We start from the raw sequence: 57671 nt of genomic DNA, 5'->3' as shown, positions 1-57671 counted from the left end.
TGGCCGCCGCACGACCTTCAATACGGCGATCGCAGCCGTGATGGAGCTGACCAATGCGCTGGCCCGCTTCGAGGACACCTCGCCACAGGGGCTGGCCGTCGCGCGCGAGGCCATCGAGGCCTGTGTGCTGCTGCTGGCGCCAATCACCCCACACGCCTGCCACGCGCTATGGCAGACGCTGGGCCATGAATCGCCCGTGATCGACGCCGACTGGCCGACGGTCGACGAGAGCGCGCTGGTGAAGGCGAGCATCGAACTGGCGGTGCAGGTCAACGGTAAGCTGCGTGCGCGTCTGGACGTTCCCGCCAACGCCGACAAGGCAGCGATCGAGCAGCAGGCAATGGCAGCGGAGAACGTTCAGCGCCACATCGAAGGCAAGAGCATTCGCAAGGTCATCGTGGTTCCCGGCAAGCTGGTCAACATTGTTGCCAACTGACCGTGTCGCTAACTGACCGTGTCGCTAACTGGCTTTGTCGCCAACGGATCGCGCCCGACGAGCGATCATGCTGCACATCTGCCCGGCGCCACCGAGTTGGCGCCGTCATCGGACAAGGAGTTCTCTCATGATGCATCGCGCTTTTTCGCGTCGTGCGCGTCAGGCCGTCGGCATCGGCCTGGTTACGCTTGCCGTCATCACGATGGCGGGCTGCGGTTTTCAGCTGCGCGGCATGCATCAGCCGCTGCTGGGCATGTCGGAAGTCGGTCTGAGCGCCAACGTCTCGCCGTTCAGCGAGACCGTTCGCCGCGCGCTGGAACAGGCCGGCACGGAGGTCTCCGACGACGCCGATCTTCGCGTCAACCTGGGTGACGAGCGCATCGCCTCGAATCGACTGACGCGGGCGGACTCCGGCAGCCGCGAGACGGAGATCACGCTGACCGCGCCCTTCTCGGTACAGCGTGTTGCCGACGACGCCTACGTGCTCAATCAGCAGCAGCTGGAGACCTCGACGACGGTGCTGCTGTCGACCGATGACATCTATGCCGGCAATCAGGTACGCGACGAAGCCGTACAGCGCCTGCGCGAACAGGCGGCGGACCAGTTGATCGACCGGCTCGGTGCTCTCGAGACCCCATGAAGGTCTTCCCCGACAAGCTTCAGGCCTCGCTGGACAAGCGGCTGCCACCGGTGGTGATGGTGGCAGGCGACGAGCCGCTGATCCACATGGAAGCCTGCGATGCGGTGCGCCGCACGGCCCGTGATCGCGGTATCGAAGAGCGCGAGATTCTGCATGTCGAATCGGGTTTTCAGTGGACCCAGCTACTCGAGTCGGCAGCCAGCCTGTCGCTGTTCGCTTCCAGCAAACTGATCGAGGTTCGTCTGGGTAGCCAGTCGCCCGGTCAGGAGGGCAGCAAGGCGCTGGAAGCCTACGCCGAACAGGCCGGCGACAGCGACAACGTGCTGCTGCTCTCCAGCCAACGCCTGGACCGCAAGGCGCAATCCAGCAAGTGGTTCAAGACGCTCGACAAGCTGGGGCTGTTCGTTCCCGTCTGGCCGGTGGATCATCAGCGCCTGGGGTTCTGGATTCGTGACCGCGCCAACCTCCACGGACTCAACATCGATATGGAGGCCGCTCGCCTGCTTGGCGAGCGCACCGAAGGTAACCTGCTCGCCGCCGATCAGGAGCTGCAGAAGCTGGCGTTGCTGATGCCACCCAACGCTCGGCTCAGCGTCGACACCATCGCCAGTGGCGTCGAAAGCAGCGCTCGCTATGACGTGTTTACCCTGACCGATGCCTGTCTGCGCGGGGAACGGGATCGCGTGACGCGTGTCGTGGCTGGCCTGCGCCAGGAAGGTGTCGAAGCTCCGGTGGTGCTGTGGGCGCTGACGCGGGAGCTGCGCACGCTGCTATCGATCTTTCAGCATCTCGATCAGGGGCAGAGCCTGGACCACGCCTGCAAGGCGCAGCGTCCGATGATTCCCGAAAAGCGTCGCCCCGGCTATCAGCAGGCGCTCAAGCGTCTGCCGCAGCGCCGTCTTCACAAGCTACTGATGTTCGCCCAGCGCATCGATCTGGCCATCAAGGGCGCGAGCCCGCTGCCGGTATGGGACTGCCTGCAGGACCTGGCCCTGACGCTCGCCGGCGGTCGCGGGTTACTGGCGGAAATGGCGTACGCCTATCGCACGGCCTGATCGCCCACGTCAGTTGTTCACCTCAGCCCCGTTGACGTCGAACCCGGGACCTCAATTCCGGCATATCGCCGAAAGTTGAATATGATAGCTGGCGTCAATATAGTTGACGCCTTCAACTAACTGCCGAAGCCGTCATCATCTTCATGTCTCGCACCTACTCCGCTGCACTGCCTTTCGTCCTGGCCATGACCATGGCGCTGGGCCCCCTGTCCATCGACGCCTATCTACCCGCTTTTCCCTCCATGGCCGAGGCCCTTGGTACCGGTATCGGCGAGGTTTCGCGCAGCCTCTCGGTCTACATTTTCGGTCTGGCCGTAGGCCAGCTGGTCGGCGGCCCGCTATCGGATCGAATCGGCCGCAAACGCGTCATGTATGCAGGCCTCGTCATTTTCATCGCGGCCTGCGTTGGCGTCAGCCAGGCTGCCTCACTCGACAGCCTGCTGCTGTTCAGGGCGCTGCAGGCCTTCGGCGGCGGTTGGGTCATGGTTCTGGTTCCAGCGCTGGTGCGCGACCAGGTGCAAGGCCGTGAGGCGGCCAAGCTGTTCAGCATGATCGGCCTGATCATGGTGCTGGCCCCGGGCATCGCACCCAGTATCGGCAGTGCTCTGCTCGCCGTCGGCGGCTGGCACGTCATTTTCTGGTTCCTGGCGATCTACGCGCTCTGCCTGATTCCGATCCAGACCATCTTCGTGCTGCGCCACTCGCAGGATGGCAACGCCAATCACCATGCCGACACGCTGCTCACCCGCTACCGCGCGGTCTTCTCGACGCGACCGGCGCTGCCGTTCATTGCGCTGCAGGCATTCGGTTTCTCGGTGATGATGCTCTTCATTACCCATGCATCGTTCATCTATCAGGCGCATTTCGGCCGTTCGGAAAGCGTCTTCTCGCTGCTGTTCGGCGCCAATATCGTCATAATGCTGCTGGTCAATCTTACCAATCGTGCCCTGCTCAACCGCTTCAGCTCGCGCCAGATCCTGATCACCTGCCTGAGCGTGCAGTTCGTCGGCGTCCTGCTGCTGCTCCTGATGACCTGGACCCATGCCTCGGTGTGGCTCTTCCTTCCCGCCATGATGATCACCATCGGCGCCCAGGGCGGCGTGGTGCCGAACAATCAGGCCTGTTTCATGGAGTACTTCGAGCATCACGGTGGCACCGCCGCCTCGCTACTGGGCGCCTGTCAGTTCGGCATCGCCGGTGTCTTGAGCGCGCTCTCGACCCTGCTGCCGGAAACACTCGGATTCGTCGTCGCCTCGATGTTCGCTTCTTCACTGGTCTGCATGATCGTGATCATTGCCGCGCTAAAGCCACTTCCGTGGCAACGTCGGCAAGTGAACTAGCGCAACAGCGGCCATCGACGACGGCAAGACAATCCCGAAGCGCCCGCCAGAGCACTCGCAAAAACCGCCGTGAAGCCCGCAAAAAAGCGCCGATGGATACCATCGGCGCTTGGAGGTTCAGGCAATAGCTGCCGCGCGGGCGACAGCCTGCCATTCAGGCGATGGTCGTCGTATCCGGGTTGTCATCCACGCCGGCCACCGCCACATCGTCGTCCGGCGCGAAGACGTCGGCAATCGTCTCCAGCATGGCTTCCGTCTGATCGCTGACCGACGCCATCATCAGACTCATGACGCTGGTGGATGTCGTCGTTGCGGCCGCCTCCGGCGTCAGCGTGAACGACTGCAGGTTCATCGCGCCGCCGTTGAACGTCAGCCGCAAGGTCTGCTCGCCGGCCGCCAGATCCAGCGCGATGCCATCGTTCTGCTGGTAGTTGGTCCAGCCGCCGGTATTGGTCACCGCCTGCGGCGACGCACTGGTGTACTCAACCCCGTCCTGCTCGACACTCGCCGTCACGGTTCGGCCGTTGGACATCGTCGCCGCCGCGAACGAGAGCTGGTAGGTGCCGGCTTCGGCCACGTCGATCGTGTACTCGACCCATTCATTATCGGCAATCCAACCAATCGACTGACCATCGTCGCGAAGATCGACGCCTTCACCGCGGGTATCCACGCCGAGCTGATCTTCGCTGCTGTCCTGGTAGGCGATTTCCGGGCCGCCGACGTCGTAGTCCGCCGCATCGATCGTCAGCCCCTCGCCGATCTCCCAGGGCGTGCCATCCTCGGTGAATGCCGTCTGCGTTGCTTCGACGAAGGAGAACGACGCCACGTTCATCGAGCCGCCGTTGAAGGTCAATCGCATCGTCTGCTCGCCCGCCTCCAGTACCACGTTGCCGGTATCCGTCGATTCGTAGTTGCTCCAGCTGCCGCTGTAATCGACGCCCACCGTGGTGGTTTCGTAGTTACCGGCGTCGGAGGTGAAAGAGGCCGTAATCGACCTGGCATTCCCGCCAGAGGCACCCAGAGCCGTCAGGAAAGAGAGATTGTAGGCACCGGCGGTCTCGACATTGATGGTGTACTCGACCCACTCGCCATTCTGGATATTGCCGATGGCATCGCCCTCGCCGACGATATCGACGCCGGTATCGCGAAAGTCGCTGCCGAGCTGTGTTTCGCTCGAGTCATGGTAGGCAACGTACGGGGCGCCTTCGTCGAACAGCGCCGCATCCAGCGTCAGCCCGCTCTCGTCCAGCGCCCAGGGAGTGCCCGTGTCGTTGAACGGGGATCGGGTCGCAGGTTCGATACCCTGGATCAGATAGACGTTGTCCTGATAGTCGTAGTTGATGCCGTTGAAGTCGACGACCATGAAATACGTGTTGGCAATGGCATTGCCGTCGCTGTCGAGCGCCTGGATCATGCGTACCATGTAGCCGCGCTGCAGCCCCTCGTCTTCGGCATCGGGCGTGCCGATGCCGGCTCCGTTCAGTGACGGGTCGGAGGAGAAATTGGCGCTCGACAGCCCGAAGACGTCGTCGCCGAGCCAGCTATCCGGTATCTGGTCACGCGTGAGCGTGGTGGTCGCATAGGCACCACTACTCGTCAGGGGCAGCAGCGTCTGACTATTATCGCTGGCGTGGTTAAGCAGCACGGAGCGGGTCGACTTGTCGCCGGGGGCGTGAATCGCCATCAACGATCCGCCATAGCCGTGCAGCGCGGCCAGCTGCGTGATGGTCGCCGTCTCGACGCCATCGGCGATCTGCCAGTAACGCGACATCACCTCCTCGTCGTTGGCTGCCTGGTAGAGTCCGGCGTCGGAGAGCGCAGACTCGCCGCCACCATCGAGCGTGGACAAGCCCTCGATGGTGTTGCCGAATCCGTAGACTTCCCACAGTTCGTTGAGGTTGGGTTCCCACCCGCCTTCGTCCCGCGCTTGCCAGAAGCCTGCCAGCTGGATCTCGGTCACGGGCTGGTCGGCATCGTCGGAGACGATCGTCAGCGCGCCGGTGAAGACGCCGCTGTCGGCGTTATCGGTGGGTGGCGTATACGCGTCGCGGTTGAACAGCACCTCGACCTCGACCGATGCGCCCGGGGCCAGCGTCAGATCGTCGAGCGCATCCGGATCGGCCAGCATGAACGGTCCGCTGACCGTGATGCTCGAGACATCGAGATCGCCCTCTCCGCTGTTGCTGATCACGACCGAGCCGCTGTCCTTGTACTCGCGAGGGCCATCGGCATTGCTCGTGGCGTCGTTCACCTCGAGGTAGTTGAACGCGATACGATCGGTGAAATAAGCCGGGTCCGTGCTGACGACATTGATGTCACCGTCGCCGAAGGCCGTGCTCGGCTCGTCGTCGATCTGCAGCGAGTCGATATCCGGCCCGACGCCGTTGGGGGCCGTCAGCGAGATCGTGTTGCTACCGGCGGCCAGCGTGACGCTGAACGTCTGCGTCACCCAGTCGCTGACCGTCTGGCTCGTTGCCGGAAAATTGACGTTTTCGTAAGCGGCACCGTTGACCGTGAGTCCCATCGGTCGATCCGCCTTGCCACTGGTCAACGAGTAGCGCACCGTCACCTCGTAGATGCCACTGGTCGCCGCATCCACCGTCCAGGTCACGCTCTGATCACCCGTGCCGACGAAGTCGACGAATCCGCTGCCGGAGGCCCCACGGTCGGTATCGTCTGAAGAGATCACCACCGCCCCGCCGTCGAGCTCGGCCGTCTCGGCCTCGTAGATCGCATAGCCCGGCGTCGTGTCCTCCTTGAGGATCTCCAGCTGATCGATGTTCGGGCCGGTATTGTTGACCGACTGGAAGGTGATCGTATTGGCACCCGCCACCAGTTCGGCCGGAATATCCAGCGTCTGCCAGGTGTTCCATGCGGTATTGCCGCTCGCGCCGACCGGTGGCGAGAACACGTAGGTGCCGATGCTCGTGCCGTTGACGAACACCTCGAGCGGGCGGTCGGTCGTACCGCCCGTACCGAAGCGCACGCGCAGAACGGCATCCCCGGCATCTGCAGCGCTGATATCGGCGGTGAAGGTGATGAAATCGGCATTGGTGCTGCCGAAGTCGGCATAGCCGCCGACGACGCCATCGCTGTCGTCGGTGTTACCATCCAGTCCATAGGCGCCAGGACGTACCCCGTACTCGGAACCGACGTTGGCGGTTTCAGGATTGTCGCCGTCGCGAATCACGATCTGCGCATCCGCCCCCGAAGCAATGACCGCCTGCGTCTCGTCTTCGGCCTGGATGGTCATGATCGACACCAGATCGACATCCGGATCGAGATCGATGGCGTCACCCGGAACGGGATCGAGCCGAATGACCTGGCTCTCTCCGGTGCTACGATTGAGCGTCATCAAATAGAGCTGACCGGTCAGCGGATTCTCGATGATATCGAGCGGGTCGACATACGAGATCACGTTACCGTCGACGTCTCGCAGCACGGTGTCCGACGAGACATTGCCGTCCTCGTCCAGCGAGATCCAGCGGATGTCGTCTCCCCCGGAGTACTCGACGAACAGCAGACTGCCAGCCAGCGTGGCACCGAAGATATTGCTGGTGTATTCGATGGCGCCGTTCGGGGAGCGGTTGGTTCCCAGCGAATAGACGTCATCGATCTGGTAGTTGCTGTCCGGATCGGTGCCGACCTGATACTCGTCGGTTTCGTTGACGTCTTCGCCGTCGGTCGGGTTGCCGCCGTTGAGGATATACTCGTCCCGCAGCGGATCGGGATGGCCGTAGTACCCGCCCTCCTCGACCTTGAACAGCCAGTCGTCCTCGATGCCGACGTTGATCAGCGCCTCGTCGTAGGCGGTCGACGGATCGTCGGGCGTGACGCCGCCGGCCGCCGAACCGTTGGTCGGCACGTAGAGATTGCCGTTGGAGTGCCATACCAGGTCGTAGCCGTTGCGGATGCCCGTGGCATAGATCTTGAGCACGGCATCTTCGGCATAGGGGTCGTAGTACTCGAGCAGGATATTGCCGTCCGCGTCCTGCATGGTCGCCGTGCCGTCCTCGGCGAATACCAGGTACTGTCCGCCACCCATGTCGATCGGGCCGTTTTTCAGATCGCCGTCGTCATCCGTATAGCGAGTGTTCGAGCCATCCGTCGGTAACGGTTCAGTAGAGACATCGAAGCCCCCCTCCGGCGCCTCGCGCGTCGGGTCGATTTCGAGAATCGCGGCGTTGAGCAAACGTTCGGGCCGATTGCCCCAGGCACTGTCGTCACCGCCCATGGCCGTGTTGGCGCCTTGGGAGACATACAGCAGATACGGCGGCACGTCGGGGTTGGTGACCGCGTCGTACTCCGGATTGGCATGAAAGGTGAGGCTGTTGGTGACGTGGTCACCGTTGGAGCGCGGCAACCCGGTGATATAGGTTTCCGCCGTCGCGGTGAACGTCTCGTCACTGTCGTCGATGGTGATCTTGCTGATACGACCGCTGAAGTCGGGCACGCCGTTATCGCGCCCGGTCAGCGGAATCGGGTAGTTATCCGTCACCCACAGCACGTTGGGATCGGTCGGATCGAAAGTCAGCCCGAGAATGCCTCGCGCGCCATCCTCGCCCTGAAAATAGTCGAGCGCGAGTACCTGCTCGTTGGAGAGCGCCCCCGTCGTCGCGTCGACGTCGTAGCGGATGATCTCTCCGTTCATCGTCGAGACGTAGATCTTGGAGTAGTCCGGCGACATGGTGATCGAGGTAAACAAGTACGCACCATCCTCCGCGCCGTTGAGCTCCACCGTCGTGTCGAACGCGACTTCGCTATCCTGAATCTCCGGCTCCGCGCCGGTCACGAAGGTCGTGGTGAACTTCTGGAACTCGCGCGTGGGCGCATCCGGGTCGGTGTTGTCGCCGCGATCCTGGAAGCCATCGATGACCAGCGTATAGCTGGTGTATTCGTCGAGTTCACCCACCGGCGAGATCGTCAGGGAGTCGAATCCGCCGGTGGTGTTGATGTTGAAGGCGACCTCTTCGCCAGTCACGGTGTTGAAAAGCCGCACCGAGCCATCGTTGAGGCTCTCGAGCAAGGCGCCGCCGCGCCCGTCGACGACCGAGATGCCGATGAAGAGATCCGATGTCGGATCGATACCCGTCGGCACGCTGCCGTCATCGGACTGCAGGTGCACCTCGACCTGCGATTCACCGACGCCCGCGACCGCGCGGGGATCGGTAAAGTAGGCGTAATCCTCCGGCGCCTCGCGATCGTCATCCGGCGTGAGGTCGGGAAGCGACTGAATCTCGATGTACTGGATCTCGGTGTTGTCGCTGTCCAGCCCGATCGAATCCAGCGTCAAACGCCCGTCGGTCACCTGGACGATCCGCGTAATCAGCGTCGAACGGTAGCCATCGCTGTCGTCGGTCGGGTCGTCGTCCGCCGGAAAGTCGTCCGGTCTCTCGGACGTCAGTTCACCGAACGACTCCCCCTCGGCGTTGATGACGTTGACGCTGTCATAGGCGCCGCCGCTATCGCCAATCGAAATGGTGACCTCGTAGTAACCGTCCTCGAGTTCGACCTCCCAGCCCGCGCTGTCACTGTAGCCGGGCTTGGAAAAACCGGCATAGGTCGCCTGGAGCGGGTCGACATCGGTCAAGGTGTCGCTTCGGTCACCCAGCGCGTCGGCGTCCTGGCCGGCAATCGCCATCGGCGTCGTGCCGTTGGCGGTACCATCGGCGATGGACTCTTCGGTCACCCAGCCGTACTGATAGGTCTGCCCATCGACCTGGAATGACTGTGTGCCAAAGGCCTGGCCGGTGTCGGCAATATAGCCATCCGGCGTGGTCGAGCCATCCGGCTGAAAATTGATCTTGATCGAGAAGCGATCCCCCGGCTCGACCGTGGGCTCTTCACCGGAAGCGTCGATCGTGTTCAGGGAAATCGCATCGATGTTCGGCCCGGTGCTACCGACGTTCGCCAGCCGGATCACGTTGTCACCGGCGCTGAGGTCGACTTCGATCGTCGTCTCGGTCCAGTTCTCCCACCCGGCACTGCCGGTACCGGTCGAGGCGAACGCCAGCGTGCCCTGATTGTCACCATCGACCGAGACCGCCATCGGCCGGTCGGCCGTGCCACTGCTGGCGTAGCGCACCGTCAACAGGTAGGTGCCCGCTTCGCCGACGCTGACGTTGAAGGAAGCGGCATCGCCGGCCTGGCCACCCATGTCGAGATAGCCGCTGCCGCTGAAGTCCCCCCACAAACCATCCGCACCGCCACCGCTGGTCTCGGTGTTGTTCGCGTCGCGCACGACCGTATCCGCGGCGCCGGTATCCTCGATGGTCAGCGCTTCGCCCTCGATCTGGAACACCAGTGTCGGGTCGTCAGGCAGTGCTTCGGCGTATTCGAAGCCGATCTGGTCGATATTGGGACCATTGGCAACGCCGCCCTGAGCTGCGGTAGGTAGCGTCAGCGTCACCGCGTTTTCGCCGGCGGGCAGCGATACGGAGACCTCGACCTCGCCCCAGGTATTCCAGCTGCCGGTCGGCGGAAAGGAGACCAGTACGGCATCGCCACCGTTGACGCTCAGCAGCAGCGGCCGATCGCTCGTGCCACCATTGGCGTAGCGAATGGTCGCGGTGTAGAGCCCGGCCTCGTCCGGCGTCACCGCCAGCGTCATCGCATCGCCGGCATCGGTGCCGAAATCCACGTAAGCACCGCCGATCGCCCCACCGCGCACGTTACCGAGCGCGTCGGGGTTATCGGCATCGACGACCCGAGTCAGCGTCTGGCTGGTGGTGGCGCCGCTGTCGTCGATACTCAACAGCGCCGGGTCCTCGGCCTGGATCACCAGCGCATCGTCGCCGTCATCCACGTCCGGCACGGCGGTCAGCGTCAGACTATCGATATTGGGACCGCCACCGATCACATTCTCGAGCCGAATCACGTTGGTGCCGGCGGAGAGCGTCAGCGTCAACGTGGCGTGCGCCCAGGTTTCCCATCCCGCCGTTCCGGTCCCGGTCGATGCCAGCGCAAGCGTGCCTTGATCGGTGCCATCGACGAGCACGTTCAGCGGGCGGGAGCTGGAGCCACTGCTGGCATAGCGGACATCGAGCTCGTAGACACCGGCAGTCTCGACATCGACCTCGAAATAGGCCGCATCGCCAACCTGCCCCCCCATGTCCAGGTAACCGCTGCCGCTATGATTGTCCCAGAGGCCATCGTCACCGGCCGCGCTGCTGCTCTCCGGATTGCTCGCATCGCGAATCACGGTGTCTGCAGTCGATGTGCCATCATCGGTCGAGAGCGACTCGCCCTGCAGCGTATAGACGCCATCCACCCAGCCCTCGCTACCGACGATCTCGACGTCAAAGGCCTGTTCGCTGTTGGCGAGCGGATCGCCGCCAGCGCCAAAACCTTCCAGCACGAAGCTGGCTATGCCGCTCTCCCAGGCCGGCGAGAGAGAAAACCGATAGGGGCTCTCTTCGGCGGTCTGCGTGCTTTCGACACCCGCCGCGTCGGTGACGGTCAGAGTCACCGAGGAGATATCGCTGGCCAGAAAATCCGCGCTATCGGTCGGCGTCGCCTCGAGCAGGTAGTCGTCGCTGAGCAGATCGCGTGCAATCGCGTCACCCGGTTCCAGGGTGTCGACGACCTCTCCCGTCAGCGCATCGATGATAGAAAACGTGAACATGGATGATTCCCCTGCGCGTGGTTATAGGTGTCTGGAAAAACCGTTATTGGAATTCAGGTAGACGGACGAGAAAGGCCGCTTCGGTTTTCGCCATCGACGGCAAATCGACCAACGTGTCGACCTATCGACAGATATCGCCTGCCATATCGGGGAGCTGCGGGGTCGAAACCGTCGGGCCGGAAAACTCGGGACTAAAGTCTACTGATGGCAAGCTAGCGCTTATCGTTATCCCGGCAAAGCTGAAACTTCTCCCACTCGGCCGGCCAAAATCACGAAGCCAACAAGCCTTTCAAAAAACGATGTAAACCAAATTTATTGCGTAATCATTGATTTATCTTCGAGTTCCGTCACCTCGTTATAAAACCCCTGATTACAAAAGTTTTCAAGGACGATAAAAATCAGACTCTGCCGGCTTTGTCGATGACAAATACCCGTCGCAACTTGGCCAGTCTCATTAGTCCATGACGCTACTTTTTCTCACCCACTTATCCGTTGGCGGAAAGTACCGAAGTCGAATGACGCACATAGATCATTGTCTATAAACGACTATTTTTCTATTTTCCTGCAACATCGCTTTGATCGGCTTGTTTTTGCCGTCTCAGAATGCGCTTGTAAATTTCTTCACAATTTACGCATCCTGCGTCAAGGATTTCCTCTTTCGCGCTTTTCCCTCCTTTTCAATCAGCGATTAAAGGATGCTTGACGTGAGCAAGCCCGACAATAAAACGGATCTGCAAGCCGCCCTTCGGACCAGCCGACGCGCGTTTCATTTTGTTCTGTTATTTAGTCTTTTCATCAATTTGCTGATGCTGGGTCCCTCACTCTATATGCTGCAGGTCTATGACCGGGTCATCACGACGCGCAGTGCGGAAACCCTGCTGATGCTGACGCTGGTCATCGGCTTTCTGTTTATCGTGATGGGCAGTCTCGATCTCGTCCGCTCTCGCATCCTGGTCCGGATCGGCAATCGTCTGGACATGCAGATCAACGAGCGCATCTACCAGTCGACTTTCAAACGCGCGCTGATGCTTCCCGGCAAACCTTCCGCCCAGCCGCTCCAGGACCTCACGACGCTGCGCCAGTTTCTCGGCGGCAATGGCCTGTTCGCCTTCTTCGATGCCCCCTGGATACCGGTCTATATCCTGATTCTGGCGCTGTTCCACCCCTGGTTCGGTGTGTTCGCGGCCGTGGCCGGTGTCACCCTGCTTGCGCTCGCCTGGATCAACGAAAGAACCACGGAGCCACTGCTCAAGGATGCCAATCGCGAACACGTGATGTCTCAGGAACTGGCGCAGAGTAACCTGCGCAACGCCGAGGTCCTCCAAGCCATGGGCATGCTGCCCAACCTGCTCTCGCGATGGAAACGCCAGCACTACGACTATCTGCTCCATCAGTCCCGCGCCAGCGACCGCGCCGGTACGCTGACCAACCTGTCCAAGACGCTGCGTACCGTCTTTCAGTCTCTGATTCTCGGTCTCGGCGCCTATCTCGTCATCGAAGGCAGCCTGACCGGCGGCATGATGATCGCAGGGTCGATCCTGATGGGCCGCGCCCTGGCGCCCATCGACCAGATGATCGGTGGCTGGAAAGGCTTCGTGGCGGCAAGGACGGCATACGGCCGGCTCAACGCGCTGCTGAATGCAGCGCCAAAAGAACCCGAGCGCATGCCGCTGCCGCCCCCGGTGGGAAGAATTCAACTGGAGGCGGTCACCGCCGCGCCACCGGGTGAGTCGCGCCCGACGCTCACCGAAATTTCACTGCAGTGCGAGCCTGGGCAGCACGTGGCCATCGTCGGCCCGAGCGCGGCGGGCAAGTCCACGCTGGCGCGGGTGCTGCTGGGCGTCTGGTCGCCGCTGCGTGGCTGCGTTCGCCTGGGCGCCACCGATATCGACCAATGGCCGCGGGAGCGACTTGGGCCTCATCTGGGCTACCTGCCACAGGATATCGAGCTGTTCGATGGCAGCATCAGCGAGAATATCGCGCGCTTCGGCCCGGTCGACCCCGCCAAGGTGATCGAGGCGGCTCGCAAGGCCGGCGTTCACGACATGATTCTGCGCCAGCCGGCGGGCTACGACACGCCGATCAGCGGCACCGGCGGCATCCTCTCGGGCGGCCAGCGTCAACGCCTCGGCCTGGCGCGCGCACTCTACGATAACCCGGTAATGGTCGTGCTCGACGAACCGGACGCCAATCTCGATGCCGCCGGCGAGCGTGCGCTGCTTCACTGCCTCCGCCAGCTCAAGCATCAAGGCACCACGGTATTCGTGATCAGCCACGCGCCCGGCATCCTCGAACATGTCGATAGGGTCATTGCTCTCGATGAGGGCCAGCTCGTTTCCTTCTCGCCCGTCAGAAAGGGGATTTCCTCACCGCACCACGAGTCACCGGTCAACGAGGCCTCTCCCAATGGCGCAACCGATAACCGAGAGCGCGGAGTCCACTCCGTCCGCCTGCGCGCACGCGGCCAGGCGAAACGCACCGACGACAACGCCGCCACGCCCCCTTCCTCGCCGGAGCAACCGACGTCATGACTACCCATTCCCACGCCGCAGGCGCCCTGGTATCCAGCGGCGCTCTGGAGCCTCGTCTGCCGACCAGCGATGCCAGAAGTCGCCGCTTTGGCCTCATCATTCTCGTCGTCGCCGTGGGCGGGTTCACGCTCTGGGCGACCACCGCCGAACTGGCGGTCGCGGTCGTCGCCCCCGGCTCCGTGACCGTCGAGAGTTCGACCAAGAGCGTGCAGCACTTCGAGGGCGGCATCGTCAAATCGATTCTCGTCGAGGATGGCGACACGGTCTCGGCCGGCGATCCGCTGATCGTGCTCGACGACACACAACCCCTGGCCAAGCTCTCGATAGCCGAATCGGAGTATCGCATCGCCCTGGCCAGCGAAGTGCGCCTGCTGGCCGAACAGAGCGACCGCGAGACGCTGACCTTTCCGGACGTTCTGCTCAACGACACCTCGGCCCGCGTGCAGGCCGTCGTCGACGTCCAGCGTCGTCTGTTCCAGGTCCGCCGACAATCGCTTGCCGATGCGCTCTCATCTCTGGACGAGAAGGCGCGACAGATGCAGGAGCAGATCGACGGGCTCGAGCGGCTGCAGAAGGTCAATCGCTCGAAGATCAGCTCGCTCTCCGGCGAAGCTAGCGACTACCGAACCCTGTTCAACGAAGGGCTCGGGGACAATCAGCGCCTGCGTGAACTCGAACGCCAGAGCCTGCAATTCCAGGGCGAGAATGCACAGCACAGTGCCGAAGTCGCTCAGTTGCGATCCCAGATCAGTCAGAACACCCTCGAGAAGCAGATCCAGCTGCAGAAATATCACCAGGAGGTGGGCGAGGACCTCAAGGATGTCCAGGCCCAGGTCACCGATGCCCAGGAGCGGATGACAGCGCTGAAGGATCAGGTTCAGCGGACCCAGATCGTGGCCCCCGTCTCCGGCACCGTGGTCGGTCTGCAGGTCCATACACGCGGCGCGGTCATCCGCTCCGGCGATACGGTCATGGAGATCGTCCCCTCCAACGACGGCTTTATCGTCGAGGCGCGGGTGGCCGATCGCGATATCGACAACGTGCATGCCGGCCAGCCGGCTGAGATTCGGTTCAGCGCCTTCAACCAACGCCTGTCGAACGTGATCGAGGGCGAGGTCGTTCACGTCTCCGCCGACAGCTTCGAGGACGAAGCGACTCACGCCCACTACTACAAGGCCCGAGTCAAGGTGACCGACGTGGGTCATAACGAGATGACCAGCAGCATGCAGCTACTCGCCGGCATGCCGGCGGAAGTGATGCTGCAGACCGGCGAGCGCACTTTCGCAAGCTACCTGTTCAAGCCGTTCAGCGACATGCTGGCGCGGTCGATGCGAGAAGAATAATGTCCAGACTGTTTCCCCGGCTGCTGGCGCTGAGCCTGCTCGGCCTCTCTCATTACGCCTGTGCGCAGGCGCTCACGGCCGGTACACCGCTCGCCACCGCCTCGCCGGTCGATGACTTGCCTGCGAGTGCGGACCAGGCCAACCCGCTTCCCTCACTGACGTCACTGGTCGCGCAGGCGCTCACCTACGACAGCGGCCTGCAAAGCCAGCGCCTGGACAGCCGCTCGGTGGCACAGGAGGTGCCCATGGCGCAGGCCAGACTGCGCCCTCAACTCGATGCCACCGCCGCCTACCGCTATCGGCAGGCAAACAACATCTATACCGACAACCCGGACGACTATCCCGACGAAGTCTATGACGATCGCGTTTCCGGAAAGACACGCGACCGAAGCTGGGAGGTCAGACTGACTCAGCCGCTTTTCAGCCTGGAGCGCTGGCGCCAGGTCGACAAGGCCCACGCCCAGGGCGATGCCGCCCTGCTCCAGGTGGCCGTCGCCGAGCGCGATCTCGCCGTCAAGGTGGTGGAGAGCTATCTCGACGCCTACCAGGCATCGCGAACGCTTGGCCTGCTGATTGCCCAGCGCGAGTCACTGGTACTGCAGCAGCGTCAGGCCCAACGCGCCTACGAGCTTGGCGTCGGCGATCGGCTCAATCTGCTGGAGTCCCAATCGCGGCTGGACCAGGCCGTTGCCGACCAGACCGCCGCGGAGAACGATCTGGCCAACGCCCAGAGCGATCTCGAGCGCCTGACCGGCACCCTGCTCGATATCGGTCCGGTCCAGCTCGCGACGCCGGAAGCTCTGGTCGTCGCGCCGGAACGGCAACCGCTCGATGCGTGGCTGGCGATGACCGCCAACAACGCGCAGGTTCGACTCGCCGCCGAGCGACAGCGCGTGGCCCGTGCCGATACCGACGTCAGGCGCGCCGGACGCTATCCCGAACTCAACCTCGTGCTGGGCTACAGCGATGTGCAGAGCAACGATGCGCTGCAGACCAGCGAGGATTTCAGCGCCAGCGTCGAAATGAACGTCACGCTCTATCAGGGGGGCTACACCTCGGCGAGCATTCGCCAGGGCGAACTCACCGCACTCTCCGGGGCCGCCGCCATGCAAAACGAGCGTCGACTGGCACAGCAGGAAGTTCGCAAGCGGCTTCGCAGCATGCAGGGTGATGTCCGTCAGCTCGAAGCGCTTCAACGTTCGATCGAGTCCGGCACGCTCTTTCTCAAGGCCGCGGAACGGGGAGAATCCGTCGGTCTGCGCGACCTCGTCGATGTCCTCGACGCGCGCTCCTCGGTCTACGACCTGCGCATTCGCTTCGTCAAGACCGCCTGCCTCTATCTCAAGGATCGCACCAACCTGGATGCCGCCGCCGGCCAGCTCGATACCGATGCCCTGCAGCAGATCACGGCGCTACTCGAGCGGATCGAAGGGGGCGACAGCCGGCAAGGCTGAAGCGACATCGGCCGCCAAAGACGCAGCTGGGTGCTACGCTGATGGCATCCGGCGCCCGTCGCCGATTGACGTCGCAACCAAGGAGCCTGCCACCGATGTCCACGCCACTCTGGTGTCTGTTGATCACCGCCCTGCTGCCATTCTGGCTGGCTTTCTGGGGTAGCAGCGTGCGCCAGCGGGAGTTCGGCAAGCTCGACAATCACCATCCCCGCCAACAGTACGCCCGGCTCGAGGGCAAAGGCGCGAGGCTCTGGGCAGCTCAGCAGAACGCCTGGGAGGCGCTGGCGCTATTCACCGCGGGCGTCGTCGCGGCGCAGTTCTCTGGCGGGGGCTGGCTTGCCGATATCGCCAGCGTCGTATTCGTGATCTCCCGAGTCGGTCACGCCCTGTGCTACGCCATGGATCTCGCCACCGCTCGCTCGGCGATCTTTGTCGTTTCTTTTCTTGGTGTGCTGTGCCTGTTCGCGACCGCGATCGGGTAATCTCCCGCGGGTTCACCAACCGCCACTCAATGCTCAGCGACTTCCGGCTCGGCTCTGTTTCGGGTTCGATCGGGAGCGACCCATGCCGACGGCGCGAAATCAGGTTTCGCCGCCATCCGACCTGGAAACCGATCATCGCGACGGCAAGCCCGCCAGATTCGGCTCAAGCGTTCATACGTTTGGCCGATACTGATCGTATCCGAGTCGATCTAGGATGACCTTGAGCGCTGCGGATTTCTCGAGAGATCCTTGTCATGCACAGCAACGACAATGCCGCCAACGATGCACCACCCGGGGCCGCCGGCCCGCGGGAGCGAGTGCCCTTGGAAGATGCCCTTCGCGCGACCGGGCAAGCCGCGTGGCACTGGCACTTCCCCGACGAGGCGATCCACTTCCATGGGTCGCGCCTGCCGGGCGGTGATGCCGGCGATCTCCAGCGACTGGTGTTGCGGGGACTGCTGCGTGTTGCCGATCCCCATAGCCGGGCGCAGCTGCAGCATCTGCGCCGCCAGATCCGCAGCGGCAAGAACGACGGTGATCTGACGCTGACACTGCACGGCCGATCGCCCGCCGAGCGCGTCCGCCTGAGAGGCGCGGTCACGGCACGCGATCACGCCGGTCAGCCCACCGCTGCCGCCGGCACCTGGGAGACACTGAGCCAGACGTGCCCGACGCCCCAGGCCCCGACGCCTCATACGGCGCCCCAAGCAATGGCCCGAAGCGCTCGCGTGCGTGCTCATGCCTTTGCGTCATCTCGCGACCCCATGCTGGTCGTCGATGCGAACTGGCGCATTCTCGAGGTCAACGATGCTTTCGTCGAGATGAGCGAGAGTGCCACTCAGGAGATTCTGGGGCGAAAACTCGACCACTACCTGGAATCGGCGACGCTCGATCACACGCCCGGCATGGTGGCTGCCGGGCCGCGCGCGCTGCATCACGAGGGGGCCTTCATCAGCGCCAGCGGTGTGCGCATTCCCATCGAGTTGACCTTGAGCGATTTCACCCTGGATGACGCGGGCGACATTCACTACATCGCCGCACTGCGCGACATCTCCGCGCGCAAGCGTTCGGAGCGCGAGCTCGAACATCTCGCCAGCATCGATACGCTGACTCAGCTACCCAACCGCGCCACGCTGCAGAGCAGCCTCAAGCATCGGTTGAAGCAGGTCACCGCCGAACGCGCCCTCGCCGTGCTGTTCATCGATCTCGACGGTTTCAAGCACATCAATGACTCGCTCGGGCATCAGGCGGGCGACGCGCTACTCAGAGTCATGGTCAAGCGGCTGCGGGCGACGTTGCGCAGCAAGGACCTGATCGCTCGCTGGGGTGGCGACGAGTTTGTCGTGATCGTCGATGTCGGCGCCGACGACACGCTTGCCGACCGGATCTCCCGGCGCCTGCTTGAGGCGCTGGCCCAGCCGATGGTGCTTGCCGGGCATCAGCTCAGCGTGACCGCGAGCATCGGCGTCGTGCACGCCCCCTGCGATGGGCAGGACAGCGAGACCCTGCTCAAGCACGCCGATGTGGCGATGTATGCCGCCAAGGACAGGGGCAAGAACGCCATCGTCGCCTACCACGACCAGCTGAAACATCACGATCTAGAGCAGATGTCGATGCTGACCCAACTGCGCGAGACGATCACCCGGCAAGCGCTCGATTTCGTCGTGCAGCCCAAGTTCGATGGCAGTCATCGGATCATCGGTGCCGAACTGCTCGCCCGATGGCACACCCCGACCTACGGTCAGGTACCGCCGGATGTCTTCGTGCCGCTGGCCGAGCACAACGGCATGGCGACGGCGCTGGGCAACCTCGCCATCGAGGCGGCGGCGAAGCATGCCGCCACGCTCGCGGCCAGTGGCCACCCGCTGCCGGTCGCGGTCAATGTCTCGGCGCTACACGTCATGGATGACGGTTTGTCCGACGCACTGCGCGAGGCTTGCCAGCGTCATGGCATCACCACGGATCAGATCGAGCTGGAAGTGACCGAGTCGGTATTTCTGGAGAACACGCGTGCGCCGGAGGTGCGAATCCAGCGTCTGCGCCAGGAGGGATTCCGGGTGGCGATGGACGATTTCGGCGCTGGCTACTCCTCGCTCGGCTACCTCAAGCGCCTGCCATTCGACACCATCAAGATCGACCGGAGCTTCATGCACGATCTCGAAGCGGACCCGCGCTCGCGCCACCTGCTGACCGGTATCGTCGGGCTGTGCAATCTGCTTGGCATGGAGACGGTTGCCGAGGGGGTAGAAACCGAGGCCCAATGGCAACTGCTCAGCGAGCTAGGTGTGCAGCAGTATCAGGGCTACCTGCTGGGCCGGCCGATGCAGATGTCGCAACTGATCGAGCGCCTGAAAGCCTAGCTCGCAGGCGCTCGGTCACGTCGTTCAGTATTCGCGCCCCAGCAACCGATCGTTGAACGGATAGCGTGAAAGCTTCTCCATTCCACTATCGGTAATGACGACTTCTTCCTCGAGTTTCACGCCATCGGCAGCGCCCACCTCGCCGATATAGCTCTCGACCGAGACGACCATGCCCGGCTCCAGCACACCATCGCTCGAGAAATCGTCGAAATCCATGTGATGGGCAACCAGCGGTGTCTCGCCGTGCATGCCAACGCCGTGAATGATCGAGGGGTAGCGACGATCGAGAAAGCGCTCCGGAATTTTCCAGGCTCGCTCGGCGATTTCGCGATAAGTGACGCCGGGCTTCAACAGCGCCATGTTGTGATGAACTTGATCGTAGGCCATCCGATAGAGGTGGCACTGATAATCGGACGGTTTGCCTGGGCCGACGTGGAAGGTACGAGAGAAATCCGAATAGTAGCCATGGCAGCCGATGGTATCGGTATCTAGCGCCACCAGTTCACCCGGGCGAATGACGCGATCGCTGGCCTCGTTGAACCAGGGGTTGGTTCGCGGGCCGGAGGACAGTAGCCGTGTTTCGATGAATTCGCCGCCCTGCTCGATCACGTTGCCGTACATGATCGCGAACAGCTCATTTTCGGTAATACCGGGGCGGATCGCCTCTTCGACTCTTGCCACCGCTGCCTCGCTGCCGGCCATCGACTGTGCCAGACAGGCGATCTCCTCCGGCGTCTTGATACGTCGGCAGTGCAGCGTGTCCTGCATGCAATCGAACACTTCGAGCCCCTGGGCCTCGAGAGAACGCGCCAGATTCAGCGCGCAGCGGTCCAGGCCAACCTTGCGATTGCCGGCGGCATGCGCCTGCACCAGCTCGGCGATCTCGATGCCGAAGGGATCGCTCGAGAGGTTGTCTCGCTGATTGACCGCCGACCAGACGACTTTTGACGTGCGCGATTCATCAATGGTTTCCAGCCAGGTCGAGACGTGGGCGCTGCCGGGGTACTCGAATAGAATGATCGGGCCCTCGAGCGGCACATAAATATAGCGTGTCGAGTTTCGCAGGAAGTAGCCAAACATGTTGCGCGAGCCGGTCGCATAGCGCTGATTGTTGGGATCGAACAGCACCAGCGCGGCATAGCCTTCCTCACGCATCATGTTGCGCAGTCGAGTCAGTCGTCCGGCGCGCAGCCTCACCGGATCGAAGGCCGTCGGAATGCTATCGCCATTGGCCATGGGTGCCGAGGGTACGACGGGTATCCGGTCCGGTTCGTGATCGGAAAGTTGTTCGAATTCAATAGTGCTCATGGAAAATCCCGATATCGAGTGATGGCGGTCGCTGAATACGCATGGCGCGTTGTTGGAAACACTGTCAGTCAGACAGCGCGTCGGATCGTCTGGCAGCGCCTTCGTGCAACATCCGTTCGTGAACCGACGCCATGCGCCCGAAAATGCGCTGGGCGCGTTCGGGACGACCGACGAACCCCGGCTCCTTGGCATAGGCAAAAATCACAGTGTGACGCTCTCGGTCGCCGACCACCGGCGTCACGCGATGCAACGAATAGCGGCCGAAGAATATCTGTAGATCGCCCAGCTGCAGCTCGAGCGATTTGAGCTGCTCTGTGTTGCCATCCAGCACCTGCTCGACGCCTTCGAAATTCTCGCCTTGCGGACTGCGGATGCCCGGCGCGTATTCGAATTTCCCACCGTCTTCTGGCTTGCGCGTCAGCAACGTGACGATGAATTCGTTGGTGTCGTAGTGCCACGGATGCTGACATCCCTCGCGCAGCACGTTCACTACGAGATCTGCCAGCGGGTCGGCGTACTCGTGAATCGTTTCCATACCAACGACGCTGGCAATGAAACGCTGAAACTGGGGATGCCGGTAGAGACGACGAATGATGGTCTGCTCGTCGATACGATCCCCCGCGACGAATCCATTCGTACGGTCATCGAAGCGATTTTTGGGGTGACTCTGCGGCAGCCTGTCATCACCGTTGGAGTTGTAGGGGTTAGTCTCGTTCTGGTTGAAATGCGCGCTGGGCGACAGCCGGTCAGTTTCTTCTTCGAGCTTGCCAAGTGCAGCCTGCGGTATGAACTGCTTGAGCACCACACATCCATCCTCAGCAAGCTGGGACCGGCACTCCGCAAGCAGACGCTGCCCCGCAGGGGCATCGAGATCGTCGAGAGGAAACCGTTCGAGATCGACCAGTCCCTTCAAAGAACTCGAAGACATATCGACAACGGAAGCGGCCATGACAACTCCTACTTGTTGTGAGTCAGTCTGGACAGGCTATGGATCGTCGTTCAACAATGAAAATGAATAGTTGGCATCAAATCCATTTCATCACGTCATCAATCGTCTCAAGCCATCCATCTGTTGGAGTCGTCGCTCATGGATCCTGACCTTCTACGTGCGTTCGTTGCCGTGGCGGAGTGCGAAGGCTTCAGCGCCGCCGGACGCATTCTCAATCGCACGCAATCCGCCGTCAGCCTGCAGATCAAACGGTTGGAGGATCGCGTCCGCGAACCGCTCTTCGAGCGCACTAGTCGCAGCGTCACGCTGACGCCCGCCGGTGGCCGCCTGCTCCCCTACGCGCGCCAGATCCTGAAGCTTCAGGACGAAGCCAAGCGCGTCATGATCAGCCAGCGCGAGGGGCGCCTGATACGTCTGGGCATCTCCGACGAGCAGGCGACCGCGTATCTGCCCACGCTGCTGCCGCAGTTCGCCGAGCGCTTTCCACACGTGCGCATCGAGGTGATCTGCGATATCAGCAGCAGTTTGGTTCAGCGGTTCCAGGAAGGGCTACTGGACATCGTGCTGGCCGTACGTCACGGGCCCACACAGACGGGCCAGCTCCTCGGCAGAGAGCGCATGGTGTGGGCAGTCGCCGATCACCGTGACGTCAGCGACTGGAACCCGCTGCCGCTGGCGCTCAATCCGGAAGGCTGCATCTTTCGTGCTCACGCCTTTGCCGCGCTCGGGCGAGAGGAGCGCGAGTGGGACGTGCGCTACACCAGCCCCTCGCCGACCGGCGTCAACGTCGCCGTTCAAGGCGGACTGGCGCTGACCGTCAAGACACCGCGCAGTCTGCCACCAGGCTGCCGGATCGTCCCCACCGACGCCTGCCTTCCGGATCTCGGGTATGTCGAGATCGAGCTGCATCGCTCGCCCGGCGAACTCAGCGAGGAGTTCGAGGCCTTCTGCCTGGCGCTCACCGATATCGTCACGCAGGCGGACTCGCTCGAAGAGGTCGAAGCGGTGGCGCCGGTCTCGGCACTGGCGTAACGTGCACTGGATCACGATGCCCCTCTGACACGGTTCCCGCGCTCGCGCGAGTATGGACCCGCACAGACCAGCCATAGACAGCACGGACGCCCATGTCATTGACCTTCAGCTTGATCGCCCCTGCCTCGTTCACCGATCCCGCCGTGCTCGATCGCGCGGTCGGACCGCTTCGTGAATTCGGCTTCGACGTCAAATTTCCCCATACCCTTCAAGCACCGGTGCGCTATCTGGCCGGCGATACGGCGCATCGACTCGAGTCGCTCTACGCCGCCTACGCTGATCCGGAAACGGACGCCGTCTGGGCCGTGAGAGGCGGCTACGGCTGCGCGCATCTGGCGACCGAGATCGACTGGACGCGACTGCCATCGAAGCCGCTGATCGGTTACTCGGATCTCAGCGTGCTGCTGGACCAGTGCCATCGGCACGGCCTGCCGGCCATTCACGGCCCGGTGATGAAGGAGGGGATCAAGCTCGGCTCGGACGAGGCCCGGACGCGTGACGCAGCGGAACGCGACCTGAATGCGCTGCGCGGCTGGCTGAATGGGGAGGCACCCGCACCGATTGCGCTGACACCGGTGGCGAGAGCGCCCGAAGGCGTCATCGAGGGGCCGCTGGTCGGCGGCAATCTGGCGACGTTTGCCAGCGTCGTCGGCACGCCACTGGCGTTTCGGGCGCCCCCCGGTGCCATCGTGATTCTCGAAGACGTCGGCGAGCCTTACTATCGCCTGGAACGCGATCTCTGGCAGCTGGTTCACTCCGGCGCGCTCGATGACGCCGCCGCCATCTGCCTCGGCACCTTCGAGAACTGCACGCCCTACGGCGACCTCAAGATCGAAACGATCTTCGACACCTGGCTCGCGCCGCGCGACGTGCCGCTCTATACCGGTTTGCCCATCGGCCACGGCCGCGACAACCTGCCGTGGCGCTACGGCAGCGCCGCCCGCATTGTCGATGGTCAGCTGCGATTTTCGAACTAGGCAGCGAGGCGGCTCACAGGCGCTCGAAGACCGTGGCCACGCCCTGCCCCATGCCGATGCACATCGTCGCCAGTCCGAGCTGCGTATCGTTCCGGCGCATGACGTTGAGCAGCGTGGTGCAGATCCGCGCCCCGGAGCAGCCCAGCGGGTGCCCCAACGCGATGGCACCACCGTGCAGGTTGACCGCCTCGTCCAGCCGGTCGAGCAGGCCCAGATCCTTGAGTACGGGAATCGACTGGGCAGCGAACGCCTCGTTGAGTTCGACCGTCTGGATGTCGCCGACCTTGAGCCCCGCTTTCTCGAGCGCTTTCTGCGACGCCGGCACCGGGCCGTAGCCCATGATCGAGGCGTCGCAGCCAGCGACCCCGGTCGAGACCACCTTGGCCAGGGGCTTGAGCCCCAGCGACTTGGCGCGCTCGTAGCTCATGACCATCAGCGCCGAGGCGCCCACCGACAACGCGGATGAACTCGCCGCGGTCACCGTGCCGTTCTTGGGATCGAATACCGGCTTGAGCGCCGCCATCTGTTCGAGACTGGCATCCTCGCGCACCACCTCGTCATGTTTGATCAGCGCGGCGCGATCAACGCTATCGTGGCCCGCAACCGGCACGATCTCGTTGTCGAAATAACCGAGGCGGTTGGCGTCGCTGGCGCGGCGGTGAGAGCGCAGCGCAAACTCGTCCTGCTGCTCGCGGGTGACGTTGTGCATCTTGCCGAGCAGTTCCGCCGTCAGCCCCATCATCATGGCGGCCTTGGCGGCGTGCTTGCTGGCCGCCGGGTTGACGTCGACCCCGTGAGTCATCGGCACGTGCTCCATGTGCTCGACACCGCCGATCAGATAGCAATCGCCCATGTCCGCGCGAATGTTCGCCACCGCGATGTGCAGCGCACTCATGGAAGAGCCGCAGAGACGGTTCACGGTCTGCGCCGGCACGCTGCGCGGAATGCCGGTCAGGATGGCGGCGTTACGCGCGATATTCATCGACTGTTCCAGGGTCTGGTTGACGCAGCCCCAGATGATGTCGTCGACGCCTGCCGGGTCCAGCCCCGCGTTGCGGGTGAACAGCGCCTGCATCACGGCGGCCGACAGGTTTTCGGCGCGCACGTGACGGAACGCGCCATTCTTGGCTTTGGCCATGGGCGAGCGAACGGCATCGACCACCACGGCATCTCTAGCATGCAAACTCATTGACGTGACTCCGATCGGTGGAAGATTCAGGCGCTGGGGTTGTCATCGGAAGGGACATTATCATCCGGATAGAAGCGCTCGCCGCGTTCGGCCATCGCTTTCAGCCGCTCGGTCGGTGCGTAGAGCGCCCCCAGCTCCCCGGCGAGGCGTTCGGCCAGCGCGACGAACGCCGCCGTGCCCATCGCGTCGATGTAGCGCAGTGCGCCGCCGCGAAACGGCGGGAAGCCGATGCCGTAGATCAGCGCCATGTCCGCCTCGGCCGGCGTGCCGACGATACCGTCTTCCAGGCAGCGCACCGTTTCCAGGCAGAGCGGGACCATCAGCCGCGCGACGATCTCGTCATCGGCCAACTCGCGCGACTCGCGCACGACGCTCTCGACCAGTCGATGCGCCTCGTCGTCATGCTGCTTGACCGGTTTGCCCTTCTTGTCTTCGGTGTAGGTATAGAAGCCCTTGCCGTTCTTCTGGCCCAGGCGTTCGCTGTCAAACATCAGCTCGATCGCCGACTTGCCCTCGTGCGCCATGCGATCCGGGAAGCCCTCGGCCATCACGTGGCTGGCGTGCACTGCCGTGTCGATGCCGACCACATCCAGCAGATAGGCCGGGCCCATCGGCCAGCCGAAACGCTCCATGAGCTTGTCGACTCGCTCGAAGTCCGCGCCATGTTCGACCAGGCCACTGAAGCCGCCGAAATAGGGAAATAGGATACGGTTGACGAGAAAGCCCGGGCAGTCGTTGACCACGATCGGCGTCTTGCCCATCTGACGCGCGTAGGCGACCGTCGCCGCCACCGCCGTGTCGGAGGTCTTGCTGCCCCGGATGACCTCGACCAACGGCATGCGATGTACCGGATTGAAAAAGTGCATGCCGCAGAAGTTTTCCGGTCGGGAAAGGTCGGCCGCCAGCCGGTCGATGGAGATCGTCGAGGTATTGGACGCCAGCACCGCCCGCTCCCCGACCGTGGACTCGACTTCCTTGAGCACGGCGGCCTTGATCTTCGGATTTTCGACCACCGCCTCGACCACAAGATCGACGTGGCCGAAATCGCCGTAGGAGAGCGTCGGACGGATATTGCCCAGCACCTCGGCGAGCTTTTCCTGGCTCAGCTTGCCCCGTTCGAGCTGTTTGACCAGCAGCTTGCGCGCCTCCTTCAGCCCCAGCTCGATGGCTTCTTCGCGGATGTCCTTCATCAGAATCGGCGTGCCTTTATAGGCGCTCTGATAGGCGATACCGCCGCCCATGATGCCCGCCCCCAGCACCGCTGCCTGCTCGATGGGATCGACCTCCCGCGCGTAACCCTTGGCCTTTTTCTTCACCGCCTGGTCATTGAGAAATAGGCCCACCAGGTTGTAGCAGACATCCGTCTTGGCAAGCTTCGCGAACGCCCGGGCCTCGATCGCCTGCGCCCGCTCCCGACCTTCGCCTGCGCCCTTCTGGATGACGCGAATCGCCTCGACCGGCGCGGGATAGTGCGGCCCCGCCTTGCCGGCCACATATCCCTTGGCCGTCTCGAACGCCATCATCTGCTCGACCGGGTTGAGCTTGAGTGGCGAGCCTTTCTCGACGCGACGGGCGCGATAATCGAAATCGCCGGCGTTGGCCTTGTCGATGAGGTCCCGCGCGGCGGCAGCCAGCGCCTCGAGCGGCACGACGGCATCCACCGCCCCGACCTTCAGCGCCGTGGCAGCATCGTTCTGCGTGCCGCCGCAGATCCATTCGATGGCGTTGTCGGCACCGATCAGGCGCGGCAGGCGCACACAGCCGCCCCATCCCGGCACGATGCCAAGCTTGGTCTCCGGCAGGCCGATCTGCGCCGAATCGGCCATGACACGAAAATCGGTGGTCAGGCTCAGTTCGCAGCCGCCGCCCAGCGCCAGACCGTTGAGCGCCGTGACGGTCGGGAACGGGAGATCTTCGAGACGGTTGAACAGCGCATGAACCCGCTGGTTCATCTCGACCAGGAACGCCTCGTCCTTGGCGAACATGGCGTGGAATTCGGTGATGTCCGCGCCGACGATGAAGGCTTCCTTGGCACTCACGACAATCAACCCCTTGAGCCCCTGCGCCTTCTCGATCTCGCCAACGGCTTCCGTGAGCTCAGCGATTACACCCGACGATAGCTTGTTGACCGATTCCGCCTTGAGATCGAGCGTCAGCACGGCAATCTCGCCCTGCTGACGCTCGACGTGAATGGCATCGCCTTGGTAGAGCATGGAAGTCTCCATCAACGAGAGAATCTTGGAAAGTCGCTCACCGCGACTGCCGCCGCGAATCATACGAGCGTTTGAACACGCCTCAGCTTGGGCTGTCGGCCCGTGAGCGTCAAGCTACACCTTGGTCGCTGGTACACCATCGGAAACGGATAGATAGCAAAGAGGATGAATGTCATGGCAACGCCACGCAGCCCGAGGCCGGCGGAGCTAGAATACTCATCATAAGCGGTCTGATCCGACTGACGTTTTACGTACCCTTTTCAAGGAAATTGGCTGGAGTCGATTCGTTGACGACACAAGAGACAACGCTGCCGGCGCGGCTGGCGTGGATAGAGAGAATCATCGCGCGGGTGCGCCCCTATCTCTGGCTCTGGCCACCGATCGCCTTCGTGCTCGGGCTGCTGGGGTTCTTTCTGGTCAACCGCCAGCAGTGGCTCGGCGCGGTACTGGCGGTGGGCCTGCTGCTGACCTGGGTGCTGCTGATCGCGGAGAGCCTGGTCAGCAAGTGGCTGTCCCGCCAGGGACGCGACTCCGGCCTGCCGCGCGCCGTCGCTACGTTCATCGCCCAGATGGTGCACCAGGAGACGCTGTTCTTCTCGTTGCCCTTCTTCCTGGCGACGACGATCTGGACGAGCGGCCAGGCGCTGTTCACCGGCCTGCTCATCGTCTGTGCGATTCTGGCGATTCTCGACCCGCTCTACTTCGGACTCTCCAACCGGCACCGCTGGCTCTACTTCCTGCTGCACGCGCTGTGCATGTTCGTCGTCATGCTGGTAACGCTACCGATCATGCTCAGCCTGACCACCGGGCAGAGTCTGCTGCTCTCCATTCTGGCGATGATGTTCTTCAGCCTGCCTAGCGTCATCGGCCTGCTCAGGCCCTCCGGGCTCGTCCGTTGGCTCGCCATGATCGGCTTGCTGGTCGTGCTCGGCGGTACCGCCTGGATAGGACGCACCTGGATTCCGCCGGCGACGCTATGGCTTTCCGGTAGCGCCCTGTCGCCGGCGTTCGACACACAGGCGCGCACGCCCAGCGGCAGAATGACGCTGACGCCGCAGCAGCTGACCTCACGCGGGCTCTACGTCTATACCGCGATCCGCGCGCCTCGTGGCCTGCGCGAAAAGATCTACCACGTCTGGCGACATGACGGCGAGGCCGTCGAGCGCATCGCCCTGATCATCCACGGCGGGCGCGATCAAGGTTATCGAGCGTGGACGCACAAGCAGAACTTCTCCGGCGACGTTGCCGGGCGCTGGCAGGTCGACGTCATGACCGCCACCGGCCAGCGGATCGGCAGCGTGCGATTCACCGTCGCCAAGGGCGACGACGCTACCGTCGCCGATGGCCACATTCATCGTCCGCCCGGCATTCCCGGCTGGAACATCCGCCACCTCCTCGGCGAAATGCGCCAGGGAGACGAGGGAGATTGACGTCTCATACCGATTTTCCTCGGACAATGGTCTCGGAACCCCGAATCAGCGGTTCGAATAACTTGCATTATCCTGCGGCCCTTTGGAGAATGGTTAGGACGTTCACGATTCAGGTAATCCGCTATGGGACAACATATCGGCTTTAAACTGGCACGCCTGCCGCGACTTTGGCGCGCTGTCATCGATGAACGCCTGGCGCCGCTGGGTTTGACCCAGACTCGTTGGGTGACACTCTGGAACCTTCGCAACATGGGCGGCGGCCAGGCCCAGTGCGATCTTGCGCGGGCCATTGGCGTCGAAGCGCCATCGCTGGTGCGCACGCTCGATCAGCTCGCCGAGCAGAACCTGATCGAACGCCGGCCGTGCGCCGACGATCGCCGCACCAAGCGACTGTTCCTGACTGAAGAGGCAACGCCTCTGCTCGCGCAGATCGAGGCGATCGTCAATGAAGTGCGCGACGAGATGCTGGCAGGGCTATCGCAGGAAGAGGTCGATCTCTTCGAAAGCTTTATCGATCGGATCGAGGCCAACGGCCTCAACCTTCAGCGTCAGTCCGAGCAGGCCAAGGCGAGCTGACCGACACCCGATTTCCCCCCGTATCGGCGATGTCCACTCCCCAGGGACGGGGATTGGCGGGCCATCCATAGCTTGTCTCCCGAGACCAGGCACTTCCGCTTCAGGGCGGACTTCCCGGCACTTTCAGCACGTCGCCGCTACCGGCCATTCGATCCCGCATGGCCATCCAACTTGCCCATTCCTGCTCGAACGTCTCGAGCGACGCCCGCTCCTGCCACCAGACGCACAGCGTATGCTGACGCGACTCCACGACCAGCGCGTCCTCGGGTAACGAATCCAGCCATGCCTCGAACGCCTGTAGTCGGTCGGCATCGAGCCTGGGTAGCGGCGCGCGCCGCCAGCGCCACTGCGGCGTGATCGACTCGAGCGCATCGCTCGCCACGACATCGCGTACGGCCACGAAATCGCTGCCGGTCTGCTTTCCCGGATAGCGCAGCCGATAGCCGACCAGGCTCACATCGGGCAGCGCCAATGGCGAACTCGCCGCGCTGCCACTGGCCGAGTGGCTGTAGTTCAGCTCCCCGCCTTGCTGTTTGGCGTGTTGGCGCAGTCGGCTGCGCAACGACTCGCCGCGGCTGGGGCGTAGCCAGACCATCGGCGACAGCACGAGCAGCACTGCCAGCAGAAGAAATCCCAATATCGCCATCGAATATCCTGGTTGCCCGATTGAATGCCGCGTGCGCTTCCAGGCGCGGCGTTTGCGACCAAGGTCTTAGTCGAGCGCGCCATATTACGCCCCGCCAGCCGTTGCGTCGTGCCACTTCATCGCGGATGATCGGCGTGCGGCAGCGTACCGCAGCCGGAGCGTTGTGACTTCACCGCGGCGCGCCTAAAGTTATCGATGTCACTTGTTCGACAGAGGGCCTTCCCGATGAGCAACGAATACCACCACGTCCTGGTTGCCGTGGACCTGACCAAGGATTCGCACAAGGTTCTGGAGCGTGCCATTCCGATTTCTCGCCGCAACCAGGCCAAGCTCTCGATCATCCATACCCTGGAGCCGCTGGGCTTCGCCTACGGCGGCGACATCCCCATGGACTTGACCAGCATTCAGGACCAGCTCGACGAACACGCCACGCAGCGCCTGGCCGACATCGCCGACCCCTACGACATTCCGCGCGAGGACCAGCACATCGTCGTCGGCATGCCGGATACCGAGATCCAGCGCTTTGCCAAGGAGAAGGACGTCGACCTGATCGTTGTCGGCTCCCACGGTCGCCACGGTTTCGCGCTCTTGCTCGGCTCCACCTCGACCGGCGTGCTGCACGGCGCTGAGTGCGACGTTCTAGCGGTGCGTGTCGGCAAGGATGGCGAAACCGAAGAGTAAAGCCAGACAGTCGGCTCGACGCTGCTTCCTTTGCCCAATAACGAAACCGCCAACATCGCTGTTGGCGGTTTCGTCGTTTTCGGTGGATCAGGATGGACCTGACCGAGCGCAGACAGTGTCACCGCCGTGAGCGCTTAACCCTTAGCCCTCAGCCTGCGCCTCCAGCTCCACCCACCGCTCCATCGCCTGATCGAGCTCGGCTTGCACCTTCGCCAGGGCGTCGAGCGTGGCCGTCACCTGGGTGCTCTCCTGCTGGTAGAAATCCGGCTCGCTCATCCGGGTTTCGAACTCGGCGATCTTCGTCTCGAGCGCTTCGATGGTCGCGGGTAGCGCATCGAGTTCGCGCTGCAGCTTGTAGGAGAGCTTCTGACGGCGCTTGTCACCGCCGCCCGCGGCGGGAGCGCTTTCAGGCTTCTGCTGCGCGGCAGCCTCCTGTTCCTGCTGCTTGCGTTCGGCCTTGCGCGCCTCTGCCACTTCCCACGGCGCCGGTGGCAGCTTGCCACCCTGGCGTATCCAGTCGGTGTAGCCGCCGACATAGTCCCGCACGATGCCATCGCCCTCGAACGCCAGCACCCCGGTGACGACGTTGTCCATGAACGCACGATCGTGCGAGACCAGCAGCAGCGTGCCTTCGAAGTCGAGCAGCAGCTCCTCGAGCAGTTCCAGCGTCTCCACATCGAGATCGTTGGTCGGCTCGTCGAGCACCAGCACGTTCGCCGGCTGGGTGAACAGCTTGGCAAGCAGCAGGCGGTTGGATTCTCCGCCGGAGAGCGCCTTCACCGGCTGACGCGCGCGTTCCGGCGTGAACAGGAAATCCTGCAGATAGCTGATGACGTGTTTATCTTTGCCGGCAACCGTGACCTTGTCGCTGCCCTGCGCCACGTTGTCGTAGACGGTCTTGTCGAGCTCGAGCCCGGCCCGGAGCTGGTCGAAATAGGCCACCGATAGATTGGTGCCGAGCCGGACCGCCCCCTCGTCCGGCGTCAGCTCGCCGAGCAGAATCTTCAGAAGCGTGGTCTTGCCGGCGCCGTTGCGTCCGATCATGCCGATACGGTCGCCGCGCTGAATCTCGAGCGAGAGATCGCGAATGATCGGCTCACCATCGTAGTACTGACTGACCTCGGTCAGCTCCACCACGCGCTTCCCGCTGCGCTCGCCGCTGTCGACCTGGAAGGAGGCCTTGCCCTGGCGCTCGCGGCGCTGCGAGCGCTCGCCGCGCATTTTCTCCAGCGCACGCACGCGGCCCTCGTTGCGGGTACGCCGTGCCTTGATGCCCTGGCGAATCCACGCCTCTTCCTGCGCCAGCTTCTTGTCGAACTCGGCACGTTCGCGCGCTTCCACCTCGAGCTCGTGTGCCTTCTGTGCCTGATAGGTCGCGTAGTCGCCGGGGTAGCGGCCGAGCCGCCCGCGGTCGAGCTCCAGGATCGCCGTTGCCAGCCGAGAGAGAAACGCGCGGTCGTGAGTGATGAACAGCACCGCACCGTCGAACGCCAGCAGCTGCTCCTCGAGCCAGGTGATGGTGTCGATGTCCAGATGGTTGGTCGGCTCGTCGAGCAGCAGGAGATCCGGCCCGGAAACCATCGCCCGGGCCAGTGCGACGCGACGCCGCCAGCCGCCGGAGAGGCTGCTCATCAGCGTATCGGCCGGCAGACCGAGGCGCGTCAGCACGGTGTCGATGCGCTGATGAAACGACCAGCCATCGAGCGCCTCGAGCCGCGTCTGCAGCGATTCGAGGCGGCGCATGTCCGGCGCCTCCTGGGCGATCAGGCGATGATACTCCGCCAGCAGCGCGCCGGTTTCCGGCAGGCCCTGGGCGACGACCTCGAAGATGGTCGCCTCGTCGGCATCGGGCAGCGTCTGCTCCAGCACGCCAATCTTGAGCCCCGGCGCGCGCCAAAGCTGGCCATCATCGGCCTGGTTCTCGCCCGAGATCAGCTTGAGCAGGGTCGACTTGCCGGTACCGTTACGCCCGACCAGCGCCAGGCGCTCTCCCTTTTCGATGACCAGATCGGCGCCATCGAGCAGCACATGATGCCCGTAGGCGAGTTGCAGTTGTTCCAGTCTTAGCAGCGCCACGGGTTACCTCGTCGTGGGTGAGTCGTTCCAATCACACCATTGTACTCGCTGGCGTCTGAGCACCGAAACGCTCCGGCTGCACCAGGCTGCTTTCCGCCTTACAATGGCGCCTTTTCGTCTCATCACCTTTGCCAGTCAAGGAATGCCGCTTGAGCGACACACCGCAAGAAAACGCGTTGCTGCCCGAGGCGCTGCGCTTCCAGTCACCGGCGCCATTGGTGGACATCGGCGCCAACCTGACTCACGAAAGTTTCGGTCGCGATCTAGAAGCGACGCTCGAGCGCGCCCAGGCCGCCAACGTCACCGCGCTCATCGTCACCGGCGCCGATCTCGAGGGTGCCCGGCACGCCGCGGCGCTGGCCGAACGCCATGCGCCGCTCTACGCCACCGCCGGCGTCCATCCGCATCACGCCAGCGCATGGAACGCCGAGATGGAAGCCGCGATGCTTGAGCTGCAGCGTCAGCCGAGGGTCGTCGCCGTCGGCGAGTGCGGGCTCGACTTCAATCGCAACTTCTCCGCGCCGCGCGATCAGGAGCGGGCGTTCGAGGCACAGCTGGCGCTCGCCGTGGAGTCCGGCCTACCGCTTTTCCTGCACGAGCGCGATGCCGGCAAGCGCATGCTGGAGATGCTGCGCGAGTGGCGCGATCATCTGAGCGACGCCGTCGTCCACTGCTTCACCGGTGAGCGCAAGACGCTGCACGGCTATCTCGATCTCGATCTCCACATCGGCCAGACCGGCTGGCTGTGCGACGAGCGTCGCGGGCACCATCTACGCGAATTCGTCGCCGATATTCCGGCGGACCGGCTGATGGTCGAGACCGACTGCCCCTACCTGCTGCCGCGTAACCTGCCGGCCAAACTCAAGGGACGCCGACACGAACCGGCTCTGCTACCTTGGATAGTGAAGGAACTGGCGCATTGGCGCGGCGAGAGCGAGGCCGAGCTGGCCCGGCGGACGACGCAAACGGCGCGACGTTTCTTCCGCCTGGACAACGTCCCCGATACGGGACGCCCCGGTAGCGCGCCGACAGGAGGTGCCAGCGCATGACACAGTTTCCCGGATTCATCGCCGTCGAGACCGGCGAAGACAACTCGCTGCCGCTGGCCATCGCCTGGGCGCTGCCGGACGGTCAGATCAAGCACACGCTGATCCAGCCCGATGAAGAGTGGCTCAACGACGAGTTGCTCTCGCTGAACGGCTACGATCTCGACGAGCTACGCCACCTCGGCGTCAGCCCGCTGGATGTGCTGCGCGAGCTGGAGGACGACCACTTCAACGAGACGCTCTACACCGCCGGCGTGCAGGATGACGAAGCGGCGCTGTCGTTGCTGTTCAACGATTTCGGCGTCGACCCGTTCGTCGAGCTGGCGCCAGCAGACCGGCTCTATCCGACGCTCGATGCCGGCGAATGGGCGCGAGCGCGCAACGAGCTGTTCGGTGAGATGGGGCTGGAGCCCCTGCGACCGGAGCATGAAGTGCAGGTGATGCTCTATCTGCATCAGCGCCTGACCGACGGGGGCGAATGACGCTCCGCCAGCGAGCGCCAGCGGGAAAGCGTCGATGCCGGTGAGAGATCAGAGCGCGACGGGCTCTGCGAGGCACTCGCGCCCGCGCGCAATCGCCGCCTCTCGACTCGCTCCCTCTCCATAGAACGCCGAAAGCGTAGCGATGAATGCCGCTGCCCGGCGCGGTGGCGTCTCGCTTCGGTAGCGCGCCGCCCGCGCCGCGACCTTGGCGGCAAAGGCGTGGCGATCCACCGCGACGCCGTCGAGATTGTCCACGCTGACCTGGAACGGCTTGCCGCACGCTTCGCTGAAAAGACTTTCCAGTGCCTGAGGCGCCACCTCGACCCGCTCGAATTCCGCCTGGCGCAGGCCATCGCGGCCATCCGGTTCATACCAGTAGCCGTAGTCTTCGAGCTCTCGTCGCGCCGCACCGGCAATGCACCAGTGGCTCACTTCATGCAGCGCGCTGGCGAAGAAGCCATGCGCGAAGACGATGCGATGGTGCGGCGAGGTCTCGTCCGCCGGCAGATAGATCGGCTCGTCTTCACCGCGCACCAGCCGTGTCCGGAAAGGTTCGGCGAAGACGCCGTCGAACAGCGTCATCAGGTCGTCGATATCGTGGGCCATCGAATCTCCTTGCCTACGGGTGCCCGTCATATCGGGTCGGCCGCAGTATACGCAAGTCTCATCCCGGGCGCCGAGCCAGCATCCAGCGAGCCTGATACACTCGCCGGCCTGCGCTGTTCGATATCCTGTCCACGCGGTCAAGGAGCCCTGCTTGCCACCGTCCTTCTCTCACTGGTTGCCCCGCTGTCGGCGTGAAACGGCGAGTCTGCTGCGCCTGACGCTGCCCATCTGCGGCGCGCAGCTCGCGCAGTCCGGCATGAGCGCGGCGGACGTGATCATGTCCGGCCGCGCCAGCGCAACGGATCTTGCCGCCGTCTCCGTCGGCGCCAGTCTCTGGGTACCGCTGATGCTGCTGATGACCGGCACGCTGATGGGCATCACCCCGCTCGTCGCGCATCGGGTGGGCGCCGGGCGGCACGACCAGGTTCCGGGCAAGGTGCATCAGGCACTGTGGGTGGCGCTGGTCTTCGGTCTCGCCAGCGCCCTGCTGCTGAGCGTCGGCTCCCGCGCGGTATTCACGTGGATGGAGATTCCCGACGACGTCGCCGCGCTCGCGCTCGACTATCTCGGCGCCGTGGCCTTCGGCATTCCCGCGGTCGCGTTCTACCAGGCGCTGCGAGGCTTTTCCGATGGCATGCACCACACCCGCCCCTCGCTCTGGATGAGCCTTTTAGGCCTCGGCTTCAACATTCCCAGCAACTACGTGCTGATCTACGGCGGGCCCGGGCTGGTCGCGCTGTTCGGGGATAGTCTGCCCTCGGCCCTGCAATCGCTCCCGGCGCTCGGCGCACTCGGCTGCGGCATCGCCACCGCGATCTCGATGTGGGCGATGTGTCTCGGTATGGCGCTCTACACCCGGCGCAGCCGCGCCTACGCGCCGGTGACACTGTGGCAGCGGCCAACGCCGCCGCACTGGCGAGAGATCGGCGAGCTGCTCTATATCGGCCTGCCGATCGGCCTGGCGATCTTCTTCGAGGTGACGCTGTTCACCGTCATCACGCTGCTCGTGGCCTATCTCGGCGAGGTCACCGTCGCAGCGCACCAGATCGCGCTCAACGTCACCTCGATCCTGTTCATGCTGCCGCTCTCGCTGAGCATGGCGCTGACGGTGCGGGTCAGCAACCGGCTCGGCGCCGGCGACCCGGTGGAGGCACGCTTCGTGGCCTGGAACGGGGTCGGCATCGGCCTGCTGCTGGCGATCTTCAACAGCCTCGCGATCTGGCTGCTCGCCGGGCCTATCGTTTCGGTCTACACCGGCAACGATGCGGTCCGTTCGCTGGCCCTTTCGCTGATTCTGCTCGCCATGCTGTTCCAGATTTCCGACTCGCTGCAGGTCAATCTTGCCGGCGCCCTGCGCGGCTACAAGGACACCCGCGTGGTCATGGGCATCACGCTGATCTCTTACTGGCTCGTCGGGCTCGGCGTGGGTCACTGCCTCGGGCGCGGCCTTGACGGGCTGTTCGACGCCCTCGGCATCTACGGCTACTGGATCGGGCTCAATGCCGGACTCACCTGCGCCGCGGGGCTTCTCGGGTGGCGTCTTCATGTTCGGGGTGAAAGAAACGTCCGCCGAGCCCGCCAGGCCGGCACACAGGGCACGGACGCCGCCAGCTGAGGCAAGAGTGCCGCCGGGTGCAACACACGCCGCAGGCGGCAGCGAGACGCCTGTCGGTACCGGCCGGATCACGCAAGGCAAGGAGGGATCGAAGATATTCGTCTTCGACGGGCGACAAGGGCTTAACAGCGGATTCCCGGCTGTGCTAATACTGGCCTTGCAAGACAGTGGCTCAAGCTGACGTAACGCCGACCTGGAGGGTAGCCATGGGTATCCCACTTTCCCCTCGCTCCGCGCAGATCATCGATCTGGAGACCATGAGGCATCGGCTGAGGGCCAGAAAACGCCTGGTGCGCCTCTCCCCCGAACTCGACGGGCTGGAGATGCTCTACTATCTCGCCTCCGACCCCGACACGCTCTACGGCATGCCGCTGCTGGCGTGGGGCCTGCGGGAGGACAACGAAGTCGTCGGTCTGGTGCCCTGGATGGCCTCGCTGGCGCCCTGCCACGAACTCGACGATCCGGAACATGGCCACTTCGTCGGCTACCGCGATCCTGAAACCCACGAGATCTTTCACGACGCCCCCGATCACAAGGCCGCCGAGCTCGAACACGCCGCGGCCTACTTCGACTACGAAGAGACCAACGACATCTCGCTGACCCAGCAGTTACCGGAAACCCAGGGCACCCACGCACTGTGCATGGATGACGACGGGCGCCCGTGGCAGCTCAAGCAGATCTACGCCTGGCACCTTTACAGCAACGGCGAGATCGACGCCATGCTGGTCGACGACAAGCGGGTCGAGTCGCTACCCGTGCTGGCCGGCGACGACTGCCTCTATCCGGGCCGCAGCCGCCACCAGACGCTCTATTTCTTCCAGCGCAACATCGCCAACCGCATCCGCAACGAAGACCCGGAGACGCTCGAAGCGCTGGCGCTGATGGTCATGCCGGACAACGAGTGAGCGATAATCACTGAGCTCTACAACATACTCACGATCTAGCGAGCTAGGTCTGGGCAAGGCAAACACAGGCGAGGACGGGATCGGACTAGCGCACCAGTTTACAGATTGTAAATGAGCAGTCCGAGCCTGTTTTTAACGCAGCACAGCCGACGCGCAGCAGATCGTGACCGGGGTCTCAGGCGCCGAGCCTGATCAGGTAGACATACTCATCCCCTTCCTGGGTCTGGTCGATCAGCTCATGGCCCAGGAAGCTACAGAACTTGGGAATGTCTCGCGTCGTCGCCGGGTCGGTGGCGACTACTTCGAGCGTCTCGCCCGCCGCCATGTCCCGCACCTTGTTGTGCATCATCATGATCGGTTCCGGGCAGTAGAGCCCGCGCGTATCCAGCGTTGCCGTCGCGTGATTGTCGTTGCTCATGGGTTGCCTCCCTGTCCGTCATTCACTGTGGTCTATTCCATTCTTCTCACCGCGCGTACGTGCCGTCCAGCGCTGCGCTTAAGCTTTCCAGCGCTTCGCTTAAGCTGTCCAGCGCTTCGCTCATGCTGGCCGGCGCCACGCTCAGCCGCCGATCACACATCGAGCTGGACGTGAACGGTGACCTCTTCGCGATCATGGTAGAGATGGCGACAGGCAATGTGCGCCGAGACGTCGTTGGCGGCCAGCGTCTGCTCCAGCCGGGCGAGACAGCGGCTCACCTCCTGCCAGCGCCGCTTCATCGGCAGCTTCAGATTGAAGACGGCCTCGCGGCACCAGCGTTTGACCAGCCAACGCTCGACCATATCGATCACCCGCATCGGCTTGTCGACGATATCGCAGACGAGCCAGTCCAGCCGGTACGGCGGCTCCCACACGAATCCGTCTTCTTTCAAGTGCTCGACCTGACCGGTCGCCATCAGCCCCTTGTCCATCGGACCGTTGTCGATGGCATAGACGAACATGCCCTTGCGCACCAACTGATAGGTCCAGCCGCCCGGCGCCGCGCCAAGATCGACCGCCTGCATACCGTCGGACAGTCTCAACGGCCATGCATCACGCGGAATGAACGTGTGCCAGGCCTCCTCGAGCTTGAGCGTCGAGCGGCTCGGCGCATCGTGAGGGTGGCGCAGCCGCAGCACGCCCCCCGGATGCTCGCTGCGATTGCCGGGAAAGCTGATACCGACCTGCACTTCATCGCCGGCCAGCCAATAGAGATGCAGGCGCCGCCCGCCCGCCTTGCGGCGCAGCGCCCCGGCGCGTTTGAGCGCGCTCTCCAGCGGCCGGCTGAGCGACTTCGCCAAACGCCCCAGGCTCTTGCCTTCGTTGGTATCCGGCGTCTCGTGCCAGACGGATTCGAAGCTCCAGCCGCTCGCCTCGACCAGCGCCGCGATGGCCGACAGACGATCTTCCCGGTCCAGGCTCAGCGGCGCGAACGCCACCAGCGACTGGCGCGCGAACACCAGACCGCCCAACGGAAGCGCACGATGAATGGCGTTGGCGGGTTCGTCATCTGCCGTGCGCCAGCGCACGAAGCCGCTGTTCGGCGCCGCCGCCGCCACCTCGCCCTCTTCGCCAATCAACGCGGCGCGGTCAGCGATCTCCGCCGCCAGATCGGCCTCGAAGCCGGCTCGACAATACAGCAGCCATTCGCAGGGGCGATTCACGCGGGTCTCTTGATTCACTCGTGGCTCTCGATTCACAGGGCTTGTCGTTCGTTCAGACATTTCATCCGCTCAGGCCGATCCTTCGCTCGCGGCTTTCCGATTCACACGGGGAGCTTGAGCATCACCGACCGAAAACGCAAAGCGCGACACGATATCACGCTGTGCCGTTTCTCGCGGCATCGGCAATGGCTCGCGAGCGGCGGGATGCAGGCCGCCTTATTCGATACGCCACTCCGGCGAAAGCCGAGCCCAATGCTCACGCAGAAATCGCTGGTGCGTATCCAGCATGGGGCTTTCTGCCAGCAGCCGCGGCCAGCGATCTCGCGCCCGTTCCATCGTGGCCTCCAGTGCCGCGCGCACCGCTGGCCACGGCGTTCCCACCGCCTGGCTCCAACCCTGAAAATCCTGCCAGCCAAGTTCGTACCAACGTTTGCTGCCATTCAGGTTGAGCGCGATTTCCTGCTCATCTCGCAACCAGGCTTGTGTAAACAAGATATCGTAGGCGGGTGACAGCTCGGGCGCCCGACCATCTCGATAGATCAGGCTCCAGTTCTTCAAGTGCGCATCACCGTTGCCCAACAGGATATTGACCAGCAGCCGACAGGCTAACGCCTGCACGGCGCTCAATCCGTCCTTGGCGTAACCTCGCAATATTCGCCCCAACTGCTCGTAATTGGCTTGCTCGTATTTCTGCTGGGGATAGCAGAACAGCACCTGAGCCATATCTTCGACATGAATTCTGCGGCCATCGGCTCGATCGTAACGCTTGATCGCATAGACCTGCTGCTCATCGAATAGAGAGGCATCGGGCAGCGCAATGTCAGGCACGGCATCCAGCTGCGATAGCGGAATCAGGCGAATTTCGGGAATCTCGATGCCCGCCGCTTGCGCCAAGCGCATCGTAGCGTATTCATTGGCCGGTACGCCGCGATGGCGTGTCGAAGGTGTTTTAACGATCCAGTCGCCGAGCTCATTGGCGTGACCAAAATGGAAGCGGCCTTCCCGCTCGCGGACCGAGAACTTCATTTGAACACCCGCCAACGAGAAACCGGCCCCGGTTCTCGATGCATTCACGATCGGTACGATGCTGGTGCGATAATCGAGAACATGCGCAGGCACGTCTTCCGGAAGCATCGGTTCGGCCATCACCGCGCCCGGCAAGTCACCCCCCAACTGAGCCAGAAGCGGAAACTCGTTATCCGGGTGCACTTTCAACGACTGAGCTAGCCAATCTCTCAACGCACCCTCAGGCAGGAGATTGGAGAGCCAGGGGTGCAATCGCTGTTGACGCATCCATGGCTTGGCCAACACCGCCTCGGCGCGAGGAAAACCGGCACCCGCCGTCAGCGTCAACGTCTCGCGGTCAGGATCGCTCCGCCACGACTCGTCGAACACCAGCACGTTGCGTCCGCCCCGGTATCCTGCCAGGTGCCCGAAGGGCCTGCCAGCGAGATGCAGCCGCAGTACGGAGACCGGCTCACTTTTCATCGCCGCCATCCCCAAGCAGACCACGCCAGGGGTCTTCGTCCGCAGAGGGTGGCTCGATCCCCGGACCCGAGGCCGTCAACAGCTCGCGAATGGCATCGCATTTTTCTCGCGGTATCAGCATGAGTTCGGCGTTCACACCCTCCGCTACGAGCATCAAGGTACTCAAGCGGGGATTGCCCGCGCTTTCCAGCCGCTGATATTGCTGGCGGGTCATGCCAATCCGGAACTGCATATCCTGCTGCGTTAGCTTGAGCGCTTTACGCCTTTGCTTGATCTGCTCAATGAGCGGCAATGTCAGAGCCATCGATCCATCCCGGTTTTTGAATAGCGAACGATAGCAACAAATATGGCGCTTTTTCGTCACCAAGGCAACTTTTATGCTGCGTCATCACGATGACTACCGATCGATCGGGTGGGCCGGCCTGTGGTCCAAAGATAGGAGAAACGCGTGAGAAACACGCGTAATGGAAGCCTCTCCGAGGGAACGACGCGGCAGCCGGCGCGTCGCCCCATCAGCGACAACCGACGTCCGTCAGCCGAGAAAGCGATTCAAGCGACCGATGCGATAGATGTCATGAAGGTAGACATCCAGCCGGGCAACGACATGCGTCAGCAGCAGAATCAGCACCAGTAGCAACAGCACGACGACGTGATCGTTCATCCATGCGAACGCCTCGCCGGGCACCTCATAAGCCACCGTGTACAGGCTGAGGCCGCCGAGGAACATCGCGAGCAGGCAATCGATCAATACCACGACCAGCAACGGCTGACGCCAATTGTGCGTTACGGGGCGACCTATCCAGCCTGGATAGCGAATCCGGATCTCGTTCTCCACCACCACACTCCGGCGACGCCGCAAAAGCGGCTGCGGATTGCGGGAAAGCGCCTCGTCCTCCATCGCCGCAGCCACGACACGCGCCGGAAACGCCGCCTTGAGTCTAGCGAAAGCGCTCTTCCCGCCATCCTGCGCCAAACTCTCATCGTCCTGAAAATTCTGCGCGTAGTAGATGTCGTAAACCTGATACACCGCAAACGCCACACCGACGAAGATCGCCGTCAACACCGCCACCGTCTGCATCACTGCCTGCCACCTCGCGACTCGAACCTCAGTTATCGCAACCCACCTTCCGGCATTTGCCACTGCCAGGCCGCGACGGAGATCGAAGCGTATCGCTTAGACGATAGACAGACAATTGATTGGATGGCTGTGATTTTGGTAGGAGAGAGCTCTGCTCGCGAACCCTGTGCGCCAAACCACCATGCCTTGGATCACCGCACGCCCTGCTCACGGTTGGATGGCCCTAATTGGTAGGAGCGAGCTCTGCTCGCGAACCCTGTGCACCAAACCACCATGCCTTGGGTCGCCACACGCTCTGCTCACGGTTGGATGGCCCTAATTGGTAGGAGAGAGCTCTGCTCGCGAATCCCCTGCTCCAAACCACCATACCGCTAGTCACCGCACGCGTTGCTCACGGTTGGATGGCCCTATCATTGGTAGGAGCTAGCTCTGCTCGCGATGAGAGTGGCGAACGCTCTCAACCTTATCGCCAAACAAAAGAGCCTTCCCGGTGCCGGGATCCAAACCCGGTCGTGGAAGGCTCTAAAGATTAGCCAGCGCCTGCGCGCCAGCCACACTTAAATGCGTTTTTGATCAATCACATGCCAGGAGGCCTGAGAATTCCGCTTGGCAGCACGCTCGTCTTCCCGAATCCGCATGCGCTGAAAGACGCGATACTGCAACCGATTGAAATAGCCGAAACCGAGGCCCGGCAAAGGCGAGAACGGATTGGTTCGTGCCATACCCCATAGCGCCAGACGCGAACTCCCCGGCTCCGCATGGCCGCGAGCGTGCACCCCGAACGTATTGGCGATCAGCAGCGTGTTCGCCTTGACCTCGAACGCTTGAATACCGGAATGCCCCAACCGCTGCGCCTCTTCTTCACTGACGCGGAAAGAACCTCGCGCGGTGTACCGGTTGGCGTGCGCCTTTGCCTTCAGGCTCATCTCGTACTCCCACTTCAGGCGCTCCCGATGCGGGCGGTTGGAGCCAGGGACGAACACGAACGGACCATTGCGCGCCGTCACGTCTTCCAGATAGAGCCAGAACTTCATCGTCGGCTGGAACGTATCGACGTGAAGGTGCTTCTGCGGATCGGTCTTGTCGCCATCGGCGCGGCCGCCGTTATGCACGTTCTCGATATGACAGATCGGCAGACGTGCGTGCCCTGCGCAATAACGAAACAGGCGCTTCAATGCAGGGTCTTCCAACACCGCCTGCACTTCGGGAATCTGACTCAATACCTCCGGCGCCAACAAGATCCGGTGCGTCAGCGTATCGCCCTGCCAGCACTGGCGAATCTCGCCCTCGTACTCGCGCGCGGCTTTCACCAATGCCTGGAACCGCGCCTCGGGCAGATAACCGTCTTTCTGCACGTAACCGTTACGCTGAAAAGACGCCCGATCCGCTTTCGGCACGCCCGGTGCGAACAACGCCATGCGAAACCGCGAGATCCAGTACGCCGACCAAACCCGTGCGGCATGAAGGCCATAGCGGTTCAATCGTTCACTGCCAATCAAGGGATTGGCCTTAAAGGATTTGGCGCCGGTGAAGAGTTCGCCAAGCCAGACTGGATATTGGAATACGCGTTTCATACTGGCCTCGGTTCCGGTGTCACAGTGCAGAAGTTAGTATCGAATTGGTTAGTTGATTTGAATAGATGGCAGGCTTTTAACCGTATCATCGATCGCTTTAATGTGAGTCAGGAACGGCTCGAGCAGATGCAGCGGCAGCGCGCTCGGGCCATCACACTTGGCGTTATCGGGATCGGGGTGCGCTTCCAGGAATAGGCCGGCCAACCCTGTCGCCATGCCAGCGCTAGCCAGCTCGACGACCTGCTGCCGTCGGCCACCCGACGCGGCACCGCCCGGATCGCGCTGCTGCAGCGCGTGGGTCACGTCGAAGATGATCGGCAAATCGCCGGAAACCTTTTTCATGACACCAAAGCCCAGCATATCGACCACGAGGTTGTCGTAACCGAAACAAGTCCCCCGGTCGCACAGCATCAACTGCGAGTTGCCCGCCTCGTTGAACTTCTCGACGATGTTCAGCATTTGTGCCGGGCTCAGGAACTGCGGCTTCTTGATATTGATCGGCTTGCCGGTCTTGGCCATGGCAACGACCAGATCCGTCTGTCGCGCCAGGAAGGCGGGCAACTGGATGATATCCGCCACTTCCGCCACTGGCGCGGCCTGCCACGTTTCGTGGACATCGGTAATGACGGGAACGCCGAATTCGGACTTGATGGCTTCAAATATCTTCAGCCCTTCCTCCATCCCTGGACCACGATAGGAATGAATAGAAGAGCGATTGGCCTTGTCGAAGCTCGCCTTGAACACATAGGGGATGGAGAGCTTGTTGGTGACCTCGACGTAATGCTCACAGGCCTTCAGCGCCATATCGCGGGATTCGAGAACGTTGATGCCGCCGAACAGGGTGAAGGGTGAATGGTTGTTCAACCCTTTCATGTCGAAAATATTACTCACTGGAGATTCCTATAAAGAAAAATTGCGCCATCGCCGGCTCGAACCAAGATCGATCTATGCGTCGAAGCTTTTCACTACGCCAAGCGGCTCTTGCCCTTCAGCGACAATCAGCGATGTCAGCTTTCGTTCCCGCATCAACTGTTCGCAGTCGTATAGATTGGCGTCGGGAGAGATCGTGACCGGCATTCTCCCCATGATGTCATTGGCGGTCAGATGCTCGGTCTGGCCTTGTTTCTCTATTGCACGACGCAGATCGCCATCGGTGACCACGCCGATCATCTCCCCGGCATCATTGATAACGCAAACGATACCCTGCTTGCCTCCGCTGATTTCATGCACTACCTCAGCGAATGATGCCGTGCATGATAAAGAAGGTACTTGGTGCATCACTTCCCTAGCCTTGGTCAGCAGCTTGCGGCCGAGTGATCCACCGGGATGGAAGCGAGCGAAATCGACTGGCATGAACGCGCGTCGATTCATCAACGCCACCGCTAACGCATCCCCCATTACTAGGGTTGCTGTAGTCGACGTCGTGGGAGCAAGATTGTTGGGACAGGCTTCCCGCTCAACAGCAACATTGAGATGGACATCAGCACTGGTGCCCAACGTCGAACTGGCATTACCCGTCATAGCGACGCTATGAGCCTCTATGTGGCGAAGATAGGGTAATAGTTTGACCACCTCATCGGTCTCACCACTATATGAGATCAAGATCACGAGATCGTTGCTGCCAATCATTCCCAGGTCACCGTGATAGGCCTCTCCAGGATGAACGAAGAAACTCGGCGTACCGGTCGAAGCCAGTGTCGCGGCAATTTTACGGCCGATGATGCCCGACTTTCCCATACCCGAGACGATCACCTTACCCGTGCAAGCGTAGATCAGCTCAACGGCTTCTAAGAACTCACCGTTGAGAGAGCGACCGATATCGCTCAATGCGCGGGATTGGTCTTCGAAAACGCCGTGCGCTAACTTAAGTAAATTTATACTTGTTGCTTCATTCATGTTTGACACACTCATCTCACCCACAACATCTTCCATTTATTTTAACTTCAACACAGTCAAAGCATGGGATTTAGCATTGCTCAAGAGAACACAGTTAACGCAATGCCACATCATGAGAGAATAGTCAACACTTCAACTCCAGTAATCACTTATAGTCAAGTCATTAAGATACTCTTCAAAAAAGAGAACATTGTCACTAGAAAAATATTTCCTAAGAACATCTTCAATAAATTCTCCGCAAACCACTGGAGGTTCTCCATGCTTAAAGCCTTTCTTAACCATAGTTCCAAGTTTTGCTTTTGTTCGTTTGGGGAGTCCTTTCGCTGAAAGCATGACAGCGTATGCTTCTGAATCTATGGAAGGATTTTCAATTTTATCAAAACTATCACTTGAAAAAACGTTTGACTCAAAAAAATCATTCAGATCATCAGCAAACTTTTCCGGACTCACTAACAACGATTCATAAGCAACGACTTTAAGAGTACACACCTGCGATATCGAAGAGCAAATTTCTGCCCATTGAGGTGTTGTTGCCTTTCTTGATTCAAGATATTCAATAAAGCTGAGCGAAGATGCACCCGAAAACACCACCTGAAGATACCATGACCTAAGAAAATCAAACATATTTCTAACGGTAAGAAGAACTTTAACTTCGTGCCCCTCCTCAACCAAGCATTCTATAAGGCGTGCAAGCTCAATTCTCTTTGGGTAAAAGTCACCAGCCATGAGTGGCTCACCAAGCAACCTTTCTTCAGATACCCAACATACATCCGCTGAAACAAACTCCTCCTTAAACAACTTCAACAAATCGCCAGAGTCCAAACCACGCCATACGCGATCAAATTGAGAAAATCTATAATCCTTAGGAGTAACAATACGTACCCCCTCGTTGTAACTGCGATTTAGAACAGACTGAACAGCAGTCGTAGCAGTTTTGTGAGCGCCAGGATGGATAAATATCTTAGCCAAAACGATATAACCCCAAGAAACAAAAACGACTTCCGGAAACAATTACAAGGCAACACCATTTACAGTAACGATACGCCAGACATCACAGTCTAAAAACTTTCCCTTATACCTACCAAAAAACCTCTTTCAATAAATATAAAATCAAAGAGAAGTACTAATATGCAAAAAATCTAGCGCTTGATAAACTGGATCTAACTAGCGTCCATAGTCACAACAGGACTCAAACTCGCCTTCACCCGACTGTATTATGTAACGCAATAACTCTGTCGTAAAACGCGGCATTAATTGTCCTGCAGTCCTCTAACGCTTCAGTATGGGATACAGCTTTTTGGACCTGCCTCTCCCATGTTTCCCACTTAGCATATGCGGGCGGATACTTAAATCCATAAAATTTAGATGAAAATGGTATGCAGACGACCTTCTTACCAAGCAACGTAGCCCAATAAACGCCATGGAAAGAATTCGTGACGACTGTCTGTGACCTACCAAGGAATTCTATTACTTCGTCAAATGGAGCTCTATTACTCATTTGAGGAAGCCCTTCTAAAGTTCCATCTTTAGTCTTTTTCGCATGCTTATAGAACACAACCTCTTGGTCAACCTCATACTTCTGATCAAACAATGGTGACATACAGCTTACACAGGGTACGTAATCCCCACCTTCTCGGTTGAGTTCTCTCACGCTGCATATATCAAGGTCGTTCACCAGCTCGCCATGGTCTTTAGTTCCACTTCGAGAGGTGCCAATAGCCCAAGAAACTTTCTTCTTTGCGTTTACGGAATCATGAATACGATGGACCCTTAAATATGGCTCTATAGCACCGCCACCATAAACGGCAACTTTACAGTCCGGGACTTTGTCGTCGACATGGAAATGTTCCGCATTGGGAAAGTCAAAATAAAGATAGGGAGTGCAAACCTGATCCCCTGTATTAGGGGTATTCTTAATATTAACAAAAGCAAAATCTAACATAGTTTTCACCAAAGAATTTGTAAGTTTTAGCTATTGAATTTTCAGAAAGCTAGGTCGTGTATTTTTCGCGCTTTGGCGCCCACCAACGGAATAATGCCAAAGCGCTATCGGAGAAATAAAGCTCTGGGTCACGGAGGTATTTATTGTACTGCTTATCCGTAGAGGTTTTACGAACAATAAAGCTTTCTAGTTTTAACAATCTTTCTCGTCGCTTAACTTCAGGCGCGCTCTGCTGTGAGACCTTAGAGTCCCCTTCTGTTTTAGCTCCGCCCCTAGGTTGTGTATTTGCGTTTTCACTCGAATTAGCTAAACCAGCGTTGAGAACCTTCTTACCTTGCTGCCAAACGGATTCCGGACCGTCGAGCGAAACAATTTTCTTTCCTACAACACCACCAAAGCTATCTTCGAATTCTAATTGACTAATAATTTCAGCGTCATGAACAGTGGGCGAGCTGAAATAATGACTAATCACTTCAGACGCTAACTCTTTATTTACTTGAACGAACTCAAGCGCGCTGCCGTAAAAATCAACAATATTAGTTGTATAAGCGACAGCACCGTAGTGCAAAACATCGATAAACTTGCGCCTACTCTCTGAATCTCCATCATCTTTAAAAACCGGATCAAGGCCATCTTTTTTATAAGAAATGGACTCAAGACTTCGATCAGAGCAACACAATAAAAACTCTGTCAAATGGCGATTGTTTACAATAGGACAGGTCGTTTCTCCTCCTGCATATGTGGCTCCATAACTCGAGAGCTTGTTGCCACTAAGCTCCCACCTCTCCGCACCTTGAAGAGTAGCAAAATAGTAGCCACAAACAGGCTTGTCTATTAATTTAGACAAAGCGCCCTGCATGTTTGCTTTCCAGCCAACGTCAACAACTGCCGGATTTTGCTGATCTGCAAAACCTACTGAGGACAGGTACTCTAAGTAATGAGCTCTTTCTACTCTTGCAGACTGAATTATTTTGTCAGCCAGTTCCCTGCATAGAGCAACAAAGGAAACTTTAGTTTCATCCTCAGTGTTTAATGTATAGTCAAGCTGTTTGTGAGAGAAAAATCCCACATTTGTATTTTCCAGATCTGCTTTAGTTAAAAAATAACCGAATCTATCTTTGATTAGTTTAGACAAAGCAACACCAGCACTAAATGGCTGTGCTGCTATACTGATCACGTCATCAATGGATTTTATTGCCGCAACACGAACAGCACGACGGGAACAGTAAAGATAAAGAGTCTTTATTTTCACCTCACCAACATTCTCGTTAATGAGATCAAACACACTTTTGATCACCTTACCTTCCCGCGCGAGGAAGTAAAGCGTGTCAATTCCATCAGACTCTGCCTTACGTTTTAACCAAGTTGCATAGCCAAATAGTAAGGGGCCAAGCGCAGCATATCCAAGCCTGTAGGCACTTTTCATAAACAAAGTGCGCTCTTCATATTTCCCAGAGCTCTGATCGAACAAGCCATAAGACAACATGCCGGCGACTGCACTACGAGCTTTTTCGCCAGAGCCAACTCTTGGATTAAAAAGTTTTTTATAATACGGATTCCGTCGCATACGGTCGATTGACCTAGGAATACGAAATACGTCGCATCCTTTACTCTTAGGAATATCATGGTCTGCCGCTTTATTATCACCAACATGCAACATACGCTTCAGCGGATGACCCTGGGAGTTAATCTCATCAAAAAGCTCACCAGTCTTCTTTCTTTTGTTATAATTTGATGAAACAAACAACTCATCTTCATCAAACAAATAGCCACAGCGCGTCAAGACCTTAGACACAAACTCATGCGAATGGTACATATCCGATACGAAAATTATATTCTTCGCGGACTCTCGAGCGATGTTCCAAAGCTTTTTGCCAAAAGGACGAGCTCTTATTAACTGCAGCTCAAGCTCTATTTCGTACTCGGCTATCTCGCTAAGCGTATTCGCGTCTAATGAGTAGTGCTCTCCCACATAAGCATAGATATCATCTAGAGAAATTTCCCCTTGGGGATTGGCGGCTCGGGCCTTTAATTCACTTGAAATTCGAACTTTATAAAAACCCTCGAATTTCCAGCCGATTTTTTTGATCAATAAGCTTTCGAGAAAATTATACACATCGGCAGGAGTTTCCGTACCGCGACACACGAGCGTATCGAAGACATCAAATGAAACTATGTCAACGGTATTCTTAGCAACAGCTCTTCTAAATTTATTAAAGTCATTAGCTTCGGCCGCTTTGATCGGATTACTGTTCAACAGTGTTTTAGATACTGCATGAGGCCGGAATGACTCAAGCAATTCTTCATCATAACCAGCACAAACATCGGAGAAATTAATATATGATTTTTCTTGTGTTCCGGCTGAGGCCTTCGCCTCGACCAACTTTTCAAGAAGGTTTCTCAGGAATGCGTCATCCGTTGTAACCTTTGAAGCAAGTGGCTGGAGATATTTAAGCAAGATAGCCAAAAATCTATCAGAATTTCCATCTCCATTATTCAGATATTTTGCCACCTCTGACAGGTAGCTCCCTTCGAGCGGATAAATTTTCTTATCCCAGGCCAATGCTTGTATAAGTAGAGATGATGAAAACCCCGCCACCGAATCAATTAGAGGAAGAAGGTATTGAGATGAACTTCCTATTTCATCGAACTTTTTATCATAAATCAGATTTGGCCAATTCTTTTTTATTAGTGAGTACGTATTCTGATTCAAGGGCTGTTCTGAAGCATGGGGGGAAATATACTGAGTGACGACTACCCCTTCTTTGGGCTCACATTGAGCCGCAAATGAAAGCATTAACTCCTGTTGACTTTTCCACTTAGAATCAACTGCAAATGCATAGTGCGCAGAAGTTTGCAACGGCAATAGTGTAAGGGTCTCACTATTATTTGTTCCTAAGCTCACAAGATCAAAAGGTTGGATTTCGTTAATTGCTTGTCGTACTTGATTTTTGAACTTCCTGACTATTTCAAGGTCAGTATCGGTGATCTCTAACTCAGTTAAATAATTAAAATTTGACGCAAGACTTGAATTTTTATACAGCCCCTTGACATCAAAGGCTACGGTATGAGGGTATGGAGGCCTACTAAAAAACCCTGGCATTTGATGTACAATTACGGCATTAGGATAGAGGAGCTCTAAATAAGGGACAGGGTTTTCCCAGAGAAGTATAACATCGTACTCTCCACTGAGCTTGGCAGTGAGAAACTCCGCGACATTGTTTATATATTTCTGAGCACCACGATAAAACTCTTCGTGAGGATCAACAAGCCCATTTACGACTTCAAGAGCTTCGCCGTACTCAACTTCAATATAATTGATAGATTCTTCCCTTTGCAGCCCCTGCATGAACCAAGCAGGAACTGCGACGTCCACATCAAAGCCGCATGCAGACAGCATCTGAGCTTGGGGATGGAGATGCTTAACAAAGCAGTTTTTAAAGAAAAAAGGGTCGTTTTGGGATTGCCAAAGCGAATTCCATACCAAGACCTTCATAACAATTCCTTTAGAAAATCTAACAATCCTGTGCTTACTTAATCAGAAAGCACGCCCCTAGTCGCGATGATCTTTTACAATCAAAATAAGCATATTAACTATTAATGTTATAAACAACGAAATTACTGAAAAAACTATTACATTATACAATCTTTCTGGCTGCTCCGGATATTGCGGCATCGTAGGGGATTGGAGCGTAGAGAGCTGTTTGAGCTTACGCGCCGCCTCGACCTGGGTGCTTTGCAGCGCAGATAGCGCCCCGGCGTAGCTCTCTTCCGCGAATTTTGCTTTCAGTTGGAGGCGTTGGTACTCGGAAGAGAGCGAGTTCAGCGCATTGCCAGATTGGGCCGCCAGTCGCTGTTTTTCTTTCTCGATCTGATCCTCCAGGGCGGCAATCTGACTGTTGATACGTACAATCTCCGGGGAGCTGGCACTCTGGAAACTGCTCAACGCTGTCTTCTGCGCCTTGTAGCTCGCCAATTGGCCCTCCAGCGTCGAAACGACGCCACTCAGGCTTTCGACCGTCCCGGTTGGTGAAACCAGCCCGTTCTCATTCTGGTAGTCGACCAAAGCCTGACGGGTCTGCTCGAAGGAGGCTTGAAGCTGGTCGACCTGCTGCCGCAGGAATTTTACCTGCTCTTCCGCCAAGCGCCGGCCCATATCGTTCATGTGCTGCTCGCCACGCTCGAGCAGCAGGTTGGCGATCAGATGCGCTTCTTTCGGATTGAATGCCTCGACATCGATACGCAGTACGCCCGCATATTCGTCCAGTTCCACCGAGACGCGCTTAAGATAATAATCGTGCAGTTCTTCCAGCGGTGCGTCTTCATCGCTGAGCCGTGTGAAGAAGTCACCGCCACCGTGCGCATAGTGTTCACGAAAATTGGCGTTCTCCACCAGGTACTGCAGCATGTCCACCGAACGCAGATAATCCCTGAGCAGGAGCATGTCCGCGTTGTTGGCCCCTCCACCGCCGGAAAGCAGGCTGCTGAAGCTCAGTTCCGGGGAGGCGAGCTGAGGACTTTCCAGCACCACGTGGGCGTGCGAGACGTAGCGATTGCTAGCCCAAAAAGCCCAATAGGAGCTCACAACCAATATACAGAATATGCAAATAATCCAATGCACATTTTTTAACGCGCGGACTCGTATTGCTTGGCTCATTAAATTCACTTAATAAAATTAAAATTCGACCTTGGAAAGGTTTTAGGCAGAAATGTTTTTCTCAATCGCTTTTAAATTTTGCAGCTTTTTTTTCACAGCTCTATGCAACCGATTCAAAGAATGCCTTTCAGCTTTAATACGTTCAATTTCATCTTCTTCTGAAGCAATGCTTTGACGATATTCGGCGATTATTTTTTGCTTTTGTATTTTAGTCATTTGTTTTTTTAATGACTTCACTGCATCTTCAAAACTAGCACCCTCAGCAAGGAGGACGCCCTCATCCTCAGACTCATCATCTTCATCTGCAACATCCGTAATCAATCCACTTTGCCTATGGTAAGCCTCGATGGCATCTTCGATCTTATCGTACCAAAACGCCTTGCCTTCATTGATAAGAATACCAGCCTCACACATTTGTCGCAGGCTAGCTTCTCCGTGAGAAACCATTATAAGGCTTGCACGGCCAATTCTTTTTTGGAAAGCCTCTCGGGCCTTGGCTTTGAACGCCCGGTCGCCGACGGCGGTCGCTTCGTCCGAAATATAGATATCAAAGTCAAATGCTAGTGAAAGCCCAAATGCCAGACGCGATCTCATGCCCGAAGAATATGTATTGACGGGATCGTCAAAGGCCTCGCCGATCTCGGCAAAGTCTTGGACCTCCTGAATTAACTTGGTAAGGCTTTTCTTGATACCATGCACACGGGCGACAAACTTGACATTCTGCCGCCCAGTCATAGAGCCTTTGAACCCACCAGCCAGGCCAATCGGCCAGGAGACGCGCCCCTTCCGGATTACTTTGCCACGATCTGGTGCATCCATCCCCCCAATCAGGCGTAACAGCGTCGACTTTCCAGCGCCATTACGACCAACAACCCCAACGCTAATTCCATCGGGTATAGTTAGGTTGATATCCTTTAACACCCAGCCGCCGCCATGAGGACCGTGATAACGCTTATAGAGGTTATGGATTTCGATCATCGATTCACCTTGCTTTTAGGCGCGGAGCGAAACGAACGTGCATTACTAGTCCTAGAGTAAGAGAGGCAAGAGCCCAGAACCATAGGTAAGTCATGTCGATACCAGGAATCGTATGATAACTGTCGAAGAAGCTGAGACGCATGCTTTCGACACCATGTACAATTGGGTTCCACAAGAGATACTGCTGATACTGCGCAGGAACGTACGTAACTGGAAAGATGATCCCAGAGATTAAAAGAAGCGGCATTGTTAAAATCCTAACAACACGCCCGACTTCTGACACCAGGCCTGAAGCAACAGATAGCAAAACTCCCAACCCAATACCTAACATCCACAATGACAACCAGTCCATCATCACACCTAAAGCATGATCTGGCATAAGATCTATCTTTAGCAGTGAACCAACAATTATAAATAAAAGCAAAATAAAGCTGCGAATCATTCCTTCAACGAAGCACCGGATCAGTACCGGGTCAATCGGTAGGATTTGTCGATAGGTGAATAATCCTCTATTGGCTTCGACTGCCCCCATAGGTCGTATCATAGCCTCTCTAAAGAGATAAAAACCCATCAACCCAACAATCATCCAAGGAATGAATTCCGCACCACTGATATTCCTTCCTCCTCTAATGTATACGCGTATAAAAATCATCACCGCTACGGTGGCAATCGGCTCGAAGATCATCCAGAACCAGGCCATGCGATCCGCCATGGTTCTGGCGATCATCTCGCGCAGGTACATTGCCGACCAGACGTCCCATGTGACTCGCAGGGGGTGGCGGGAGGAATCCGGAATCTGTTCCGTATTGGTTGCCATTTAACGATCCTGCGCCCGCCGACATGCTGTCGCGCGGGCGCTCATGCATTACTTGAAGAAAGGCTTAGAGATCCAGCGCGACCTTCGTCGCGACGGCCACCTGATAGAGAATCTGCGTGATGCTGCTGGCCAGCTCGATATTGCTGGTCGGCGCAGCCGGCAGGACCATGATTTCATCACCCGCGCGAATCTGGGTATCACCCGCATGGATGACGGCGCCGTTCTTGTGCACCACCAGCACCTGGTCGTCATCCGCACGCGGTGTGAACCCGCCGGCCTGATAGATGTAGTCCTCGGCGCTCATGCCCGGCGTGAAGACCATCGCCTGCGGGATGGTGACTTCCCCGCTCAGCAGAACGGAATCCGAGCTTTCCGGAATGGTGATCACGTCGCCATCTTGCAGGCGAACGTTGGCGATATCGCCATTGCGCGCGACCACGAGACGCCCCGTCGGTTTGACCTGGGAAGCCTTCTGCACGAACTTCTGAATCAGTTCCGCCTGGCGCACCTGGATCTCTGCTTCTTTCGCCGTCCGCGAGGGGTAGCCGAGGTAAGTCTGCTCGAGACGATGCAGACTATCCTGCAGCGACTGCTCTTGCTGCTCCGCTACGCTCTCACGGCGAATCGAGACATCCTGATAGCTGGTCATGCTCTTCGGCACGCTGATGGCGTTCAGGAACTCGCCCAGATGCGCATCGCGCGGGAGCACGTAACGAGACGGGCCGTAGTAGCTGCCTTCTACCTGCACGACAATGCTCTCAGCACGCTGGTCGGCGCTGAACATCACCTCATCGCCCTTCTCGACGTTCGCCGTGCGGAACTCGTCGAGCGTCAGATAGCGCGCCAGCGGGCCATCCGGGCGGTCACCGCGCAGCAACACGTGATTAACGCCGGACCGCAGCCTCGCCAGATCGGTGACATCCGCCCCCGTCAGCGTTTCACCCGCCAGCTCATAGCGGAACGGCTTTTCGACATCCCCCACCACGGCAACGGCCGGCCCGCGCTCTTCGACGACGATGGTGTCACCATCACGGAACTGCGTCTGCGGCATCTTGCCGTTGATCAGGAAGTCATAGAGATCGACGGTCTCGATCGTCTTGCCGCCACGCTTGACGGCTATCTGCCGGTAGCTACCCAGTGCCTGGTCGATGCCGCCAGCCTGGTCGAGAAAGTAAAGCAGCGAGTCGCTCGGCGTGCCGGAATAGCGCCCCGGATTGGTCACGTACCCCGTCACGAAAACGCCCACGGGCTGCACTCCCTGCAGGTTGGTGTAGACCTGCACGTTCTCCGGGTAGACCGACTTGATCGCAGCTGTCACGCGGGAATTCAGCTCGCTGTTGGAAGTCCCCTGAACGTTGAGCGGCCCGATGCCGGGCAGGAAGACATTGCCCTGAGAGTCGACCGTCAGCACGCTCTGCATCTCGGTGCCGCCCCAGACCCGCAGATTGATCTGATCACCCGGCTTGATGGTGTAGCCGGGGTTCAGGCCATCGGCCATGACCCCACGGAAACCACCGCTGAACAGGTTCGCACCGAAAGGCGGCAGCGTATTGGGGTCGACCGGCGGTTGATTGGCGTTGGCCGCGCCCTGATTCGCCGGGCCATAGTTCGCGCTGCTCCAATTGGCGCGCGGCTGGTCGTTGACTGCTTGCTGCGCCGACTGACCGCTAGTCTGCGTGGTCATCGATTGCGCTTGTTGATCCTGCGGGAGAATACCGCTGCCTGAGTCGAAAGACTGGGCTTGGGCGAGGCTGGCGTTCAGGCACGCTACCGCCACCAGACACCCGGCCCGGAAAAACGATGCTGCATGTTTCATGCAAAACTTCCTGTGGTGTTCATACGGCTTTCGCGCGAGCGATCTAGCGTCCCAAGACGATACACGCGGGGCTGCGCCCGAAAGCATGGGATTTTTGTTACCGAGTGCTGGCACCTTCCAACGTCTGCGTTACCAGACGCTGCGTGTACCACCCTTTGTCCTGCACCAGGCACGCCACCTGGGCACGGTGCGCAGATTGAGGAGTGCCTTCACGGGCGACATCGAGATGCGTGCAGAGCCGCCCGCTGGCGGCGAAGTAGCGATCCTGAACGATCACCGAGACATTGGAGCCCCAGGGGCTTTTCGGGAAGGAAGCGATGCTGCCGGAGGTGGCGTTATCGAGAAAGCTGGAGATCTGCGGGCCGGCTGGCGTTGCCCCTGGCATGGTGCCGACGACGCCGCTGCCGGGGTATCCCCCCTGTGAAGCACAGCCGGCGAGCGTGACGACCAAAGCGCCGATCTGCATGCAAGCACCTGCTTTGAAGCACTTACCCATACGGCCGATGCCGCGTGAAACCCCGTCCAAGACGTTTGACATTTTTTCGGTTCAACCCGGTTGACGTGAATCCTGAAGAGCGGCTCACGCCCCAGCGCCTGCGCATGGGTCGTGATTAACGCGGCCAATCGGTACGAGGAGTGCACGTTGCGTCTCAATGAACCCAGGGTTTTCACCTAGTCGAGCCATCCTTGCTCATCACTTTCATCAGTACCGATGCCTGGCCGAATCCTTAGCTCAGAGCCCCCGATTGTATGGTGCTGAATTAGCCTTGCCTACAACGAAAATGGCGCGCTTCTTAAACGCGCCACATGAGACCTCTCATCGTTTGGAGGCTCGTTTCATGAAATTACATCTAGCCGTTTGAGATGACTGACCAGAACCTTGACCGACTCTTCGACACTCAAATCACCCGCATCGATCTCGATCTCCGCCCGCTCGGGTGCTTCATAGGGAGAGCTGATCCCCGTGAAGTCCTGGATCTGTCCGGCCCGGGCCTTCTGGTACAGCCCTTTGGGATCGCGCTCTTCGCAGACATCCAGCGAGGTGTTGACGAAGACCTCGATGAACTCACCGGTTTCGACCATATTGCGAACCAGCTCGCGGTCCCGCTGGAACGGCGAGATGAAAGACACCAGCGTGATCATGCCGGCGTCGACCATCAGTTTGGCGACTTCGCCCACGCGGCGAATGTTTTCCTGTCGGTGATCGTCGGAGAAGCCGAGATCTCCGCACAGGCCGTGGCGCACGTTATCCCCATCCAGCAGATAAGTGCTGTAACCCATGCCGAACAGCTGACGCTCCAACGCATTCGCGGAAGTCGATTTACCCGCGCCTGACAGGCCCGTGAACCAGATGATGCAGGGTTTCTGATGATTTCGCTCGGCACGCCGCCGCTTGGTCACGGCCATATCGTGCCAGACGATATTACTGGCACTTAGCGTGTCGACCACCATGCCAGCGCCCACCGTGACGTTACTCATGCGGTCGACAACGATGAAGTTGCCGGAGTGCGGGGAGCGAACGTAGGGGTCCAGCCCGAGCGGTTGCTTGATCTCGATCTGGCAACGCGCGATACCGTTGAGCGGCAGGTTGTCAGCGGGGCGCCGCTCGAGCGTATTGACGTCGGTCTGATGGATGATGCGAGCGACGCGTCCGCTGACGACATTGGTACCAGCCTTGAGCTCGTATTCACGGCCCACTTCCATCGGCGTGTCGTACATCCAGACGACATCCGCGGTGAAAGCCGTGGTCGACTCCAGTTCGCTATCCGCGGCGACGATCATGTCGCCCCGCGAGATGTCGATCTCGTCTTTCAGCGTAACGGTGATCGCCTGACCGGGATAGGCAGCCTCAAGGTCGCCATCGTATGTCACGATTTTGTCGACGGTGGAACGCTTTCCGGAACCCAACACCTTGATGGCATCGCCCGGCTTCAGCACGCCAGCGGCCAAGGTACCGCAATAGCCGCGAAAGTTGAGATTCGGGCGATTGACGTACTGCACCGGGAAGCGCAGATCGCTCAGGTTGCTGTCGTGTTTGACGTCTACGTTCTCCAGCAGACGTAATAACGGCCCTTCCTGATACCACGGCATTTTCTCGCTCGGGTTGACGACGTTGTCGCCCTCCAGCGCGGAGATTGGCACAAAATGGAGATCGGCGTCGTTGAGCTCCTTGGAGAAGGCCTTGTACTCATCGACGATCTCGTCGAAGCGCGCTTGCGAGTAGTCGACGAGATCCATCTTGTTGACGGCGATCACGAGATGGCGAATACCCAACAGTGAACAGATATAGCTGTGGCGGCGGGTCTGCGTCTGAATGCCATGGCGCGCGTCGATCAGGATGATCGCCAGGCTGGCGGTCGAAGCGCCGGTCGCCATGTTGCGGGTGTACTGCTCGTGGCCCGGCGTGTCGGCGATGATGAACTTGCGCTTGTCGGTGGAGAAGAAACGGTAGGCGACATCGATGGTGATGCCCTGCTCTCGCTCCGACTGCAGGCCGTCGACCAGCAGCGCCAGGTCGACCTTGTCGCCGGTGGTGCCGCTGGTTTTCGAGGCCTGGGTGATCGCGGCCAGCTGGTCTTCGTAGATCATCTTGGAGTCGTGCAGCAGCCGTCCGATCAGGGTCGACTTGCCGTCATCGACACTGCCGCAGGTGATGAAACGCAAGAGATCCTTGTTCTCGTGTTCGCGGAGATAGCTCTCGATGTCGTCCGCGATCAGTCCGGATTGATGAGACATTTAGAAGTACCCCTCGCGTTTTTTCTTTTCCATACTGCCAACTTGATCTTTA

Annotated in this window: 43 protein-coding genes (1 of these 43 only partly in view); 18 read left to right on the top strand and 25 right to left on the bottom strand. The window is 59.8% G+C overall.

All coding sequences use genetic code 11. The features are described from left to right. The 4 genes from leuS to IE125_RS00260 all read left to right on the top strand — a co-directional run. Window positions 1-436, top strand: the 3' portion of a protein-coding gene (gene leuS, locus IE125_RS00275; protein WP_189442604.1) for a leucine--tRNA ligase. 2135 nt of this gene lie to the left of the window's left edge; the window shows 436 of its 2571 coding nt (coding positions 2136-2571); its start codon lies off the left edge, out of view; its stop codon occupies window positions 434-436. A 127-nt stretch (window positions 437-563) separates the two neighbouring features. Beyond that, on the top strand, window positions 564-1076 hold the full coding sequence (locus IE125_RS00270; protein WP_189442603.1) for an LPS-assembly lipoprotein LptE: 513 nt from the start codon (window positions 564-566) through the stop codon (window positions 1074-1076). Beyond that, complete coding sequence (gene holA / locus IE125_RS00265) at window positions 1073-2131, top strand: DNA polymerase III subunit delta (protein WP_189442602.1); 1059 nt, start codon at window positions 1073-1075, stop codon at window positions 2129-2131. The genes IE125_RS00270 and holA overlap by 4 nt, the downstream gene beginning before the upstream one ends. 143 nt (window positions 2132-2274) lie before the next feature. Further along, on the top strand, window positions 2275-3471 hold the full coding sequence (locus IE125_RS00260; RefSeq protein ID WP_189442601.1) for a multidrug effflux MFS transporter: 1197 nt from the start codon (window positions 2275-2277) through the stop codon (window positions 3469-3471). Between the two features lie 154 nt (window positions 3472-3625). Here IE125_RS00260 and IE125_RS00255 read toward each other — a convergent pair whose 3' ends face one another. Beyond that, window positions 3626-11095, bottom strand: coding sequence for a carbohydrate-binding protein (locus tag IE125_RS00255; RefSeq protein WP_189442600.1), 7470 nt, complete (start codon window positions 11093-11095; stop codon window positions 3626-3628). A gap of 806 nt (window positions 11096-11901) precedes the next feature. On the opposite strand from IE125_RS00255, the gene IE125_RS00250 reads away from it, so the two are divergent. From IE125_RS00250 to IE125_RS00230, 5 genes are all read left to right on the top strand, one after another. Then, window positions 11902-13626: a type I secretion system permease/ATPase gene (locus IE125_RS00250; RefSeq protein WP_229808846.1), complete on the top strand. Its 1725-nt coding sequence runs from the start codon at window positions 11902-11904 to the stop codon at window positions 13624-13626. Continuing rightward, window positions 13623-14969, top strand: coding sequence for an HlyD family type I secretion periplasmic adaptor subunit (locus IE125_RS00245; protein ID WP_189442598.1), 1347 nt, complete (start codon window positions 13623-13625; stop codon window positions 14967-14969). The genes IE125_RS00250 and IE125_RS00245 overlap by 4 nt, the downstream gene beginning before the upstream one ends. Next, the gene (locus IE125_RS00240) at window positions 14969-16423 is read left to right on the top strand and encodes a TolC family protein (protein WP_189442597.1); all 1455 of its coding nucleotides are present in this window, start codon (window positions 14969-14971) and stop codon (window positions 16421-16423) included. The genes IE125_RS00245 and IE125_RS00240 overlap by 1 nt, the downstream gene beginning before the upstream one ends. 95 nt (window positions 16424-16518) lie before the next feature. Next, window positions 16519-16905 (top strand): MAPEG family protein, encoded by a 387-nt coding sequence (locus tag IE125_RS00235; RefSeq protein WP_189442596.1) that lies wholly within the window; start codon window positions 16519-16521, stop codon window positions 16903-16905. Window positions 16906-17159: 254 nt separating this feature from the next. Continuing rightward, complete coding sequence (locus tag IE125_RS00230; RefSeq protein WP_189442595.1) at window positions 17160-19265, top strand: putative bifunctional diguanylate cyclase/phosphodiesterase; 2106 nt, start codon at window positions 17160-17162, stop codon at window positions 19263-19265. A 24-nt stretch (window positions 19266-19289) separates the two neighbouring features. Here the strand turns inward: IE125_RS00230 and IE125_RS00225 are convergent, their stop codons facing one another. Continuing rightward, entirely contained in the window at window positions 19290-20573 is a 1284-nt protein-coding gene (locus IE125_RS00225) for a M24 family metallopeptidase (protein WP_189442594.1), read from the bottom strand. A 64-nt stretch (window positions 20574-20637) separates the two neighbouring features. Continuing rightward, a complete protein-coding gene (locus IE125_RS00220; RefSeq protein WP_189442593.1) occupies window positions 20638-21522 on the bottom strand; it encodes a HalD/BesD family halogenase in 885 nt (294 codons plus the stop codon). Between the two features lie 138 nt (window positions 21523-21660). Between IE125_RS00220 and IE125_RS00215 the strand changes: the two genes are divergently transcribed. Both IE125_RS00215 and IE125_RS00210 read left to right on the top strand, forming a co-directional pair. Beyond that, window positions 21661-22554 carry a LysR family transcriptional regulator gene (locus IE125_RS00215; protein ID WP_189442592.1) on the top strand — a complete coding sequence of 298 codons (894 nt, stop codon included), beginning with the start codon at window positions 21661-21663 and terminating at the stop codon, window positions 22552-22554. 92 nt (window positions 22555-22646) lie between these two features. Then, on the top strand, window positions 22647-23531 hold the full coding sequence (locus tag IE125_RS00210; protein WP_189442591.1) for a S66 peptidase family protein: 885 nt from the start codon (window positions 22647-22649) through the stop codon (window positions 23529-23531). A 13-nt stretch (window positions 23532-23544) separates the two neighbouring features. Here IE125_RS00210 and fadA read toward each other — a convergent pair whose 3' ends face one another. Then, window positions 23545-24720 (bottom strand): acetyl-CoA C-acyltransferase FadA, encoded by a 1176-nt coding sequence (fadA, locus tag IE125_RS00205; protein ID WP_189442590.1) that lies wholly within the window; start codon window positions 24718-24720, stop codon window positions 23545-23547. Between the two features lie 26 nt (window positions 24721-24746). Continuing rightward, complete coding sequence (fadB, locus tag IE125_RS00200) at window positions 24747-26933, bottom strand: fatty acid oxidation complex subunit alpha FadB (protein WP_189442589.1); 2187 nt, start codon at window positions 26931-26933, stop codon at window positions 24747-24749. A gap of 287 nt (window positions 26934-27220) precedes the next feature. On the opposite strand from fadB, the gene IE125_RS00195 reads away from it, so the two are divergent. Both IE125_RS00195 and slyA read left to right on the top strand, forming a co-directional pair. Then, on the top strand, window positions 27221-28363 hold the full coding sequence (locus IE125_RS00195; protein WP_189442588.1) for a DUF5924 family protein: 1143 nt from the start codon (window positions 27221-27223) through the stop codon (window positions 28361-28363). A gap of 123 nt (window positions 28364-28486) precedes the next feature. Beyond that, window positions 28487-28939, top strand: a complete 453-nt coding sequence (gene slyA / locus IE125_RS00190; RefSeq protein ID WP_189442587.1) for a transcriptional regulator SlyA — start codon at window positions 28487-28489, stop codon at window positions 28937-28939. 100 nt (window positions 28940-29039) lie between these two features. Here slyA and IE125_RS00185 read toward each other — a convergent pair whose 3' ends face one another. Further along, window positions 29040-29585: a preprotein translocase subunit YajC gene (locus IE125_RS00185; protein ID WP_189442586.1), complete on the bottom strand. Its 546-nt coding sequence runs from the start codon at window positions 29583-29585 to the stop codon at window positions 29040-29042. A gap of 225 nt (window positions 29586-29810) precedes the next feature. Here IE125_RS00185 and IE125_RS00180 point away from each other — a divergent pair, with 225 nt between their 5' ends. Next, entirely contained in the window at window positions 29811-30266 is a 456-nt protein-coding gene (locus IE125_RS00180) for a universal stress protein (RefSeq protein ID WP_189442585.1), read from the top strand. Between the two features lie 141 nt (window positions 30267-30407). Here IE125_RS00180 and IE125_RS00175 read toward each other — a convergent pair whose 3' ends face one another. Beyond that, window positions 30408-32342 carry an ATP-binding cassette domain-containing protein gene (locus IE125_RS00175; RefSeq protein ID WP_189442584.1) on the bottom strand — a complete coding sequence of 645 codons (1935 nt, stop codon included), beginning with the start codon at window positions 32340-32342 and terminating at the stop codon, window positions 30408-30410. Window positions 32343-32491: 149 nt separating this feature from the next. Between IE125_RS00175 and IE125_RS00170 the strand changes: the two genes are divergently transcribed. Beyond that, window positions 32492-33391: a TatD family hydrolase gene (locus IE125_RS00170; protein ID WP_189442583.1), complete on the top strand. Its 900-nt coding sequence runs from the start codon at window positions 32492-32494 to the stop codon at window positions 33389-33391. Then, the gene (locus IE125_RS00165; protein WP_189442582.1) at window positions 33388-33870 is read left to right on the top strand and encodes a hypothetical protein; all 483 of its coding nucleotides are present in this window, start codon (window positions 33388-33390) and stop codon (window positions 33868-33870) included. The genes IE125_RS00170 and IE125_RS00165 overlap by 4 nt, the downstream gene beginning before the upstream one ends. Before the next feature lie 48 nt (window positions 33871-33918). Here IE125_RS00165 and IE125_RS00160 read toward each other — a convergent pair whose 3' ends face one another. Further along, complete coding sequence (locus IE125_RS00160; RefSeq protein ID WP_189442581.1) at window positions 33919-34476, bottom strand: elongation factor P hydroxylase; 558 nt, start codon at window positions 34474-34476, stop codon at window positions 33919-33921. Between the two features lie 151 nt (window positions 34477-34627). Between IE125_RS00160 and IE125_RS00155 the strand changes: the two genes are divergently transcribed. Then, entirely contained in the window at window positions 34628-36091 is a 1464-nt protein-coding gene (locus IE125_RS00155) for an MATE family efflux transporter (protein ID WP_229808845.1), read from the top strand. Between the two features lie 206 nt (window positions 36092-36297). Further along, entirely contained in the window at window positions 36298-36996 is a 699-nt protein-coding gene (locus tag IE125_RS00150) for a hypothetical protein (RefSeq protein ID WP_189442580.1), read from the top strand. 175 nt (window positions 36997-37171) lie between these two features. On the opposite strand, the gene tusA is transcribed toward IE125_RS00150, so the two are convergent. From tusA to cysN, 17 genes are all read right to left on the bottom strand, one after another. Further along, window positions 37172-37414, bottom strand: coding sequence for a sulfurtransferase TusA (gene tusA, locus IE125_RS00145; RefSeq protein WP_189442579.1), 243 nt, complete (start codon window positions 37412-37414; stop codon window positions 37172-37174). A 152-nt stretch (window positions 37415-37566) separates the two neighbouring features. After that, complete coding sequence (rlmM, locus tag IE125_RS00140) at window positions 37567-38637, bottom strand: 23S rRNA (cytidine(2498)-2'-O)-methyltransferase RlmM (protein ID WP_229808844.1); 1071 nt, start codon at window positions 38635-38637, stop codon at window positions 37567-37569. Between the two features lie 216 nt (window positions 38638-38853). After that, complete coding sequence (locus tag IE125_RS00135; RefSeq protein ID WP_229808843.1) at window positions 38854-40125, bottom strand: type II toxin-antitoxin system HipA family toxin; 1272 nt, start codon at window positions 40123-40125, stop codon at window positions 38854-38856. Further along, window positions 40115-40429 (bottom strand): helix-turn-helix transcriptional regulator, encoded by a 315-nt coding sequence (locus IE125_RS00130; protein ID WP_189442576.1) that lies wholly within the window; start codon window positions 40427-40429, stop codon window positions 40115-40117. The genes IE125_RS00135 and IE125_RS00130 overlap by 11 nt, the downstream gene beginning before the upstream one ends. Window positions 40430-40657: 228 nt before the next feature. Continuing rightward, window positions 40658-41206, bottom strand: a complete 549-nt coding sequence (locus IE125_RS00125) for a hypothetical protein (protein ID WP_189442575.1) — start codon at window positions 41204-41206, stop codon at window positions 40658-40660. A 554-nt stretch (window positions 41207-41760) separates the two neighbouring features. Continuing rightward, a complete protein-coding gene (locus IE125_RS00120; RefSeq protein ID WP_189442574.1) occupies window positions 41761-42777 on the bottom strand; it encodes a phytanoyl-CoA dioxygenase family protein in 1017 nt (338 codons plus the stop codon). A 48-nt stretch (window positions 42778-42825) separates the two neighbouring features. Then, window positions 42826-43650 carry a 3-deoxy-8-phosphooctulonate synthase gene (gene kdsA / locus IE125_RS00115; RefSeq protein WP_189443146.1) on the bottom strand — a complete coding sequence of 275 codons (825 nt, stop codon included), beginning with the start codon at window positions 43648-43650 and terminating at the stop codon, window positions 42826-42828. A gap of 72 nt (window positions 43651-43722) precedes the next feature. Continuing rightward, a complete protein-coding gene (locus IE125_RS00110; protein WP_229808842.1) occupies window positions 43723-44673 on the bottom strand; it encodes a KpsF/GutQ family sugar-phosphate isomerase in 951 nt (316 codons plus the stop codon). A gap of 132 nt (window positions 44674-44805) precedes the next feature. Beyond that, window positions 44806-45684, bottom strand: a complete 879-nt coding sequence (locus IE125_RS00105) for a hypothetical protein (RefSeq protein WP_189442572.1) — start codon at window positions 45682-45684, stop codon at window positions 44806-44808. A 190-nt stretch (window positions 45685-45874) separates the two neighbouring features. Continuing rightward, the gene (locus IE125_RS00100) at window positions 45875-46615 is read right to left on the bottom strand and encodes a glycosyltransferase family protein (RefSeq protein WP_189442571.1); all 741 of its coding nucleotides are present in this window, start codon (window positions 46613-46615) and stop codon (window positions 45875-45877) included. A gap of 49 nt (window positions 46616-46664) precedes the next feature. Further along, a complete protein-coding gene (locus IE125_RS00095; protein WP_189442570.1) occupies window positions 46665-50111 on the bottom strand; it encodes an HAD family hydrolase in 3447 nt (1148 codons plus the stop codon). A 57-nt stretch (window positions 50112-50168) separates the two neighbouring features. Continuing rightward, the gene (locus IE125_RS00090; protein WP_189442569.1) at window positions 50169-51272 is read right to left on the bottom strand and encodes a KpsE/RkpR family capsule polysaccharide export protein; all 1104 of its coding nucleotides are present in this window, start codon (window positions 51270-51272) and stop codon (window positions 50169-50171) included. Between the two features lie 42 nt (window positions 51273-51314). Next, entirely contained in the window at window positions 51315-52250 is a 936-nt protein-coding gene (locus tag IE125_RS00085; protein ID WP_189442568.1) for an ABC transporter ATP-binding protein, read from the bottom strand. 4 nt (window positions 52251-52254) lie between these two features. After that, the gene (locus IE125_RS00080) at window positions 52255-53067 is read right to left on the bottom strand and encodes an ABC transporter permease (protein WP_189442567.1); all 813 of its coding nucleotides are present in this window, start codon (window positions 53065-53067) and stop codon (window positions 52255-52257) included. 64 nt (window positions 53068-53131) lie between these two features. Further along, window positions 53132-54883 carry a polysaccharide biosynthesis/export family protein gene (locus IE125_RS00075; RefSeq protein WP_189442566.1) on the bottom strand — a complete coding sequence of 584 codons (1752 nt, stop codon included), beginning with the start codon at window positions 54881-54883 and terminating at the stop codon, window positions 53132-53134. Between the two features lie 97 nt (window positions 54884-54980). Then, window positions 54981-55349 carry an RT0821/Lpp0805 family surface protein gene (locus IE125_RS00070; protein WP_189442565.1) on the bottom strand — a complete coding sequence of 123 codons (369 nt, stop codon included), beginning with the start codon at window positions 55347-55349 and terminating at the stop codon, window positions 54981-54983. 371 nt (window positions 55350-55720) lie between these two features. Further along, complete coding sequence (gene cysN, locus IE125_RS00065) at window positions 55721-57619, bottom strand: sulfate adenylyltransferase subunit CysN (protein WP_189442564.1); 1899 nt, start codon at window positions 57617-57619, stop codon at window positions 55721-55723. Window positions 57620-57671: the final 52 nt, after the last annotated feature.

The sequence above is a fragment of the Salinicola rhizosphaerae genome, from assembly GCF_014652715.1.
Lineage (GTDB): Bacteria > Pseudomonadota > Gammaproteobacteria > Pseudomonadales > Halomonadaceae > Salinicola > Salinicola rhizosphaerae.
This window is presented reverse-complemented; position numbering and strand designations above follow the sequence as displayed.

Coding starts and splice junctions, on each gene's coding strand:
- IE125_RS00270 (WP_189442603.1), top strand. CDS start 564: ATGATGCATCGCGCTTTTTCGCGTCGTGCGCGTCAGGCCGTCGGCATC.
- holA (WP_189442602.1), top strand. CDS start 1,073: ATGAAGGTCTTCCCCGACAAGCTTCAGGCCTCGCTGGACAAGCGGCTG.
- IE125_RS00260 (WP_189442601.1), top strand. CDS start 2,275: ATGTCTCGCACCTACTCCGCTGCACTGCCTTTCGTCCTGGCCATGACC.
- IE125_RS00255 (WP_189442600.1), bottom strand. CDS start 11,095: ATGTTCACGTTTTCTATCATCGATGCGCTGACGGGAGAGGTCGTCGAC.
- IE125_RS00250 (WP_229808846.1), top strand. CDS start 11,902: ATGCTGGGTCCCTCACTCTATATGCTGCAGGTCTATGACCGGGTCATC.
- IE125_RS00245 (WP_189442598.1), top strand. CDS start 13,623: ATGACTACCCATTCCCACGCCGCAGGCGCCCTGGTATCCAGCGGCGCT.
- IE125_RS00240 (WP_189442597.1), top strand. CDS start 14,969: ATGTCCAGACTGTTTCCCCGGCTGCTGGCGCTGAGCCTGCTCGGCCTC.
- IE125_RS00235 (WP_189442596.1), top strand. CDS start 16,519: ATGTCCACGCCACTCTGGTGTCTGTTGATCACCGCCCTGCTGCCATTC.
- IE125_RS00230 (WP_189442595.1), top strand. CDS start 17,160: ATGCACAGCAACGACAATGCCGCCAACGATGCACCACCCGGGGCCGCC.
- IE125_RS00225 (WP_189442594.1), bottom strand. CDS start 20,573: ATGAGCACTATTGAATTCGAACAACTTTCCGATCACGAACCGGACCGG.
- IE125_RS00220 (WP_189442593.1), bottom strand. CDS start 21,522: ATGGCCGCTTCCGTTGTCGATATGTCTTCGAGTTCTTTGAAGGGACTG.
- IE125_RS00215 (WP_189442592.1), top strand. CDS start 21,661: ATGGATCCTGACCTTCTACGTGCGTTCGTTGCCGTGGCGGAGTGCGAA.
- IE125_RS00210 (WP_189442591.1), top strand. CDS start 22,647: ATGTCATTGACCTTCAGCTTGATCGCCCCTGCCTCGTTCACCGATCCC.
- fadA (WP_189442590.1), bottom strand. CDS start 24,720: ATGAGTTTGCATGCTAGAGATGCCGTGGTGGTCGATGCCGTTCGCTCG.
- fadB (WP_189442589.1), bottom strand. CDS start 26,933: ATGCTCTACCAAGGCGATGCCATTCACGTCGAGCGTCAGCAGGGCGAG.
- slyA (WP_189442587.1), top strand. CDS start 28,487: ATGGGACAACATATCGGCTTTAAACTGGCACGCCTGCCGCGACTTTGG.
- IE125_RS00185 (WP_189442586.1), bottom strand. CDS start 29,585: ATGGCGATATTGGGATTTCTTCTGCTGGCAGTGCTGCTCGTGCTGTCG.
- IE125_RS00180 (WP_189442585.1), top strand. CDS start 29,811: ATGAGCAACGAATACCACCACGTCCTGGTTGCCGTGGACCTGACCAAG.
- IE125_RS00165 (WP_189442582.1), top strand. CDS start 33,388: ATGACACAGTTTCCCGGATTCATCGCCGTCGAGACCGGCGAAGACAAC.
- IE125_RS00160 (WP_189442581.1), bottom strand. CDS start 34,476: ATGGCCCACGATATCGACGACCTGATGACGCTGTTCGACGGCGTCTTC.
- IE125_RS00150 (WP_189442580.1), top strand. CDS start 36,298: ATGGGTATCCCACTTTCCCCTCGCTCCGCGCAGATCATCGATCTGGAG.
- tusA (WP_189442579.1), bottom strand. CDS start 37,414: ATGAGCAACGACAATCACGCGACGGCAACGCTGGATACGCGCGGGCTC.
- IE125_RS00135 (WP_229808843.1), bottom strand. CDS start 40,125: ATGAAAAGTGAGCCGGTCTCCGTACTGCGGCTGCATCTCGCTGGCAGG.
- IE125_RS00130 (WP_189442576.1), bottom strand. CDS start 40,429: ATGGCTCTGACATTGCCGCTCATTGAGCAGATCAAGCAAAGGCGTAAA.
- IE125_RS00120 (WP_189442574.1), bottom strand. CDS start 42,777: ATGAAACGCGTATTCCAATATCCAGTCTGGCTTGGCGAACTCTTCACC.
- kdsA (WP_189443146.1), bottom strand. CDS start 43,650: ATGAAAGGGTTGAACAACCATTCACCCTTCACCCTGTTCGGCGGCATC.
- IE125_RS00110 (WP_229808842.1), bottom strand. CDS start 44,673: ATGAATGAAGCAACAAGTATAAATTTACTTAAGTTAGCGCACGGCGTT.
- IE125_RS00100 (WP_189442571.1), bottom strand. CDS start 46,615: ATGTTAGATTTTGCTTTTGTTAATATTAAGAATACCCCTAATACAGGG.
- IE125_RS00095 (WP_189442570.1), bottom strand. CDS start 50,111: ATGAAGGTCTTGGTATGGAATTCGCTTTGGCAATCCCAAAACGACCCT.
- IE125_RS00090 (WP_189442569.1), bottom strand. CDS start 51,272: ATGAGCCAAGCAATACGAGTCCGCGCGTTAAAAAATGTGCATTGGATT.
- IE125_RS00085 (WP_189442568.1), bottom strand. CDS start 52,250: ATGATCGAAATCCATAACCTCTATAAGCGTTATCACGGTCCTCATGGC.
- IE125_RS00080 (WP_189442567.1), bottom strand. CDS start 53,067: ATGGCAACCAATACGGAACAGATTCCGGATTCCTCCCGCCACCCCCTG.
- IE125_RS00075 (WP_189442566.1), bottom strand. CDS start 54,883: ATGAAACATGCAGCATCGTTTTTCCGGGCCGGGTGTCTGGTGGCGGTA.
- IE125_RS00070 (WP_189442565.1), bottom strand. CDS start 55,349: ATGCAGATCGGCGCTTTGGTCGTCACGCTCGCCGGCTGTGCTTCACAG.
- cysN (WP_189442564.1), bottom strand. CDS start 57,619: ATGTCTCATCAATCCGGACTGATCGCGGACGACATCGAGAGCTATCTC.